At 73.9% G+C, this 55,569-nt stretch carries 54 protein-coding genes, 1 tRNA gene and 2 pseudogenes; 24 read left to right on the forward strand and 33 right to left on the reverse strand.

Annotation, left to right across the window (positions count from 1 at the left end; all coding sequences use genetic code 11):
• Positions 1–142: 142 nt before the first annotated feature.
• Entirely contained in the window at positions 143–589 is a 447-nt protein-coding gene (locus tag ABT006_RS01130) for a hypothetical protein (protein WP_350701743.1), read from the forward strand.
• Positions 590–624: 35 nt separating this feature from the next.
• Here the strand turns inward: ABT006_RS01130 and ligD (ABT006_RS01135) are convergent, their stop codons facing one another.
• A complete protein-coding gene (gene ligD / locus ABT006_RS01135) occupies positions 625–1,536 on the reverse strand; it encodes a non-homologous end-joining DNA ligase (RefSeq protein WP_350701744.1) in 912 nt (303 codons plus the stop codon).
• On the reverse strand, positions 1,526–2,467 hold the full coding sequence (gene ligD, locus ABT006_RS01140) for a non-homologous end-joining DNA ligase (protein WP_350701746.1): 942 nt from the start codon (positions 2,465–2,467) through the stop codon (positions 1,526–1,528). The genes ligD (ABT006_RS01135) and ligD (ABT006_RS01140) overlap by 11 nt, the downstream gene beginning before the upstream one ends.
• Before the next feature lie 85 nt (positions 2,468–2,552).
• Here ligD (ABT006_RS01140) and ku point away from each other — a divergent pair, with 85 nt between their 5' ends.
• The 6 genes from ku to ABT006_RS01170 all read left to right on the forward strand — a co-directional run bounded on the left by ku (position 2,553) and on the right by ABT006_RS01170 (position 7,008).
• Positions 2,553–3,569, forward strand: a complete 1,017-nt coding sequence (gene ku / locus ABT006_RS01145; RefSeq protein ID WP_350701748.1) for a non-homologous end joining protein Ku — start codon at positions 2,553–2,555, stop codon at positions 3,567–3,569.
• Between the two features lie 112 nt (positions 3,570–3,681).
• On the forward strand, positions 3,682–4,074 hold the full coding sequence (locus ABT006_RS01150) for a MerR family transcriptional regulator (protein WP_350701749.1): 393 nt from the start codon (positions 3,682–3,684) through the stop codon (positions 4,072–4,074).
• Positions 4,044–4,391, forward strand: coding sequence for a thioredoxin (trxA, locus tag ABT006_RS01155; RefSeq protein ID WP_350701751.1), 348 nt, complete (start codon positions 4,044–4,046; stop codon positions 4,389–4,391). The genes ABT006_RS01150 and trxA overlap by 31 nt, the downstream gene beginning before the upstream one ends.
• A 160-nt stretch (positions 4,392–4,551) precedes the next feature.
• A complete protein-coding gene (locus tag ABT006_RS01160; RefSeq protein WP_350701753.1) occupies positions 4,552–5,232 on the forward strand; it encodes an FKBP-type peptidyl-prolyl cis-trans isomerase in 681 nt (226 codons plus the stop codon).
• 193 nt (positions 5,233–5,425) lie between these two features.
• Positions 5,426–6,250 carry an SCO6745 family protein gene (locus ABT006_RS01165; protein ID WP_350702665.1) on the forward strand — a complete coding sequence of 275 codons (825 nt, stop codon included), beginning with the start codon at positions 5,426–5,428 and terminating at the stop codon, positions 6,248–6,250.
• An 86-nt stretch (positions 6,251–6,336) separates the two neighbouring features.
• Positions 6,337–7,008, forward strand: coding sequence for an HAD family hydrolase (locus ABT006_RS01170; RefSeq protein WP_350701755.1), 672 nt, complete (start codon positions 6,337–6,339; stop codon positions 7,006–7,008).
• A gap of 3 nt (positions 7,009–7,011) precedes the next feature.
• Here the strand turns inward: ABT006_RS01170 and ABT006_RS01175 are convergent, their stop codons facing one another.
• Positions 7,012–7,536 carry an SAM-dependent methyltransferase gene (locus ABT006_RS01175; RefSeq protein WP_350701757.1) on the reverse strand — a complete coding sequence of 175 codons (525 nt, stop codon included), beginning with the start codon at positions 7,534–7,536 and terminating at the stop codon, positions 7,012–7,014.
• Positions 7,537–7,797: 261 nt separating this feature from the next.
• Between ABT006_RS01175 and ABT006_RS01180 the strand changes: the two genes are divergently transcribed.
• Positions 7,798–8,814: an NADPH:quinone reductase gene (locus ABT006_RS01180; protein WP_350701758.1), complete on the forward strand. Its 1,017-nt coding sequence runs from the start codon at positions 7,798–7,800 to the stop codon at positions 8,812–8,814.
• A gap of 248 nt (positions 8,815–9,062) precedes the next feature.
• Here ABT006_RS01180 and ABT006_RS01185 read toward each other — a convergent pair whose 3' ends face one another.
• A complete protein-coding gene (locus ABT006_RS01185; RefSeq protein WP_350701760.1) occupies positions 9,063–10,712 on the reverse strand; it encodes a fatty acid--CoA ligase in 1,650 nt (549 codons plus the stop codon).
• Between the two features lie 83 nt (positions 10,713–10,795).
• Here ABT006_RS01185 and ABT006_RS01190 point away from each other — a divergent pair, with 83 nt between their 5' ends.
• The gene (locus tag ABT006_RS01190) at positions 10,796–11,287 is read left to right on the forward strand and encodes an NUDIX domain-containing protein (protein ID WP_350701761.1); all 492 of its coding nucleotides are present in this window, start codon (positions 10,796–10,798) and stop codon (positions 11,285–11,287) included.
• A 54-nt stretch (positions 11,288–11,341) separates the two neighbouring features.
• Here ABT006_RS01190 and ABT006_RS01195 read toward each other — a convergent pair whose 3' ends face one another.
• Together ABT006_RS01195 and ABT006_RS01200 are read right to left on the reverse strand one after the other, a co-directional pair.
• The gene (locus ABT006_RS01195) at positions 11,342–13,009 is read right to left on the reverse strand and encodes an MDR family MFS transporter (RefSeq protein ID WP_350701763.1); all 1,668 of its coding nucleotides are present in this window, start codon (positions 13,007–13,009) and stop codon (positions 11,342–11,344) included.
• A gap of 118 nt (positions 13,010–13,127) precedes the next feature.
• Complete coding sequence (locus tag ABT006_RS01200; RefSeq protein ID WP_350701765.1) at positions 13,128–13,688, reverse strand: type 1 glutamine amidotransferase domain-containing protein; 561 nt, start codon at positions 13,686–13,688, stop codon at positions 13,128–13,130.
• 117 nt (positions 13,689–13,805) lie between these two features.
• Between ABT006_RS01200 and rfaE2 the strand changes: the two genes are divergently transcribed.
• The gene (rfaE2, locus tag ABT006_RS01205) at positions 13,806–15,734 is read left to right on the forward strand and encodes a D-glycero-beta-D-manno-heptose 1-phosphate adenylyltransferase (RefSeq protein WP_350701767.1); all 1,929 of its coding nucleotides are present in this window, start codon (positions 13,806–13,808) and stop codon (positions 15,732–15,734) included.
• Entirely contained in the window at positions 15,731–16,609 is an 879-nt protein-coding gene (locus tag ABT006_RS01210) for a glycosyltransferase family 2 protein (RefSeq protein ID WP_350701769.1), read from the forward strand. The genes rfaE2 and ABT006_RS01210 overlap by 4 nt, the downstream gene beginning before the upstream one ends.
• A 50-nt stretch (positions 16,610–16,659) precedes the next feature.
• On the opposite strand, the gene ABT006_RS01215 is transcribed toward ABT006_RS01210, so the two are convergent.
• From ABT006_RS01215 to ABT006_RS01225, 3 genes are all read right to left on the reverse strand, one after another.
• Positions 16,660–17,781, reverse strand: coding sequence for a glycosyltransferase family 9 protein (locus tag ABT006_RS01215; protein ID WP_350701771.1), 1,122 nt, complete (start codon positions 17,779–17,781; stop codon positions 16,660–16,662).
• A 9-nt stretch (positions 17,782–17,790) separates the two neighbouring features.
• Positions 17,791–18,324: an Hsp20/alpha crystallin family protein gene (locus tag ABT006_RS01220; protein ID WP_350701773.1), complete on the reverse strand. Its 534-nt coding sequence runs from the start codon at positions 18,322–18,324 to the stop codon at positions 17,791–17,793.
• Between the two features lie 182 nt (positions 18,325–18,506).
• On the reverse strand, positions 18,507–19,013 hold the full coding sequence (locus tag ABT006_RS01225; RefSeq protein WP_350701775.1) for a DUF2231 domain-containing protein: 507 nt from the start codon (positions 19,011–19,013) through the stop codon (positions 18,507–18,509).
• 148 nt (positions 19,014–19,161) lie between these two features.
• On the opposite strand from ABT006_RS01225, the gene ABT006_RS01230 reads away from it, so the two are divergent.
• The 5 genes and pseudogenes from ABT006_RS01230 to ABT006_RS01250 form a co-directional block, all read left to right on the forward strand.
• Positions 19,162–19,779 (forward strand): pyridoxamine 5'-phosphate oxidase family protein, encoded by a 618-nt coding sequence (locus ABT006_RS01230; RefSeq protein WP_350701777.1) that lies wholly within the window; start codon positions 19,162–19,164, stop codon positions 19,777–19,779.
• Between the two features lie 76 nt (positions 19,780–19,855).
• Positions 19,856–20,461, forward strand: coding sequence for a helix-turn-helix domain-containing protein (locus ABT006_RS01235; protein WP_350701779.1), 606 nt, complete (start codon positions 19,856–19,858; stop codon positions 20,459–20,461).
• Positions 20,461–21,753 carry an MFS transporter gene (locus ABT006_RS01240; protein ID WP_350701781.1) on the forward strand — a complete coding sequence of 431 codons (1,293 nt, stop codon included), beginning with the start codon at positions 20,461–20,463 and terminating at the stop codon, positions 21,751–21,753. Before ABT006_RS01235 ends, ABT006_RS01240 begins: the two co-directional genes overlap by 1 nt.
• A 107-nt stretch (positions 21,754–21,860) precedes the next feature.
• Positions 21,861–22,484, forward strand: a complete 624-nt coding sequence (locus ABT006_RS01245; RefSeq protein ID WP_350701783.1) for a hypothetical protein — start codon at positions 21,861–21,863, stop codon at positions 22,482–22,484.
• A gap of 226 nt (positions 22,485–22,710) precedes the next feature.
• Positions 22,711–23,160 (forward strand): annotated as a pseudogene (locus ABT006_RS01250) (SRPBCC family protein); the annotation flags it as partial.
• A gap of 434 nt (positions 23,161–23,594) precedes the next feature.
• Here the strand turns inward: ABT006_RS01250 and ABT006_RS01255 are convergent.
• The 3 genes from ABT006_RS01255 to ABT006_RS01265 all read right to left on the reverse strand — a co-directional run bounded on the left by ABT006_RS01255 (position 23,595) and on the right by ABT006_RS01265 (position 25,080).
• Positions 23,595–23,999 carry a VOC family protein gene (locus ABT006_RS01255; protein WP_350701784.1) on the reverse strand — a complete coding sequence of 135 codons (405 nt, stop codon included), beginning with the start codon at positions 23,997–23,999 and terminating at the stop codon, positions 23,595–23,597.
• A gap of 64 nt (positions 24,000–24,063) precedes the next feature.
• A complete protein-coding gene (locus ABT006_RS01260; RefSeq protein WP_350701786.1) occupies positions 24,064–24,480 on the reverse strand; it encodes an ester cyclase in 417 nt (138 codons plus the stop codon).
• Positions 24,481–24,534: 54 nt separating this feature from the next.
• Positions 24,535–25,080 (reverse strand): DUF4240 domain-containing protein, encoded by a 546-nt coding sequence (locus tag ABT006_RS01265; RefSeq protein ID WP_350701787.1) that lies wholly within the window; start codon positions 25,078–25,080, stop codon positions 24,535–24,537.
• 204 nt (positions 25,081–25,284) lie between these two features.
• On the opposite strand from ABT006_RS01265, the gene ABT006_RS01270 reads away from it, so the two are divergent.
• Together ABT006_RS01270 and ABT006_RS01275 are read left to right on the forward strand one after the other, a co-directional pair.
• Positions 25,285–25,920: a flavin reductase family protein gene (locus tag ABT006_RS01270; RefSeq protein WP_350701789.1), complete on the forward strand. Its 636-nt coding sequence runs from the start codon at positions 25,285–25,287 to the stop codon at positions 25,918–25,920.
• A 135-nt stretch (positions 25,921–26,055) separates the two neighbouring features.
• Positions 26,056–27,054: a hypothetical protein gene (locus ABT006_RS01275; protein ID WP_350702667.1), complete on the forward strand. Its 999-nt coding sequence runs from the start codon at positions 26,056–26,058 to the stop codon at positions 27,052–27,054.
• Positions 27,055–27,128: 74 nt separating this feature from the next.
• Here ABT006_RS01275 and ABT006_RS01280 read toward each other — a convergent pair whose 3' ends face one another.
• The gene (locus ABT006_RS01280; RefSeq protein ID WP_350701791.1) at positions 27,129–27,389 is read right to left on the reverse strand and encodes a hypothetical protein; all 261 of its coding nucleotides are present in this window, start codon (positions 27,387–27,389) and stop codon (positions 27,129–27,131) included.
• Positions 27,390–28,352: 963 nt separating this feature from the next.
• Here ABT006_RS01280 and ABT006_RS01285 point away from each other — a divergent pair.
• On the forward strand, positions 28,353–28,577 hold the full coding sequence (locus tag ABT006_RS01285; RefSeq protein WP_350701793.1) for a hypothetical protein: 225 nt from the start codon (positions 28,353–28,355) through the stop codon (positions 28,575–28,577).
• A 284-nt stretch (positions 28,578–28,861) separates the two neighbouring features.
• Here ABT006_RS01285 and ABT006_RS01290 read toward each other — a convergent pair.
• Positions 28,862–28,935: transfer RNA gene (locus ABT006_RS01290), tRNA-Thr, on the reverse strand.
• 139 nt (positions 28,936–29,074) lie between these two features.
• Between ABT006_RS01290 and ABT006_RS01295 the strand changes: the two genes are divergently transcribed.
• Positions 29,075–30,832: a metallophosphoesterase family protein gene (locus ABT006_RS01295; protein ID WP_350701795.1), complete on the forward strand. Its 1,758-nt coding sequence runs from the start codon at positions 29,075–29,077 to the stop codon at positions 30,830–30,832.
• A gap of 136 nt (positions 30,833–30,968) precedes the next feature.
• Here ABT006_RS01295 and ABT006_RS01300 read toward each other — a convergent pair whose 3' ends face one another.
• The 6 genes from ABT006_RS01300 to tmk form a co-directional block, all read right to left on the reverse strand.
• Complete coding sequence (locus ABT006_RS01300) at positions 30,969–31,808, reverse strand: PSP1 domain-containing protein (RefSeq protein ID WP_350701797.1); 840 nt, start codon at positions 31,806–31,808, stop codon at positions 30,969–30,971.
• Positions 31,809–32,143: 335 nt separating this feature from the next.
• Positions 32,144–32,821: a hypothetical protein gene (locus ABT006_RS01305; protein ID WP_350701799.1), complete on the reverse strand. Its 678-nt coding sequence runs from the start codon at positions 32,819–32,821 to the stop codon at positions 32,144–32,146.
• Positions 32,821–33,126, reverse strand: a complete 306-nt coding sequence (locus ABT006_RS01310; protein ID WP_350701801.1) for a hypothetical protein — start codon at positions 33,124–33,126, stop codon at positions 32,821–32,823. Before ABT006_RS01310 ends, ABT006_RS01305 begins: the two co-directional genes overlap by 1 nt.
• A 1-nt stretch (position 33,127) precedes the next feature.
• A complete protein-coding gene (locus ABT006_RS01315; protein ID WP_350701802.1) occupies positions 33,128–33,457 on the reverse strand; it encodes a YbaB/EbfC family nucleoid-associated protein in 330 nt (109 codons plus the stop codon).
• Between the two features lie 145 nt (positions 33,458–33,602).
• The gene (locus ABT006_RS01320; protein WP_350701803.1) at positions 33,603–34,889 is read right to left on the reverse strand and encodes a DNA polymerase III subunit delta'; all 1,287 of its coding nucleotides are present in this window, start codon (positions 34,887–34,889) and stop codon (positions 33,603–33,605) included.
• Positions 34,889–36,988 (reverse strand): dTMP kinase, encoded by a 2,100-nt coding sequence (gene tmk / locus ABT006_RS01325; RefSeq protein ID WP_350702668.1) that lies wholly within the window; start codon positions 36,986–36,988, stop codon positions 34,889–34,891. Before tmk ends, ABT006_RS01320 begins: the two co-directional genes overlap by 1 nt.
• Before the next feature lie 299 nt (positions 36,989–37,287).
• On the opposite strand from tmk, the gene ABT006_RS01330 reads away from it, so the two are divergent.
• Positions 37,288–38,496 (forward strand): alanine racemase, encoded by a 1,209-nt coding sequence (locus ABT006_RS01330; RefSeq protein WP_350701805.1) that lies wholly within the window; start codon positions 37,288–37,290, stop codon positions 38,494–38,496.
• Positions 38,497–38,763: 267 nt separating this feature from the next.
• Here ABT006_RS01330 and ABT006_RS01335 read toward each other — a convergent pair whose 3' ends face one another.
• On the reverse strand, positions 38,764–39,339 hold the full coding sequence (locus ABT006_RS01335) for a TetR/AcrR family transcriptional regulator (RefSeq protein ID WP_350701807.1): 576 nt from the start codon (positions 39,337–39,339) through the stop codon (positions 38,764–38,766).
• A 225-nt stretch (positions 39,340–39,564) separates the two neighbouring features.
• On the opposite strand from ABT006_RS01335, the gene ABT006_RS01340 reads away from it, so the two are divergent.
• On the forward strand, positions 39,565–40,878 hold the full coding sequence (locus tag ABT006_RS01340) for a D-arabinono-1,4-lactone oxidase (RefSeq protein ID WP_350701808.1): 1,314 nt from the start codon (positions 39,565–39,567) through the stop codon (positions 40,876–40,878).
• 9 nt (positions 40,879–40,887) lie between these two features.
• Here the strand turns inward: ABT006_RS01340 and topA are convergent, their stop codons facing one another.
• The 6 genes from topA to ABT006_RS01370 all read right to left on the reverse strand — a co-directional run bounded on the left by topA (position 40,888) and on the right by ABT006_RS01370 (position 48,946).
• Positions 40,888–43,731 (reverse strand): type I DNA topoisomerase, encoded by a 2,844-nt coding sequence (gene topA / locus ABT006_RS01345; RefSeq protein ID WP_350701810.1) that lies wholly within the window; start codon positions 43,729–43,731, stop codon positions 40,888–40,890.
• 334 nt (positions 43,732–44,065) lie between these two features.
• Positions 44,066–44,770, reverse strand: a complete 705-nt coding sequence (locus ABT006_RS01350) for a hypothetical protein (RefSeq protein WP_502890842.1) — start codon at positions 44,768–44,770, stop codon at positions 44,066–44,068.
• On the reverse strand, positions 44,767–45,309 hold the full coding sequence (locus ABT006_RS01355; RefSeq protein ID WP_350701811.1) for a hypothetical protein: 543 nt from the start codon (positions 45,307–45,309) through the stop codon (positions 44,767–44,769). The genes ABT006_RS01350 and ABT006_RS01355 overlap by 4 nt, the downstream gene beginning before the upstream one ends.
• A gap of 115 nt (positions 45,310–45,424) precedes the next feature.
• Positions 45,425–47,779 carry a sodium-translocating pyrophosphatase gene (locus tag ABT006_RS01360; protein WP_350701813.1) on the reverse strand — a complete coding sequence of 785 codons (2,355 nt, stop codon included), beginning with the start codon at positions 47,777–47,779 and terminating at the stop codon, positions 45,425–45,427.
• A gap of 376 nt (positions 47,780–48,155) precedes the next feature.
• Positions 48,156–48,590: an ATP-binding protein gene (locus ABT006_RS01365; protein ID WP_350684273.1), complete on the reverse strand. Its 435-nt coding sequence runs from the start codon at positions 48,588–48,590 to the stop codon at positions 48,156–48,158.
• On the reverse strand, positions 48,590–48,946 hold the full coding sequence (locus ABT006_RS01370) for an anti-sigma factor antagonist (protein WP_350701814.1): 357 nt from the start codon (positions 48,944–48,946) through the stop codon (positions 48,590–48,592). The genes ABT006_RS01365 and ABT006_RS01370 overlap by 1 nt, the downstream gene beginning before the upstream one ends.
• A 235-nt stretch (positions 48,947–49,181) precedes the next feature.
• On the opposite strand from ABT006_RS01370, the gene ABT006_RS01375 reads away from it, so the two are divergent.
• Both ABT006_RS01375 and ABT006_RS01380 read left to right on the forward strand, forming a co-directional pair.
• Positions 49,182–51,668 carry a DEAD/DEAH box helicase gene (locus tag ABT006_RS01375; RefSeq protein ID WP_502890843.1) on the forward strand — a complete coding sequence of 829 codons (2,487 nt, stop codon included), beginning with the start codon at positions 49,182–49,184 and terminating at the stop codon, positions 51,666–51,668.
• A gap of 255 nt (positions 51,669–51,923) precedes the next feature.
• Positions 51,924–52,502 carry an LURP-one-related family protein gene (locus tag ABT006_RS01380; RefSeq protein WP_350701815.1) on the forward strand — a complete coding sequence of 193 codons (579 nt, stop codon included), beginning with the start codon at positions 51,924–51,926 and terminating at the stop codon, positions 52,500–52,502.
• An 80-nt stretch (positions 52,503–52,582) separates the two neighbouring features.
• On the opposite strand, the gene ABT006_RS01385 is transcribed toward ABT006_RS01380, so the two are convergent.
• The 6 genes and pseudogenes from ABT006_RS01385 to ABT006_RS01410 all read right to left on the reverse strand — a co-directional run.
• Positions 52,583–52,705, reverse strand: a complete 123-nt coding sequence (locus ABT006_RS01385) for a hypothetical protein (protein ID WP_350701817.1) — start codon at positions 52,703–52,705, stop codon at positions 52,583–52,585.
• Positions 52,706–52,717: 12 nt separating this feature from the next.
• Complete coding sequence (locus ABT006_RS01390) at positions 52,718–53,128, reverse strand: Rv3654c family TadE-like protein (protein ID WP_350702674.1); 411 nt, start codon at positions 53,126–53,128, stop codon at positions 52,718–52,720.
• Between the two features lie 41 nt (positions 53,129–53,169).
• The gene (locus ABT006_RS01395) at positions 53,170–53,538 is read right to left on the reverse strand and encodes a TadE family type IV pilus minor pilin (protein WP_350701819.1); all 369 of its coding nucleotides are present in this window, start codon (positions 53,536–53,538) and stop codon (positions 53,170–53,172) included.
• Positions 53,535–53,663, reverse strand: a complete 129-nt coding sequence (locus ABT006_RS01400; protein ID WP_208418639.1) for a DUF4244 domain-containing protein — start codon at positions 53,661–53,663, stop codon at positions 53,535–53,537. The genes ABT006_RS01395 and ABT006_RS01400 overlap by 4 nt, the downstream gene beginning before the upstream one ends.
• A gap of 66 nt (positions 53,664–53,729) precedes the next feature.
• Positions 53,730–54,524: a type II secretion system F family protein gene (locus ABT006_RS01405; protein ID WP_466022276.1), complete on the reverse strand. Its 795-nt coding sequence runs from the start codon at positions 54,522–54,524 to the stop codon at positions 53,730–53,732.
• Positions 54,524–55,087, reverse strand: a pseudogene (locus ABT006_RS01410) (hypothetical protein); the annotation flags it as partial. The gene ABT006_RS01405 and the pseudogene ABT006_RS01410, both read right to left, overlap by 1 nt.
• Positions 55,088–55,569 lie beyond the last annotated feature (482 nt).

Consider the following 55,569-nt stretch of genomic DNA (forward strand, 5'->3'; position numbering starts at 1 on the left):
TCGCCGGAGATCACCGCAATCATGGCCGGACGACCCCGTCGACGTCGCACAGCCCGAGCACCCGTTCTGGGCCGAACTCGCCCAGGCCAGGGCCCATCCACGACTGCAGATCGCCGACGACGGCGTCGCGTCCCTGCTCGCCATGGTGTGGCTCACCGAGGCGGAGCTGAACGGGCCGCGGGTCGCCCGACCCACCGCGGCGCCCTCGCTCGCCGACGGCGAGGTCGACAACACCTCCTGGCGGGCGAGGCACGGCGTGTACGGTTCCCTGTGGCTGGTGCCCCGCGACGACCCCAACGCAGGCGTGCCACCGGTGAGTTTCCCGTCCGACGGCGACGCCTACGTCGACGTGCCGGACAGGTTCGACGTCTTCCACGCCGAACACCTGGGCGGCACCGACATGTCCCCCGACGGAGTGCGCGACGGCCTGTCGCCCTGGTACGTCGAGGTGTGCCGACTGGGCGGCATCAGCTTCGGCGGCGACCTGGACATCGCCCTGGACCTCGAAAACGACGCCTTCCTCGGCGACTGGAGCACCGCTGTGCGGATCCCGGGCACCGCTGCCGGTCAACCGACGTCGCCACGTTGAACCAGCGGCAGGGCGCACGCGGGACCCGCTGACCGTCACACCGGCAGCTCGGGGCCACCGTCGAGCAGCGGGGCGAGCAGGTCTCCGTCCTTCTCCACCCGCTTGAGCACCTCGCTCGCCACGTACGGCTTGGTGGCCGGCCGTTTCCCGGCCGCGCCCGCCGCGACCTCGTCCCACGTCAGCGGGGTGGACACGGACGGCACCGACTGGGCCCGCAGCGAGTACGGCGACACGGTCGTCTTGGCCGCGTTGTTCTGGCTCCAGTCGATGAAGACCTTGCCGGGCCGCAGGTTCTTCGCCATCTTCGACACGACCAGTTTCGGGTGCGCCCGTTCCAGCTCCTGGGCGATCCGCTTGGCGTAGCCGGACACGTCCTCGGCGTCCTGCGTGCCGGCGATCGGGCAGCAGAGCTGCATGCCCTTCTTCCCGGACGTCTTCGGGTAGCTGTCGATGCCGTCCTCGGCGAGCCGGTCCCGCATCAGCAACGCCACCTGGCAGCACTGGCGCAGCGCCGCCGGCGGCCCCGGATCCAGGTCGACCACCATCATGTCCGGGTGCTCGCCGATCTTCCACTGTGGGGTGTGCAGCTCCAGCGCGGCGAGGTTGGCCAGCCAGACCAGGGTGGGCAGGTCGTCGGCGACCACGTAGTCGATGGTCTCCCGGCCCTTGCTCGACCCGGGCGCGGGCAGCGTCTCGGTGCGTACCCAGCCGGGGGTGGCGGCCGGGGCGTTCTTCTCGAAGAACGAGCCGCCGGTGACCCCGTTGGGGAAGCGGATCCGGGTCAGCGCCCGGCCTTGCAGGTGCGGCAGGAGCACCGGGGCGATGCGGGTGTAGTAGTCGATCACCTCGCCCTTGGTGAACCCCGCGTCGGGATAGAGCACCTTGTCCAGGTTGGACACCTCCAGCGAACGCCCCTCGACGTCCACCTTCAACCGCTCACCCGGCATCGTCGACCTCCTCGGCGGGCTTGTCCGGTCGCAGCCGGAGCACCCGGGGGAACCGCAACCGCCCGTCCGGGGTGCGCTGGCCGTACTTCACCTCCACCACGACCCTCGGGGTTACCCAGATCGCGCCCCGCGCATCGTCGCGCGGCAGGGCGTCGGCGAACGGCGAACCGCCGGTGCGCAGCGGCTCCAGCTCGCGGAGCAGTTCCCGCTCGATGGCCGCGCCGATGCCGCCGCCGACCCGCCCCCGGTAGGTGAGCCGCCCGTCCGGGCGCGGCACCCCGACCAGCAGGCCGCCGATCTTCCGCGCCCCGGGCCGCCAGCCGCCGACCACGAAGTCGCCGGTCACCTCCAGCTTGACCTTCAGCCAGTCCGGCGAGCGCACCCCCGGGCGGTAGACCGAGTCGACCCGCTTGGCCATCACCCCCTCCAGGCCGTGCTCGCCCGCCGCCTCGTAGGTGGCCAGGCCGTCCGGGAAGACCGGCGACACCGCCCACCGGGCGCCGCCGAGCGCGAGCCCGTCCAGGGCCTCCCGCCGGCGGGCGTACGACCGGCCGGTCAGGTCCTCGCCGTCGAGCCGGAGCAGGTCGAAGATCATGTACGTCACCGGGATGGTCGCCGCCAGCCGGGCGGCCTTGTTCCGGTCGCGGACGTGCATCCGCTCCGCCAGGGCGGTGAACGAGGGCTGGCCGTGCTCGCCGAGCAGCACCACCTCGCCGTCGAGCAGCGCGTCGCCCACCTGCTTCTGGAGGGTGGCCAGCTCGGGGTACGCGACGGTGATCTCGACGCCGGAGCGGGCGTACAGGTGCTGCCGGCCGCCGGAGATGTCGGCGAGCGCGCGGACGCCGTCCCACTTGAACTCGTACGCCCAGCCGGAACCCGCCGGGAGCTGCCCGGTCATCGCGAGCATCGGCTTGAGCGGCGCGCCGGGCACCCCATGACTGTACTTGCGCACGGAAGCGCTCGCGTGGCCTTCGATCTTTTGGGATCCTGGGCAGTACCGGCGAGAGGAGCACGGGATGCGGGCCATCTGGAAGGGAGCGGTCTCGTTCGGGCTGGTCTCGATCGGGGTGCGGGTCTACTCGGCCACCGAGGAGAAGGACATCCGCTTCCACCAGGTGCACCGGGACGACGGCGGCCGGATCCGTTACAAGCGCACCTGCCAGGTCTGCGGCGAGGAGGTCACCTACGACGACATCGCCAAGGGCTACGACATCGGCGGCGGCGAGATGGTGATCCTGACCGACGAGGACTTCGCCGACCTGCCGCTGTCCACCTCGCACGCGATCGACGTGCTGGAGTTCGTCCCCGCCGAGCAGGTCGACCCGATCCTCTACAACAAGGCGTACTTCCTGGAGCCGGAGGGCACCGCCACCAAGCCGTACGTGCTGCTGCGCGACGCGCTCGCCGACTCGGAGCGGGTGGCGATCGTCAAGGTGGCCCTGCGCCAGCGGGAACAGCTCGCCACGCTGCGGGTCCGGGAGGGCGTGCTGCTGCTCAACACGATGCTCTGGCCGGACGAGATCCGTAGCCCCGACTTCGGCTTCCTTGACGAGGACCTGAAGGTCCGCCCGCCGGAGCTGGCCATGGCCAGCTCGCTGATCGACTCGATGGCCGGCGAGTTCGAGCCGGACGCGTTCACCGACGACTACCGGGCGGCCCTCCAGGAGGTCATCGACGCGAAGGTGGAGGGCCGCGAGGTGGTCCAGCCGGAGGAGGTCGAGGAGGCCCCGGCGGCGGCGGTGGACCTGATGGCGGCGCTGAAGGCGTCCGTGGAGCGGGCCAAGGCCGCCCGGGGCGAGGCGCCGGCCGGCGGTGGCGGCGAGCCGACCCCGATCTCGGCGGCCCGTTCCGCCCAGAAGAAGGCGGCCGAGAAGAAGGCGGCCAAGGCGCCGGCCAAGAAGGCCGCCGAGAGGAAGGCGGCGCCCAAGAAGACGGCCGCGAAGAAGGCAGCCCCGAAGAAGGCCGCCGAGGGCGAGAAGAAGCCCGCGGCGAAGAAGGCGGCCCCGAAGAAGGCGGCCCGCAAGACCGCCTGACCCGCGCCGGCCCGCGTCCCCCGGCCGGCGACGCCTGCCCGGCGCACCGCGCGGGTTGCCTTGACGCCGGTGGCAAGGTCTAGCGTCGGTCGCGTCGGACGAGGGAGGTCGGATGCTGATCGGTGAGCTGGCGGAACGCGCCGGCACGAGCACCCGGGCCCTGCGCTACTACGAGACGCACGGCCTGGTCCGGGCGGCCCGCTCGGCCAACGGCTACCGGGTCTACGACGAGGCGGAGCTGCACGTCGTACGCGAGATCCGGGCCCTGCTCGCGGTGGGCTTCGGGCTCGACGACATCCGCCCGTTCGTCGCCTGCCTCCGAGCCGGCAACGCCTCCGGCCACGTCTGCCCGGACTCCGTCGCCGTGCTGCGGCGGAAGCTGGCCGAGGTGGACGCCGGCATCGACCGACTGCACGCGGTCCGGCAGGAGCTGCGGGACCAGCTCGCCCACGCCATCGCCCACCGGGAGGAAACATGCTCCAGACTGCGCCGCACGGCTCGCTGACCGCCGTCACCGACGACACCTTCGCCGCCGTGGTGCTCGCCGCCGACCGGCCGGTGGTGGTCGACTTCTGGGCGGACTGGTGCCCGCCGTGCCGGGCGATCTCCCGCAGCCTCGCCGAGCTGGCCGGGGAGTTCGCCGGGCAGCTGGTCTTCGCCACTATCGACACCGACGCCAACCCGGACACCACGCGCACGTACGGCGTGCTGTCCCTGCCCACCCTCCTGGTCTTCCGCCGGGGCGAGGTGGTCGGCTCGATCGTCGGGGCGCGGCCGAAGCACCACCTGCGGCAGTCCCTGGCCCGGCACCTGGCCGGCTGAGCCCGTGGGCGGCGGCCCGCCGGCCGCCGCCCTGCCCCGGGCGTTCCTGCCGGTGCTGGTGGGGCGGGGGTGGCCCGCGTGGTGGAAGCGGGACGGCCGAGGCGGCACGGTAGGCGTCGGGGCGGGTACCGTGTGCGTCGGCTTTCCCCCCGGCACTCCGATGCCGGCCACACCTTCGCAGCAGGGAGTCGACGCCGTGAGCGAGCGTACGCAGAACCGAGCCCAGAAGTCGGAGCGGCGGCTGGCCGCCCAGTTGGCGGCGCAGAAGGCGGCCGAGGCGAAGCGTCGCCGGCAGGCGTGGGCCGGCGGGCTCGCCGGCGTCGCCGTGGTCGCGGTGCTGATCACCGTCTTCGTGACGATCGGGCAGAACGACGACGACTCGAAGGAGCAGGCAGCGGGGACCCCGTCGGCGTCCGCCACCGCCCCGGCGGCCGACGCGCCCCCCGCCCCGCAGCTCCCGGCGGGTGCGGACCCGGCCCTGGGCACCAAGCCGACGGTCGCCGCCGGCAAGGGCGAGCTGAAGAAGCTCACCGTGACCCCGCTGATCAAGGGCACCGGCCCGGCGGTGCAGAAGGGCCAGACGATCACCACGAACTACGTGGGCGTGTTCTACAAGGACGGCAAGGAGTTCGACTCGTCGTGGAACGCCGGCCAGCCGGCCTCCTTCGCGATCGGCGTCGGCCAGGTCATCCCCGGCTGGGACCAGGGCCTGGTCGGGGTGACCGTCGGCAGCCGCGTGCAGCTCGACATCCCGGCCGAGCTGGCGTACGGCAACGACGCCTCCAGCGGGCGGCCGACCGGCCCGCTGCGCTTCGTCGTGGACGTGCTCGCGGCCCAGTGACCCGGTGGCCGGCCCGGTTCGCCCGGGTTGTCGCCCCGGTGTGATGCAGTAGCCCACAGAGGGCTTCCGGCCCTTCAGCCAGCGGCAGTAGGTTCAGCGTCACCCCGGGCGCCCGCCGTCCGGGGTGACCACCGGACCCGACGCGGAGGTGCACGTGACGGCGCTGGACGACGCGGGGCGGACCGCCCGGGTGATGTGGACGCACTTCGAGCCGGTCCACGCGGTCACCTACTTCCATCCCCGTGCCCGGGCCGCCTTCGAGGCGGTCGGGCTGCGCGGCTTCTGGCGCGGCTACTTCGCCGGCCGGGCGGCGCCGCTCGGGCCCGTCGACGCCGCGCCGGTGGTCGGGTCGTTCTTCAACTTCGCCCCGCACACCGTGGCGCGGGCGCTGCCGGCAGTCTGGCGGCTCGCCACCCCGCCGGAGGCGCTGCGCGCCCGGCTCACCGGCGCGGTGCAGGCGCTGGCCGAGCTGACCTACGAGTTGCCCGAGTCGCACCTGGTCGAGGCGGCCGAGCTGCTGGAGGCGGCCGCCGCCGAGGTGGAGCCCGCCGGCCGGGTGCTCGGCGCGGCCAACGCCGCCCTGCCGCGCGGCGAGTACCCGCTGGCCCGGCTGTGGCAGGCCGCCACGACGCTGCGGGAGCACCGGGGCGACGGGCACGTCGGGGCGCTGGTCGCGGCCGACCTCGACCCGGTGGAGACGCTGGCCTGGCGGGTCGCGGTCGGCCTGTCCCCGCAGTACCTGGCCGGGCGGGGCTGGGCCGAGGCGCAGTGGGCCGCCGCCCGTGCCCGGCTGGCCGAGCGCGGCTGGCTCACCGCCGAGGGCGAGGCGACCGCGCAGGGCCGCGCCCGGTTCCAGGCGATCGAGGACGCCACCGACGCCGCCGCCGCGCGACCGTGGCGGGCGCTGGGCCCCGAGCGCGCCGACCGGCTCCGGGACCTGCTCGAACCGATCGCCCGCGCCGCCCACTTCGTCATCCCGGAGGAGAACCCGATCGGCCTGCCCACCCCGCAGAGCTGACCGCCGCCCGTCCGGGACTGCACGGGTCATCGCCCGGCGAGTCGGCCCGGTCGTCGCCCGTCCGGGACGGCGCGGGTCGGCGCCCGATGGGGCAGGATGGGGCCGTGGCGGATGCGGTGATCTTCGACCTGGACGGCGTGATCGTGGATTCGGAGCCGGTCTGGGAGGAGGTGCGGCGGGCGTACGTGGCGGCGCACGGCGGCACCTGGCAGGCCGACACGCAGCGCCGGCTGATGGGCATGAGCACCGGCGAGTGGGCCCGGTACCTCAGCGGGGAGCTGGGCGTCGACCGGAGCGCCGAGCAGGTCGCCACCGAGGTGGTCGAGGAGATGATCCGGCGGTACGCGGCGCACGTACCGCTGATCGACGGGGCCGACGAGGTCGTGCGTCGGCTGGCCGGGCGGTGGCCGCTGGGGCTCGCCAGTTCCTCGCCGACCCGGCTGATCGCGGCGGCGCTGGCCGCGACGGGCCTGACCGACGCGTTCGGCGCGACGCTGTCGACCGAGGAGACCGAGCGGGGCAAGCCGGCGCCGGACGTCTACCTGGCGGTCGCCGGACGGCTGGGCGTCGACCCGGCCCGCTGCGTCGCCGTGGAGGACTCGTCCAACGGCGTCCGGTCGGCCGCCGCCGCCGGGATGACGGTGGTGGCGGTGCCGCACGGGTCGTACCCGCTGGACCCGGACGCCGAGCGGCTCGCGGCGGTGGTGCTGGGCGCGGTGGACGAGCTGACCCCCGCCACGGTGGACCGGCTCGGGTAGCGGCTAGGCCGGACGGACGACCACGTCCAGCAGCGGCGTCGGCCGGTCGACCCGGGCGATCTCCGCGACGGTCCAGCCCGCGGCGCCCACCCGGTCGGTGAGCCGGTCGACGAGCGGGGCCAGCCGGGCGGGGTGCGGCGGCTCGTAGACCAGGTGCAGCACGCCGTCGGGGGCCAGCAGGCCGGCGAGGCGGCGGAACTCGGCCGTGGGCGGCCGGGTCCAGAACAGGTTGACGTTGACGGCGAGGATCCGGTCGTAACGCTCCCCGGGGGAGTCCAGGGTGGACAGGTCGGCGTGCCGGAAGACGGCCCGACCGGCGGCGACCTGCGCGGCGTTGCGCTGGGTGGCGGCCCGCAGCGCGGTGGCGGACCGGTCGACCGCGACGACCCGGGCGACCTCCGGCACCGCGCAGATGAGCGCGACGGCCACGCCGTTGCCGCAGCCGATCTCCAGCACCCGGTGGCCGGCGCGCAGGTCGAGCCGGTCCACGGCCCAGCGCAGCCGCTCCGGCACCCGCCTGGTCGCCACCCGGTCAGCGTAGCCACGCCGGGCCCGTCAGACCCGCCCGACTCGGGCTCGACCTCGGCGCGCGTCGCCGAGCGGCCCCGCGACTCCCCGGCGCCGGCCCGGTTCGGCGTCGGCCCCCACCCCGTCCCGCATGACCACTCCCTCCCGCCGGTCACCCGGTTGCACGGTTTCCGGCCCCGCCGGGATCGGCATGAGCGCGGGTCCGCCGGGTACGGCAGCCGACGGCGCCCCGCGCCGGGGCCGCCGGGTGAGGAGACGGGGATGAAGGCGATCGTGTACGAGCGCACCGGCGACGCCTCGGTGCTGCAACTGGTCGACCGGCCGGTGCCGGAGCCGGGTCCCGGCGAGGTCCTGGTGCGGGTGGCGGTCTCCGGGGTGAACCCGACGGACTGGAAGTCGCGCCGGCAGGGGCCGCTGCCGGACGGCTGGCAGACGCCGGGGCAGGACGGCGCGGGGGTGATCGAGTCGGTCGGCCAGGGTGTCGACCGGGAGTTGGCCGGCGAGCGGGTCTGGCTGTGGGAGGCCGCCTGGCAGCGCCCGTGGGGCACCGCGGCCGAGTACACGGTGGTGCCGGTCCGGCAGGCGGTGCCCCTCGGCGACGCCTCCTTCGACGTGGGGGCCTGCCTGGGCATCCCCTTCCTCACCGCGCACCGGTGCCTGACGGCCGGGGAGTACACGCCGGACAGGCTGCACGCCGGGTCGCTCAGCGACCACACGGTGCTCGTGCAGGGCGGGGCGGGGGCGGTGGGCAACGCGGCCATCCAGCTCGCGCGGTGGGCGGACGCCTGCGTGGTCGCCACGGTCAGCAGCCCCGAGAAGGCGCAGCTCGCGGCGGCGGCCGGCGCGTCCTTCGTGGTCAACTACCGGGAGCAGGACGTGGTCGAGGAGGTCCGCAAGATCGCACCCGACGGGGTGCACACGATCGTCGAGGTCTCCCCGGCGCGCAACGCCGCGACCGACGTGCAACTGCTCGGGCGCGGCGGCGCGGTGTGCGTCTACGCCGACGACGGCGGGGACGAGGTGACCCTGCCGATCCGGTCGTCGATGGTGCCGAACGCGCGCTGGCAGTTCGTGCTCGTCTACACGGAGCCGAAGGCGGCCAAGGCCCAGGCGGTGGTGGACGTGGCCGCTGCGGCGGCGCAGGGCGGCATCCGGGTGGGCGAGGACGCGGGCCTGCCGCTGCACCACCACTCGCTCTCGGCGACCGCCGCCGCGCACCGGGCGGTGGAGAACTCGGTGGTCGGGAAGGTGCTCATCAGCACCAGCGCCGCGGGGTGACGGCCCCGCCGGGAGACGGCTCAGCGCCCGCCAGCCGGCCGGGACCCGCCGCCCCAAACCCCTCTGATCCGGGCTGATTTCCCCGTCATCAGGACAGAGGCGAACAACTTTCGCAACAATGGTGGTGCGGGTCGCCCCGCAAAGGAACGGGCGGCCCCGGCGCGGTGCGAACGCCGGGGCCGCCCCTGGGGAGGGATGTCTCAGGAGTGCGTCCCTTACCCCAACAGGCGACGGTGCGCCTGAAAACGTTACGGGGCCGCCAGCTCCCGGACACTCAGCTCGCCCTCGGCGTACCTCGAGCGCACCACCTTCTTGTCGAACTTGCCGACGCTGGTCTTCGGCACCGCGTCGATGACCGCCCAGCGCTCCGGCAACTGCCAGCGGGCCACCGACCCGGCCAGGAACTCCCGCAGCTCCGCCGGGTCGGCCGACGCGCCCTCGCGGAGGACGACGGTGGCCAGGGGCCGCTCCCCCCAGCGCTCGTCGGGCACCCCGACCACGCAGGCCTCCAGCACGGCCGGGTGGGCCATCAGCGCGTTCTCCAGCTCGACCGAGGAGATCCACTCGCCGCCGGACTTGATCACGTCCTTGGACCGGTCGGTGAGGGTGATGTAGCCGTCCGGCGAGAGGGTGCCGACGTCGCCGGTGCGCAGCCAGCCGTCGCGGAACTTCTCCTCGTCCGGGGCGTCGTCGCCGAGGTAGCGGGCGGTCACCCAGGGCCCCCGGACCTCCAGCTCGCCCACGGACGTGCCGTCGGCGGGCATCGGCTCGCCCAGCGGGCCGACGATCCGGGCCTCGACCCCGGCCGGCACCCGGCCCTGCGTGTAGCGGTAGCGCCAGGCGTCGTCGCCGGTCGCCCCGGCCGGCGGGCGGGCCACCGAGCCGAGCGGCGACATCTCGGTCATCCCCCAGGCGTGCACGATGTCGATGCCGTGCCGCTCGCCGAACGCGTGCATCAGCGCCGGCGGGCAGGCCGACCCGCCGACGATCACCTCCTGCAGCGAGGAGGTGTCCACCTCGTGGCCGTCCAGGTGGGCCAGCAGGTCGTTCCAGATGGTCGGCACCGCCCCGGCCAGGGTGGGCCGCTCGGCGGCGATCATGTCGGCGATCGGCGCGGCCTGGAGGAACCGGTCCGGCATGATCACCGACGCGCCGGAGATGAACGCCGCGTAGGGCAGACCCCAGGCCATCGCGTGGAACATCGGCACGATGACCAGCTCGCGGGTGGTCGGGCCGAGGCCGAACGACTCCGGCATGCAGACCTGGAGGGAGTGCAGGTATATCGACCGGTGCGAGTAGGCGACGCCCTTGGGGTGTCCGGTGGTCCCGGAGGTGTAGCAGAGGGCGGCGGCGGCGCGCTCGTCCACCTCCGGCCAGTCGTAGACGTCGGGCCGATCGGCCAGCAGCGCGTCCCAGTGGTGTACGGCGATCCGGTCGCCGGCCGCCGCCACCAGCGGGGACGGGTCCCCGCCGCCGACCACGACCACGTGCCGCACCGTGGTCATCTCGCCGATCACCCGGGCGAGCAGCGGGATGAGCGTCGAGTCGACCAGCACCACCCGGTCCTCGGCGTGGTTGGCGATGTAGGCGACCTGCTCCGGGAAGAGCCGGATGTTGAGGGTGTGCAGCACGGCGCCCATGCTCGGCACCGCGAAGTAGGCCACGAGGTGCTCGTTGTTGTTCCACATGAAGGTGGCGACCCGCTCGTCGCCGGTGACCCCGCACTCGTCGCGCAGCGCGTGGGCCAGCCGGGCGGCCGTCCGCCCGACCTCGGCGTACGACATGCGGCGCGGTTCGCCGCCGGTCCATGTGACGACCTCGGCCGTGCCGTGCACGGTCGAACCGTGGGTGAGGATCCGCGCGACCTGGAGGGGGGCGTCCATCATCGTGCTACGCATGGGTAACAAATTAGTGTCGCCGGTCACACCTTGGGAACCCTGGAAACCCCGTCCGCCCCCGGCCGGCCCCGTAAATTGTCCGGGTGAGCATCTCCTGGGCCGATTCGTACGTGGGCCAGTTGCGCGCCCTGGCCGGTGACCGGACGCTGATGTTCGTCGGGGCCCGCGCCGTGGTCCGCGACAACGCCGGGCGCGTCCTGCTGATCCAGCGCTCCGACAACCACCAGTGGGCCCTGCCGGCCGGGGCGATGGAACTGGGCGAGTCGATCGCCGACTGCGCCGTCCGCGAGGTGCGCGAGGAGACCGGCCTGCGCGCCCTGCGGGTCAGCGCCTTCGCCCTCTACACCGGCCCGGACCGCACCCACACCAACATGTACGGCCACACGTACCAGATCTTCACGACCGCGTTCCGTGTCGAGGAGTGGGACGGCAACCTGGCCCGGGTCACCGACGAGACCGTCGACGCCGGCTTCTTCCACCGGGAGCAGTTCCCGGCCCCACTCTCCACGAGCGTCCCCGAGACCCTCGCCGACCTCGACGTCTTCGAGCAGACCAACCGGCTGATCCTCAAGTGACCCGGGCCGGGGCGCACCCCGGACGCCGATCGCGCCCGGGGTGACCGCCGAGGGTCACAGCAACGTCTGGCTCTTCGCCTCCATCTCGGCGGCGGCCTCCTCCTTCGACTCCCGGGACAGCGGCTTGCCGCCCGGCGCCGGGGCCTCGCCGCCGAGGCCGTCCGTGCCGCCCGTGGCGCCGCCGGGGCCCGCCCCGCGCAGCTTCTCGTTCGGCAGCGCGAGGGTGACCAGCACCGCCACGATCGCGATCAGCCCGGTGGTCAGGAAGACCAGGTGCAGCGACTCGACGAACGACACCTGGACGGCCGCGCGGACGGGGGCGGGCAGGGCCAGGATGGTGGCCGGGTCGTTGACCGAGACGTCCGCTCCGCCGCTCGCCGCCACCGCGGCCTGCTGCTGCGGCGGCAACTGGGCGATCGCCCCCGGCAGCCGGCCGGCCAGCTCGGACGTGAGCCGCGACGACAGCACCGCACCGAGGATGGCGACGCCGAACGACCCGCCCAGTGACCGGAAGAACGTCGCCGACGAGGTGCCGGCGCCCAGGTCCCGCATCGAGACGGCGTTCTGCACGGCCAGGATCAGCGACTGCATGCAGAGCCCCAGCCCGACGCCGATCACCACCATGAAGCCGAAGGCCACCCAGAGCGAGGTGCCCACCTCCAGCCGGGTGAACAGCAGCATGCCGACCACCAGCACCGCCGCACCGGCCACGGGGAACCACTTGTACCGCCCGATCCGACTCATCGCCCGGCCGGTCAGCACCGAGGTGACGATGATGCCGGCCATCATCGGCAGCATCAGCAGGCCGCTGCGGGTCGGCGAGGCGCCCTTGACGATCTGGAGGTAGAGCGGGATGAAGATGATCGACCCGAACATCACCAGGCCGAGCACGAAGCCGGCACTGTTGGCCAGGGCGAAGGTGGCGCTGCGGAACAGCCGCAGCGGCAGGATCGGCTCGGCCACCCGGGCCTCCTGGAGCACGAAGAGCACGCCGAGCACCGCGCCCGCGACGAAGAGCCCGATGATCACGCCGGAGCCCCAGGCGTACTCGTTGCCGCCCCAGCTCAGCGCGAGCAGCAGGCAGCTCACCCCGGCGACCAGCAGCGCCGCGCCGAGCCAGTCGATCGCGTGGTCGCGCCGGGTGAACGGGATCAGCCGCATCACCCGGGAGCAGACCACGATCGCCAGGATCGCCAGCGGCACGTTGACGTAGAAGATCCACCGCCAGTCGGTCTCGGCGAAGTAGCCGCCGACCAGCGGCCCGGCGACCGAGGAGAGACCGAAGACCGCCCCGAACAGCCCCTGGTAGCGACCGCGTTCCCGCGGCGTGACCACGTCCGAGATGATGGTGAACGCCAGCGTCATCAGGCCGCCGGCGCCGAGACCCTGGATCCCGCGGGTGACGATGAGCTGGGTCATGTCCTGCGACAGGCCGGCCAGCAGCGAGCCGAGCAGGAACGTGCCGATGGAGAAGAGGAACACCGGGCGGCGCCCGTACAGGTCGGCCATCTTGCCGTAGAGCGGCGTCGAGGCCGTGGAGGCGAGCAGGTACGCGGTGACCACCCACGAGTAGTGGTTGATCCCGCCCAGCTCGCCGACGATCGTCGGCAGGGCGGTGCCGACGATCGTCTGGTCGAGCGCGGCCAGCAGCATGCCGGTCATCAGGCCGAACATGAGCAGCCGGATCTGCCGCCTGTTGAGCACCGGGGCTTCCGTGGTCATCCCAGGTCCTTTCCCCGCCCACCCGAAACATGCGTGCCGGCTGGCCGCCGGTCGGGTCGACCGCGAGTCGGCCGGCGGTGCCGGCCGTCGACCCGCCGACCGCACGGTCGACGAGGGGTCACCGGGACGGGTGCCGCCCCTCGGCGAACTCCTCGACGATCTTCGCGCAGAAAGCCGGCAGGTCGCCGGGCTTTCGGCTGCTGACCAGCCCGTCGTCCGTGACGACCTGCTCGTCGACCCAGATCGCGCCCGCGTTGGTCAGGTCGGTGCGCAGGCTCGGCCAGGAGGTCATCCGGCGGCCCCGCACCACGTCCGCCTCGATCAGCGTCCACGGGCCGTGGCAGATCACCCCGACCGGCTTGCCGGCGTCGAAGAACCCCCTGACGAAGCGCACCGCGTCCGGGTCGGTCCGCAGGAAGTCCGGGTTCGCCACCCCGCCGGGCAGCACCAACGCGTCGTAGCCGCCCACGTCCGCGTCGGCAACGGTCACGTCCACGTCGTACGCGGTGGACTGGTCCAGGTGGTCGAAGGACCGGATCGTGCCGGGCCTGAGCGAGACCAGCACCGCCGTGGCGCCGGCCCGCTCCACCGCCTCGCGGGGCTGGACGTACTCGATCTCCTCCACGCCGTCGGCGGCCAGGAACGCGATCCGCCTGCCCTGAAGTGTCGTCGCTGCCATGTCGGTGTCCTCTCCTCTCCGGGGTACCGTCCGTCCCTTCCCGGGGCCCGGTGCCCGAAACCCGCGCCGAGGGTGCGCCCAGGTTTGACGGGGGTGCCGAGGGGGACCCCGGGAGGCATGGCAGCAGCAGCGGAACAGCGCCGGCTCGCCACCGTGGTGGAGGGCTGGCTGGGGCGTCCCGTCCTGGTCATCGGCGACGCCATGCTCGACGACTGGCGGTTCGCGGAGTCCGACCGGCTCTGCCGGGAGGCGCCCGCCCCCGTCCTCACCCTGCGCCGGCGGATCTCGGCGGCCGGCGGGGCGGCGAACACCGCGGTGAACGTCGCGGCGCTCGGGGGCCGGGCGGTGCTGGTCGCACCGGTCGGCGCGGACGTCGCCGGGGACGAGTTGCACGACTGTCTGGACCGGGCCGGCGTCTGGGACCGTACGGTCAACCAGCCCGGCCGCCCGACGCCGGTGAAGCGGCGCATGCTGGCCGGCAACCAGATCCTGCTGCGCGAGGACTCCGGCGACCCGGACGACGCGCTCGACGACGACGGGGTGGCCCGGCTGCTCACGGCACTGGACTGCGCCACCGAGGAGCTGCGCGCCGCCGCCGGTGGCGAGGCGCCCACCCTGGTGGTCTGCGACTACGGCCTGGGCGCGCTGCCCGCTCCGGTGCGCGCCTGGCTGGTCGCCCAGCGGGAGCGGTACGCGACGGTCGCCCTGGACGCCCACGACCTGGCCGACTGGCGTGGCCTCGCCCCGACCGTGGTGACCCCGAGCTTCGCCGAGGCGACCCGGCTGCTCGCCCGGGCCGCCGGCACCCGGCCGGCCCACGCGACCGAGCTGCACCTGGACCACCCCGACGGCGATCCGGCCGACGGCCCCTCCGAACTCACGGTGGGCGCCGCGCCGGGCGGCCTCGGGCCGCTCCACGGCATCCGCCACCCCGACGTGACGGGCCTGACCGGGAACGCCGGCGGCCTGCCCGGGACCCACCCGGCCGGGAACGCCGGCGGCCTGCCCGGGACCGGCCCGGCCGGCGGCGGAACGGGACCGACCGGGCACGGGGCGGGCCCCGTCCGCGGCGGTGTCGGGCCGACCGGCGAGCCGACGCCCGGCGAGGGCCGGGTGGCGATGACCGGGGACGGGCTCACCGTGACCGGCACCGGCGTCACCGTCAACGCCACGGCGGGCGAGGGCGTCGACCGGGCGGTGCTGGCCGAGTCCCGCCTCGCCGAGCTGCGCGCGCACACCGGCGCCGACGTGGTGGCGGTGACCCTGGACACGGAGGGGGCGGTGGTCGGCGGGGCCGACGGCGAGCCCCGGCGCAGCCACAGCACCCCGGTGCCCGCCAGCCACGCGGTCGGCGCGGGGGACGCGTACCTGGCGGCGATGACGCTGGCGCTGGCCGCCGACGCGCCGCTGCCGACCGCCGCCCAACTGGCCCAGCTCGCCGCGACGATCACCGTCTCCGACACCGGCACCTGCGTGTGCCGCCGGGAGGACCTGCTCGCGGCCCTGGACGTACCGGTCGACGGGGCGGGCCACCGGTCGCTGGTCGGGGCCGACGAACTCGCCGCGCTCGTCGCGGAGCACCGCCGGGCGGGCCGCTCGATCGTCTTCACCAACGGCTGCTTCGACGTGCTGCACCGCGGCCACGTGCGCTACCTGGAACAGGCCCGGGCGCTCGGCGACCTGCTGGTGGTGGCGGTCAACTCCGACGGCAGCGTACGCCGGCTCAAGGGCCCGGACCGGCCGGTGAACCCGGTCGAGGACCGGATCGCGCTGTTGGCCGCGCTGGCCTGCGTCGACCACGTGGTGGTCTTCGAGGAGGACTCCCCGGCAGGTCTCATCGAGACCGTCCGCCCCGACGTGTACGTCAAGGGCGGCGACTACCCGCCGGAGATGGTGCCGGAGGGCCCGCTGGTCCGCCGGCTCGGCGGGCAGGTCCGCACCCTCGGGTACGTGCCGGACCGGTCCACCTCGGCGATCATCGACCGGATCCGGTCGCACGGCCAGGAACCCCAGGGGGACTCCTCCCTGACGAGCAAGCCGTCGTGAGCCGCCCGCTCGACCTCGGCACGGCCGAGCGGTTCCGCGCCGAACGGCTGCTCGACGTGCTGATCCCGACCCGCAACCGCCCGGCCGAGCTGGCGGTCACGCTCTCCGGGCTGGCCGCCCAGGAGGGCGTGCCCGGCTTCGGGGTGGTGGTCAGCGACCAGTCCGACGGCGACGCCGCGTACCGGCACCCGGCGTCGGCCACCATGGTCCGGGCGCTGCGCCACCGGGGACACCCGGTGCTGCTGACCCGCCGGCTGCCCCGGCGCGGGCTGGCCGAGCACCGGGCCTACCTGCTCGCCGCCTCCGCCGCCCGGTACGTGCTCTGCCTCGACGACGACGTCTGGCTGGAACCGGGCACCCTGGGCCGGCTGGTCACCGCCATCAAGGAGCTGGGCTGCGGCTTCGTCGGCAACGCCGTGCACGGGCTGTCGTACGCCGACGACGTCCGGCCGGACACGCACCGGCGCTACGAGGAGTGGACCGGGCGGCCCACGCCGGAACGGATCCGCCCGGGCACCCCCGAGTGGGACCGGGCGTCGATCCACTCGGCGGCGAACCTGCTGCACGTCACGCGGAAGCTCGACCTGCCGCCGGGGGCCTGGCGGGCGTACAAGGTGTCCTGGATCGGCGGCTGCGTGCTCTACGACCGGGCCAAGCTCCTCGATTCCGGCGGGTTCGACTTCTGGCGGCGGGTGCAGGAGAAGCACCAGGGCGAGGACGTCGCCGCCCAGCTCGCCGTGTTGGCGCGCCATGGCGGCGCCGGCGTCCTGCCCAGCGGCGCGTACCACCTGGAGTCGCCGACCACCGTCACCGACCGGGACGTGGAGGCGTGGGAGGTCGTGCTCGCCGAGGAGGACGCGGCCCAGCCGGCCTGAACCCGCGACCCGCGGCCGTGCTCAGGGCGCGCCGGCTCGGGGCACCGTGCTCAGGGCGCGCCGGGCTCGGGGTGCAGCAGCTCGCGGGCCGCCTCCACCACCTCCACCACCGGCACGTCGGTGACGAACGAATCCCGGTGCGGGCACTCGCCGTCGCCGGGGCGGTGCGGGTAGATGCCGGGGGTGCAGTCCACCCCGCAGACCGGGCAGAGCACCGTCCACGAGGCGATCGGCCGGTGCCGGCCGCGCAGCAGGTTCGCCACGTTGATCAGGTTGCCCACCCAGTAGACGCCGACGGTCGCGGTGCCCACGGCGGCGGCGAGGTGCAGCGGCCCGGTGTCGTTGGAGATCACCAGTTCGCAGCCGGCGTAGCAGCCGGCCAGCCCGCCGAGGCTGAGCGTGCCCACCTGCGGGCGGACCGGCACCCCGGCCGCCGCGACCACCCGGTCGACCACCTCCCGCTCCGCTGGGGTGCCGGTGACCAGCACCTCGTACCCGTCGCCGACCAGGTCGCGGGCGACCCCGGCGAAGCGTTCGGCGGGCCAGCGGCGGCGGGTGTCCGTGGCGCCGGGGTGCAGCGCGACCCTGGGCCGCTGCGGTGGGCCGAGCACCTCGGCCGCTTCGGCCCGATCGGCGTCGGTGACGGTCAGCGTCGGGACGACCGTGGTGGCCGACGCACCCACCAGCGCGGCCACCTCCAGGTAGCGGACCACCTCGTGCTGGTAGTAGACGTACCGGATCCAGCGGTCCAGCGGCGGCGCGTCCTCGGCGCGCAGCCCGGCGGTGACCCGGGCGCCGAGCGCGCCGACGAACGGGTTGGAGTTGGCGCCCCCGCCGTGCACCTGGAGCGCCAGGTCGAAGCGCTCCTTGCGCGCCGTGGCGAGGAAGTCGTCCGTCGACGACTCCGGCTCGTCCGGCTCGGGGTGACGGATCCCGGGCGCGGGCGGCACCACCAGGACCCGGTCCACCGGGCCGGGCCGGTCGCGCCAGAGCTTCGCGTGCCACGGCGCGCCGAGCAGCACGATCTCCGCCTCCGGGTACGCGGCGCGCAGCGCGTCCAGCGCCGGCAGGACGAAGATGAAGTCGCCGAGCGCGTTGGCGCGCAGCACGGCGATCCGCTCGACGTCGGGCACGCGCCCGGCGACCGGGCCGAGCACCTCCGGGGTGACCACGGTCCCCCGCTACGGCCGGTCGGTCTCGCCGACGGCGATGTCCGGGTGGTGCATCTCCCGGTCAGCGGCCGGGTCGACGACGGTCCGCGTGCCCACGGGTGCACCGGGGCGGCCGACGGTGATGGTGCGGGGTACGGGGCGGGCGGCCCGGGGCAGCCGGACCCGGAGCAGGCCGTGGTCCATCACCGCGTCGATGGCGTCCGGGTCCACGCGGGCGGGCAGGTCGACCCGGTACTCGAAGCCCCGCGTCTCGAAGCCGCCGGGGATGCCCTGGTCGGCGTTGACCTCGGCCTCGGAGCGGGCCCGGACGCACAGTTCGCGGTCGTCCAGCTCGACCGCCACCTCCTCCGGCGCCACCCCGGGCAGCCGCACCACGACCTCCCAGCCGTCGGTGGTCTCGGCCAGCTCGACGTCCGGCGGCCCGGCCCGCCCGCCGACCAGCCGGCGCAGCTCGGAGCGCAGGGACTGCAACTCGCCCATCGGGTCCCAGCCCTGCTGCCGCCCGCGCCAGCCCCGGCCGGACCCGCCGCCCTGCTCGCTCATGCCGGCCCTCCGCTGCGCTCCGTGCCGCCATGAGGCACCACCGCCCCGAGCCTGATGATTCGCTCGCTGCGCTCGCTCATGCCGGCCCTCCGCTGCGCTCCGTGCCGCCATGAGGCACCACCGCCCTGAGCCTGATGATTCGCTCGCTGCGCTCGCTCATGCCGGCCCTCCGCTGCACTCGCTCATCGCACCTCTCCGATCCGGTGGGTGGCCGCCGGGGACCGCAGTGAGCTGGGCGCGTCCAGGCCGGCGTCCCGGTCCACACCGACGCCGAGCCGGTCGACCAGTTCCCCGCCGAGCCAGGCGCTGATGCCGAGGATGGCCAGCGCGACCACCTCGATGGCGATCAGCGCGCCGCCGGCGGCCCGGGAGTCGGCGTTGAGCCGCACCACCCAGGTCGCCGCGAACAGCAGGATCACGGCGAGGTTGGCGGCGGCATGGCTCAGCCCCACCCGCTTGGCGCGGGTCCCCGACGGGATGGCCAGGAGGTCGAACGTCCCGGCCGCCGCGGCCAGCAGGCCGCCGACCAGGCCGACGGTGATGTTCCAGTACGCGACCTCGCCGAGGAAGTCCGGCCCGCCGACGGTGTCCACCACGTCGAACAGGACCGCGGTGACCAGCAGGGCCACCGGGAACATCACCAGCATCGGGTGGACGGGGTGGCCCAGCACCTTGAGTCGGCTCTCCATCCGGGCCTCCACTGCTCGGTCTGTCCGGGCACGTCGGGTGAGGCGGTACCCCCGCCGCCGACGGGCAAACCTCGCGCCGGCCGCCCTCCCCTAGGCTGGCGGGCGGCGGCCACGCCGCCACCGGAATCAACGCACGGGGGAGGGTCACGTGACGGTGGAGATCACGTCGCACGAGGAACTGCGCGAGCTGCTGGGGGCGCCGATGCCGCGGGCGCTGGCCAAGGACCGGCCCGTCCTGCACGAACGGGACCGGCAGTGGCTCGCCGCGTCACCGTTCTGCCTGGTGGCGACGGCCGGCGCGGACGGCAGCTGCGACGTCTCACCGAAGGGCGACCCACCCGGCTTCGCGCTGGTGCTGGACGACCGGACCATCGCGATCCCCGAGCGGCCGGGCAACCGGCGCGCCGACGGCTACCGCAACATCCTCGACAACCCGCACGTCGGGCTGATCTTCCTGATCCCCGGGCGCACCGACACGCTGCGGATCAACGGCCGGGCGCGGCTGGTCCGGGACGCCCCGTGGTTCGACGACATGGTGGTGAAGGGTCACCGCCCGGTCCTCGCCGTGGTGGTGGAGATCGAGCAGATCTTCTACCACTGCGCCAAGGCGTTCCTGCGCTCCCAGCTGTGGCAGCCGGAGAGCTGGCAGCCGGACGCGCTGCCGTCCCGGGCCCGGCTGATCAAGGAGGTCGAGAACCCGGCCGAGAGTCTGGCCGACCTGGAGCGTCGCTACGGCCCGGGCTACGCCGCCACGATCTATTCCTGACGGCCGTCCCGGTGCGGGTTCGACCGTCTCGCCTCCGCCATTGCTAAAGACATCTTTATAAAGATAGCTTTAGGGTATGTCGCTGCCCGAGGTGAAGCTCTCCGACCCCAAGGCCCTGCGCGGCTACGCGCACCCGCTGCGGATGGCCCTGATCGGGCTGCTGCGGCAGCAGGGCCCGATGACCGCCACCCAGGCCGCCGAGCGCCTCGGCGAGAGCGTGCCGAGCTGCTCGTTCCACCTGCGACAGCTCGCCAAGTACGGGCTGGCCGAGCGGGCGCCCGGCGCCGACGCCCGGGAACGGCCCTGGCAGGCCACCGCCCTCAACACCTCCTGGGACGACGCCTCCGACGACCCCCGGACGCGGGCGGCCGTCGACGAGCTGAACGCCGTCCAGCTCGCCCTCTACACCCGCCGCGCCGAGGAGTTCCTGAGCCGACGGGCCGACGAGCCGACGGAATGGCGGGCGGTCACCGGGTTCAGCGACCGGCCGGTGCACGTCACCCCCGACGAGCTGGCCGAGCTGAGCGCGCGGATCGACGCCCTGCTCGCGGAGTACGACGACCGGATCACCGACCCGACGAAACGTCCGGCCGGCAGCCGGAAGGTCAGCCTCATGCACCTGACCGTCCTCACCGACCCGCCGCCGGCCGGAGCGTCCGCCGGCGAGCAGGGCGACGCGTGATGAGCGGCGAGGCGACCGCCACCCCGGTCACCGCCCCACCCGGCAGCCCGCCCCGACGCGGTCCGCTGCCCCGGCTGCTGCGCGAGCGGCTGTTCCGCCGGTACTGGTCGGCGCAGACCGTGTCGTACTTCGGCGACGAGATCTCCACCCTCGCCCTGCCGCTGCTGGCCGTGCTGGTGTTCCAGGCCTCGCCCGCCGAGATGGGTTACCTGACCGCCGCCGCGCTCATCCCGAACCTGCTCTTCTCGCTGCTCGCCGGCGCCTGGGTGGACCGGTACCCGCACAAGCGCCGGCTCATGATCCTCACCGACCTCGGCCGGGCGCTGCTGCTCACCGCCGTTCCGGTCGCCTACCTGACGGACGTGCTCACGCTGGCCCAGCTCTACGTGGTGGCCTTCGCGGTCGGCACGCTCGCCGTGATCTTCGAGGTCGCCCGGGGGCCGCTCTTCGTCTCCGTCGTGGACCGGTCCGACTACGTCGAGGCGAACGCCCTGATCAACGGCAGCCGGGCGATGTCCCTGGTGGCCGGGCCGAGCATCGGCGGTGTCCTGGTGCAGGTGCTCACCGCGCCGATCGCCCTGGTCGCCGACGCGCTGTCGTACGTCGTGTCCGCGTACTTCCTGGTGCGGATCCGGCCGACGGAGCCGGCACCCGCCCGCGGCGGCGGCCTGGCCCTCGGCGCCGGGCTGGGGTTCATCGCGCGGACGCCGATGATGCGCGCGATCCTGCTCGGCACCACCACGATCAACCTGTTCAACTTCATGTTCATCGCGCTGTTCGTGCTCTACGCCACACAGGGCCTCGGCCTCGCGCCCGGCCTGTTGGGCGCCGTGCTCGGCGCGGGCGCGGTGGGCGGCCTGATCGGCGCGGCACTCACCGGGCGGCTGGTCCGCCGCTTCGGCATCGGCCCGACGCTGCTGGCCGGGTTCGTCCTCTTCCCCGCCCCCATGCTGCTCATCCCGCTCGCCGGCGGGCCGACACCGCTGGTGGTCGGGATGCTCTTCACCGCCGAGTTCCTCTCCGCCGTCGGGGTGATGATGCTCGACATCACGGGCGGCTCCGTGCAGACCGCGCTCACCCCGGAGCCGCTGCTGGCCCGGATCGCCGGCGCCCGACGCACCGTCAACTACGGCGTCCGGCCGATCGGCGCGCTGCTCGGCGGCGCGCTCGGCAGCACAATCGGCGTACGGCCGGCACTGTGGATCGCGACGGCGGGGGCCCTCGCCGGAGTGCTCTGGGTGTTCTTCTCGCCGGTCCGCGACCTCCGTGACCTGCCGGAGCGGGCCGACTGACCGGACCGGACGTTTGAGGTGGCCGGCGAGGGTACTGACAACGGGACGACCCGGCGCGTCGGCGCCACCACCCCCTGGAGACGGGTCGAAGGAAGGACGGACCTCCCATGCCCACGCGAAGCAGCTCGGGGTCGACCGCGACCAAGAACCCCCCGGGCAACCAGACGCCGAACACCCCGGACATCAACGAGAGCGAGATCGCCCGGATGAAGGTGGACGACCTGCGCGACCGGCTGCGCCGGCGCGGCGTCACCGACACCGCCGACATGAAGAAGGGCGACCTGGTCGAGGCCCTGGTCACGAGCCTCCGGGAAGGCCGGGACTCCTCCGGGCCCGGCTCCTCGGGCTCCTCGTCCGGCGGCATCCGGACCGGCGCGCAGACCTCCACGTCGGTCAGGTACTCGCAGGTCATCGACTCGGTGGACGACGAGCCGGAGCGGCCGGGTCGCAGCCTGGTCACCACCGACCACGAGGTCATCCGGCAGTGGGCCGAGGCCCGCAAGGGCATGCCGTGCACCGTCGACGACACCGACCACGACGGCCACGCGGGCGTCCTGCGCTTCGACTTCCCCGCCAACGGGCGCGAGGACCGGCTGCGTGAGATCAGCTGGGAGGAGTGGTTCGAGGCCTTCGACAAGCGCCGGTTGAACTTCATCTACCAGGAGGAACGCGCCGACGGGCGGCAGAGCAACTTCTTCCGGCTGGACAGCCCGGACCGCGGGGACGGCTGAGCCCCGCGTACCGGACGGCAGGCCCGGGTCGGCATCCCGCCGGCCCGGGCCGCCGCGTGTCGACGGCACGTCCTCGCCCGGCTCGCCGACGTCGAGGCTCGCTGTCCGATGTGGGGTTCCGCCAGGTCCGGCGATTGAGCGCCATCACCGGGGGTAGGAGTTCACACGGACGAGGGACGGCTCTCCCCTCCGACGAGAGCAGTTCGACCAACGAGGAGGATCACCCGTGACCACGAAGGTCGAGAAGTCCATCGAAGTGCAGGTTCCGGTCAGCACCGCGTACAACCAGTGGACGCAGTTCGAGGAGTTCCCCCGGTTCATGGGGGGCGTCCGCGAGGTGCGCCAGCTCGACGACCGACGGATGCACTGGGTCGCCGAGATCGCGGGCGTCAAGCGTGAGTGGGACGCGACGGTCTTGGAGCAGGTGCCCGACCAGAAGGTGGCGTGGGCGGCCACCGAGGGCGCAACCAACGCGGGGGCGGTCTACTTCCAGCCCGTCGGCCCCGACCGCACCATGGTCCGGCTGCACCTGGAGTACGAGCCCGAGGGCATGATCGAGAAGGCCGGCGACAAGCTGAACCTCGTCGAGCGACAGGCCGAGTCCGACCTGCGCAAGTTCAAGTCGTACATCGAGGAGCGCGGCGTGGAGACCGGGGCCTGGCGCGGCACGGTCGACGGTGGCCTCGGGGTCGGCACGCCGGGCGTCGAGCACGCCGCGGGCACGCGCGGCGACAGCGGCAAGGTCGGGATGTCCGGCAAGGCCGTGGCCGCGGGCGCCGCGGTGGCCGGAGCGGCGGCGGCCGGCGCCGCCGCGGCCACGAAGCACCGCTCCGACACCGACGAGGACGGCCGTCCGGCCACCGGGACCGACACGGGGTACGTGGTGCCCGAGGTCGAGGTGGTGCCGGAGACCGGGACCGCCGGCTACCCGCACCGCACGCTCTGAGCCTTTCCCGTGCGCCCAGGAGCGCCAGCGACCGGCCCAGGTCCCCGTGACCTGGGCCGTCGCTCGTGCCCGTCCCGGCCCCCCGGCGGCCGGCCGCCCGCCGCCCCGTCCGCGCCGGGGATGCTGAGACGGCCGCGCGGCGCGCTGCCCCCTCGCGGGCGGCGTCAGGCCGTCTCCGCGGACACCATCCACAGGTGGCCGTCCGGATCGGCGAAGGCGCCCACGTAGCCCCACGGCTGCTGGCCCGGCTCGACGACCACCTCCGCGCCGGCGGCCCGGGCCCGCTCGACGAGCTGGTCCGCCTCGGCCGACGTCGCCGCCGGCAGGCTGAGGACGCACTCGCTCTGCCCGCGCCGGGCGACCTCGTGACGGCCGATGACCCAGCCGAAGCCGCCGGCCGGCACCAGCATGACCCGGAGACCGTCGTTGAGCGCGAACTGCAACGGCTCGGGGATGCCGTCCTCCGCCGGTTCCCCGACCGCGTCCAGGCCGAGCCCTTCCGAATAGAAGCGGTACGAGGTCGGGCGGTCGGCGATCGGCAGGCTGACGACGACCGGTGCGTACTGCATGAGGCTGCCTCCAGGTTGACGGACGACGTGAGTCGTCAGGGTGGACGCCGACGGGCGCGGAAACTCATCGCTCCAACTGCGCCCGGAGGCCGTACCGGTCGATCTGGATCCAGTACTCCACGATCAGCCCGTCGACCACCCGGTAGACCGCGCTGGTCAACTGGGTCACCGGCGCCCCGGTGGGCGCGAGACCGTCGACCTCCCCGACGTGGTGCCCCCGCTGCGTCCAGCGCGCATGGACCTTCTCGCCGGAGCCGAAGAGCTCGTCGACGGTGAGGGTGAAGCGGCCGTACGCGTCGAGCATCTCCGTCACGTGCTCCGCGTACTGCTGGGGACTGCGCTCGACCACGGCCGGGGCCTCGGCCTGCACCTGGTGGGCCGTCACCGTCGGGGCCATGAAGCGCCCGGCCTGGGAAGGGTCGACGCCGGACCGGACCACCTCGAGGAACGACCGGACCACGGCCACCGGATCACTGTGCATCACGAGAGTATTCCCGCAGGTCGTCGAACTGGCGGCGCGGACCGGCCCCCTCGGTCACTCGGGCCAGCCCGCCGCGTTCCTGCAAGACTCCCGCGAGATGCCGGAGCCGGTTTCCGGCCACTCGCCGAACCGCTTGTTGTGCAGGTGGGCGAAGAAGTAGCACATGCTCTCGCACGTGCTGTCCGGCACGGCCACGGCGGGGTCGGCGTTCACCGCCTCGTAGAACTCGCGCCCGAGCGCGACGATGTGACCCCGGGCGTAGAGGAAGCCATCGTCGGACCCGTCGGTCACCTCGTGGACGTCCGCCCGGTCGATGTCGTGCAGCTTGCGCTCGACCACCCGGTCCAGATCGGTCAGCTCCTGGCTGGACAGATCCGCCGAGAGCTGGCGGAGGTTGTCGAGGAACGGGTTGAGCCACGCGTCGATGGCGTAGAGGCTGTCGTCATCGACGTCGGCTCTCGGGTCGCGGGTCAGGAGCGCCCGGCGGAGCGCGGCGGGCTCGGCGCCCAGCCGCTCCCAGGCGGACTCGACGAGAGCCCAGAACCGGGCCTCGTCGTCGGCGCTCGGCAGCTTGGCGATACCACTGGCAGGATCAGTCACGGCGGGAGCGTAGCGACCGCCCCCGACAACCTCGCCCGCCGAGGCGACACCGCCGGCCTGCCTCCCTGGTTGCCCGTGCCGCCCGTTCCCGCCGGCGCATCCGTGACCTGGTCCGCCTGCGGCCGCTCACCGCCGGCGAAGCTCCGGTCGCCGGTCAATCGCTTCGGTGGGCACCGAAGCGTCCCGCCCGTACCGTCGGCGACCATGACGACGACGACCACCTCTCCCGCCGCCGCCGAGCACCTGACGATCAACCCGAAGGTCCTGTACTTCGGGACCCCAGTGGTGCTGCTGAGCACCGAGAACGACGACGCCAGCGCGAACCTCGCACCCATCTCCTCGGCGTGGGCTCTCGGCCACGTCGTGGTGCTCGGACTCGGTCGCGAGGGCCAGAGCGCCGGCAACCTCGCCTCGCGCCCCGAGATGGTGATCAATTTTCCCGCCGCGCACCAGTGGGAAGCCGTCGAACGCCTCGCCCCGTTGACCGGCCGGCATCCGGTACCGGTCCAGAAGCGTGACCGCTTCCGCCACGAACCGGCGAAGTTCGAGGCCGCCGGGCTGCGCCCGCAGCCATCGCAACACGTGCGACCACCCCGGGTGGCCGACTGCCCGCTGCAACTGGAGGCCCGCGCCGCGCACGTCCGCGCCGACGCAGGCGGCGACTTCCTGATCGTCGAGGCCCACGTCCTGGCCGTGCACGCCGACGCCCGCATCGTCGTGCCGGGAACCAACCACGTCGACCCGAAGTCCTGGAACCCACTGATCTACAACTTCCGCCACTACTTCGGCCTCGGCGACCAACTCGGTCACAGCTTCCGCTCCGAGACGCCCACGGTGTGACCGCCGGCGGCGTTGACGATCCTCCCGCCCCGCACTCGTGGCCGGGGCCGCCTCTCATTCGGGCGGAACCGGCGCGGGGTGACGGCCGCCGCCACTAGCGTCGGGACCATGCCCGCCCGTCCGTCCCGATGGTCGATGCCGCCGCGGGTGCTGGAGGCGCCGTCGTACCTGCAGGCGTTCGTGCTCTCCGGGGTGGTGACGGTGCTGGTCACGCGGGCCTTCCTCCAGGCGGCCGGCTACCCGCGGCTCGGCGGCGGCGGGTTCCACATCGCGCACGTGCTCTGGGGTGGGCTGCTGATGACCGCCGGCCTGGGTGTCGCGCTGGTCTTCCTCGGCAGCGCCCCACGCATCCTGGGCGCGATCCTGGGCGGGACAGGGTTCGGGCTCTTCATCGACGAGGTGGGCAAGTTCGTCACGGCCGGAACCGACTACTTCTACGCCCCGGCCGCCGGCATCATCTACGGCGCCTTCGCCCTGCTGGTCGTAATCACCCAGGCGATCCGCGGACGGACCAGGCTCTCCGGCCCGGAGCGGACGGCCAACGCGCTGTACACGGTGGTCGGCGGGCTCCGCACGGGGCTCACCGATCAGCGTCGCACAGCGGTCATGCGTCAGGTCGACGGCTGCGGCCCGGACGTCGAGGAGGCGGTGGCGAAGCTGCTGGACGCCGTACCCCGACGTGAGCCACCCGGCCCCCGGTTCTGGCAGCCCTGGCTCGGCCGGGCCCGCCGGGCGGTGATCTGGGTGACCACCCACCGATGGGTGGTGTCGCTGGTGGTGCTCTATCTGGTGGGCGAGCCGTTCGTCGTCGTGTTCACGGTCGTGCAGGACGCGGTCACCGGCCTGTTGCCCGACCAGCGGGAGTGGCGGGCGGTGGTCGGGGTCTCGATCTCCGCGCTGATCACCGCGGTGCTCGGCATCCGCGGAGCGTTGCTGCTGCCGCACGACCGGGTGCGAGCCTTCCGGCTGTTCAAACTCGCGCTGCTCGTGGACCTGCTGTTCGGGCAGATCTTCAGCTTCACCGTCGATCAGTTCGGGGCGCTCTCCGCGCTCTGCGTGGACCTCTTCCTGCTCGCGGTGGTGACGGCCGAGTACCGCCGGCTCTGCCGGCAGGCACCGACGTCGCGCAAGTGAGGTGCGGCCTCCCGATTCCGGTCGGGAGGCCGCCGTCGACTGAAATTCAAGCACGGAAGTGTGGGAACCGGCGATCAACGGACGAGGCGGACCTCCACCGGGCCGGTGAAATCACCGCCGTCGAAATCCGAAGCTGTGGCCACGGCCAGGCCCGGGTGGTACGGCGAACCGCTTCGCGACTGCACGAGAATCTGCGATGTCTGCGTGAAGGAACTGCAGATGCTGAAGAGGAAGCCGAAGCCCTCCACGAGTTGAGTCCCTCTGGCCTGCGCGACGTAGACCTCGATGTTGGCGGGTTCGGAGGGGGTGCACTGATAGGTGACCGAGACGGTCACGAAGACCCCTTGGGAGCTGACTTGTGCTGTCGGGGCAATCTCGATTTGCGAGACAGCGGCTGAGGCAGGAGTGGGGTAAACCAGGACCGCAACGAGGAATACGACACCTGCCAACAGTGCCGACACTCGTCTTTTCATGATCCAACTCACCTTCCTTACGACTACCGCCCCGTAAACAATTTCGGGGCATCGGTCGGCGTCGTTCAGGCATCACGCTACTCGTGACACTCCGTGATCGGCCTGACCAAGCAGGCGGTGGTGGCCGACTGATCGGCCCGGTTTGTTTTTGGATGATCGGCCGATGCCACGCCCTCATCCGAGCCTCGAACCGTGCATCACTCTCCCTCACCGGACCGCAACCGCTCGGAAACCTGCCCAGCATCGCCGGCCGAGCTGACCGATGCCGGCCGGAGGTCGCCAGCAGGCCGGGGCCGGGCCAGCGCGGCCCGCTTGCGGGCCGCCTTGACGCGGTCGCCAACCGGCTGGACGAGGCGGTCGCGGCGCTTCGAGTCTGGAAGAGCGCGCTCAACGGGCCGTGATGTCCGAAACGCCTGCGGACGGCGGCAGAGCCCCCATGCCGCTCGTGCCCGCTCATGACCGCTGCGCGCCACGGTTACTGGCCCGTGGATGGCCCGCGTCGGTACGAGCGGGTTACCTGCCCATCGGATAACTTGCCCTATGCCCGTCATCGATCTGAGTGCGCCGGCCCGCCCCCCGTCGCCCCGCAGGACGACAAACCCGCGGCTCGTGGCGGCGCTGGCAGTCTTGGGGCTCGGGTGCCTCAGCGGGGAGCCGGTGAACCCGCCGCAGCTTGCCCCTGAGATGCGGTGCGAGTCATGGCAGGAATCCATTGCAGGTGAGGTGGGTCCGGCCACCGCTCCGGTAGGAGGTGCCCCACCAGGGGCGCCCGCGAGAGTGCGCGTAGTGGCCGTTGTGGATGGTCAAACCGGATGTGTCGTTTCGGTGCACCGGTGGAGTGAACCGAAGTTGCTGGTCCAGCCCGGGGATCACGGCCTGATCGCCATCGTCAAGATGGACGGCGAACGCGAACGGGGGCGCTGGACGGTGCTGGTGTCGGGCAAGCCGCTGGGCGAGGAACTCGTGCGGTGGGACGGCGACGACCTGGACGCCGGGCTGTCGCGGGTGATGGCCAAGCTTCGGGAGCGGGTTCCGGGACTGCTCGACTGAGCGAGGGCCTGGGCGTCGCTGCCCTGCCTGAAGCCCATCTGGCCGTCGCGGCGGGCGCCAACGTCAAGGCGGTGCAGCGGATGCTCGGGCATGCCTCGGCGCCGATGACGCTGGACGTGTACGCGGGTCTATTCGGCGATGACCTGGACGCTGTTGCCAACCAGCTGGACGAGGCGGTCGCTGCACGGGACAAGGACTATCTAAGGACTCGGCCCGTCAGCGGCGGCGTGATCGACCTCGGGAAACGGCGAAAGCCCAGGTCGTTGACCTGGGCTTCTTCACCGAGCCGCCTGACGGAATCGAACCGTCGACCTACGCATTACGAGTGCGTCGCTCTAGCCGACTGAGCTAAGGCGGCAACGATCGTCAAGTGTACGGCACGACCGGCCGCCCGGCCGAGCGGGATCCCCCACCCGCCCCCGCCGACCCGGACATCCGGGGCCGATCCGTCGTCCGCCGGACAGCGACGGCGGCGGGGCCGGACTACGCTGCGGCGGGTGACGGACGATCGTGCCCCCGACGACGACCCGCAGGACGGCGCGGCGGCGAGCCCGCACGCGAGCGAGGCGGCCGGCGGGCGGGCGGCGCGACGACCGCGCAGCACCGATCCGCACGAGCTGGGCTTCACCCCGCGCAAGCCCGTGCCGTGGCTCGCGCCCTTCCTGCTGATCAGCACCGGCATCCGTACGCTGCTGGCGATGCTCTTCGGGGCGTACCTGGACAAGCGGGAGCTGCAGAACGCGTTCGGTGACGGGATCTTCCGCCAGGTCGGGCCGGACGGCGGGCTCTGGCTGGACTACGTGGCCGACCTGGGCGACGGCTTCAACGCCACCTACTCGGTGGCCTACCTGATCGCCCAGCGGGAACTGGAGGTGGACGGGCACCGGCTGCCCCGGGCGCAGACCCTGGTGATGGGCGGCGACCAGGTCTACCCGTCGGCGGCGTACGAGGCGTACGAGGACCGGTGCAAGGGGCCCTACCAGGCCGCCCTGCCCGTCAGCCCGCCCGAGCGGCCGACGCTCTTCGCGGTCCCCGGCAACCACGACTGGTACGACGGCCTGACCGCCTTCCTGCGGCTGTTCGTCCGGTCCCGGGACCGGCACTTCGGCGGCTGGGACACCGGCCAGTCCCGCTCGTACTTCGCCGTCGAACTGCCCGCCGACTGGTGGCTGCTCGGCCTCGACGACCAGTCCGGCTCGTACCTGGACGACCCGCAGCTCACCTACTTCGACAAGGTCGCCGAGCGGCTGGGCCCGCAGAGCCGGGTGATCCTGACCGTGCCGGCGCCGACGTGGGTCAAGGCCGTCGACCACCCCACGGCGTACGACTCGATCGACTACTTCATCCGCACGATCATCGCGCCGACCGGGGCGCAGGTGCGGCTGCTGATCTCCGGCGACCTGCACCACTACGCCCGGTACGCCGGCCCGGACCGGCAGTTGATCACCTGCGGCGGCGGGGGCGCGTACCTCTACCCGACGCACAAGCTCCCGGAGCGGATCGAGGTGCCCCCGCGTGACACCCTCGCCCGGCGGGCCAGCACCTCCCGCCCGTACGACCTGGCCGGCCGCTATCCGGACGCCGCCCGCTCCCGGCGGTACGGCTGGGGGATCTTCCCCCGGCTGCCGCTGCGCAACCCGGGCTTCACCACCCTGCTCGGCACCCTGCACACGCTGCTGATGCTGGCGATGGCCGGCGTCGTGAGCAACCGGACCGGCACCGAGCAGCGACTGTTCAGCGTGCCGCTGGTGGCGATGTTGGTCGTCACGGTGCTCGCCGCGGCCTTCTTCGCCAAGCCGCCCAGCTCGGGCGGGAAGCGGCACGCGCGGCACTGGATCCTCGGCGTGGGTCACGGCCTGGCCCACGTCGGGCTGGCCGCCGCCGGCACCTGGGCCTGGCTGGCCCTGCCTCTCTACGACTGGCCGTGGCCGCTGCCGGCCGTCGCCGCGGCGGTGGTCTACGGCCCGGTGAGCGGGCTGGTGGCGAGCCAGCTCGTGGCCGCGTACCTGCTGGTGGCCGGCGCGTTCGGGGTGAACGTCAACGAGCTCTTCGCCGGCCAGGGCATCGAGGACGCGAAGGCGTTCCTGCGGCTGCGCATCGATCCCGACGGCACGCTGACGATCTACCCGATCGCGGTCGACCGCGTCGCCCGCCACTGGCAGGTCAACCCCGACCAGTCCCCCGAGTCCTCCTGGCTGTCGCCGAAGCACCCCCTCCGCCCCCGCCTGGCCGAACCCCCCACCACCCTCACCTAACCCCCAACCCCCACCGGCCGCCGGCCTCGTTGATCATGAAGTTGTTGTTGCGACACGTCGATGTGGGTGGCAACAACTTCATGATCAACCGCGCGGGGGCGCACGGAGAGGAGGGTGGGGTGGGGGTGGGGGTGGGTCAGGGGTTGTAGTGCTGGTCGTGGGCCTGGCGGGGGCCGCAGACCGAGGCGCGGGAGCAGGAGCAGCGGGAGCCGTCGGCGTCCAGGCGGACCGTGACGGAGTCGCGCGGGACGCTGTGGCCGACCACCCGGCCGTCGCCCTCCGGCGTCGACACCCGTGCGCCGATCCCCGGGGCGGATTCCTGGAACCGCTGGTAAAGAGGATGCTCGTACTTGAGGCAGCACATCAGCCGGCCGCACGCGCCGGAGATGCGCAGCGGGTTGAGCGGCAGGTCCTGGTCCTTGGCCATCCGGATGGTCACCGGCTCGAAGTCGGTGAGGAATGTGGCGCAGCAGAGGTCGCGGCCGCATGAGCCGATGCCGCCCTGCACCCGCGCCGAGTCCCGGGCGGAGAGCTGGCGCAGCTCGACCCGGCAGTGCAGGGTGGCCCCCAGGTCACGGACCAGCGAGCGGAAGTCCACCCGGTGCGGGGCGGTGAAGTAGATGGTGCTCCGCTCGCCGCTCCCCTCGCCGGAGCCGAACACGTGGTCGACCGCCACCACCTTCATCGGCAGGCCGTGCTCCCGGATCAGCCGCTTCGCCGCGACCTTCGCCTCGGCCTTGCGCCGGCGCACCGCCTCGTCGCGGCGCAGGTCCTCGTCCTGCGCGAGCCCGGCCAGTCGGGGGAAGCCCGCCGTGTCCTCGGAGACCCACTGCGCGGCCCAGACGCACTCGGCCACCTCGGGCCCGTCGTCGGTCGGCACCAGCACCTTGTCGCCGACCTGCGGGCGCAGCTCGCCCGGGTCGAGGTAGTAGAGGCGCCCGTACCGCTGGAAGCTGACCGCGCAGAGCATGCCCATGCCTCTCACCCTACGACGGCCGGGCGGCTGCGGCGGGGCCGGCCGTCGCCGCCCGACTACGCCGTGCAGCCATCCACAGTGGTCGAGTCAACCGATTCGCAGGCCACCTCGTCGTGCCGTCCCCCTCGCCCGGACGGTTGATTCCGCTGCCCCGTACGGGACAAACGAGCACCGGAGGCGTTGAGTGGAGGCAGACCTGCGGGGGGTGCAGGGGGAAAGGCCACGGCGTCGCCGCCGGAGCCCGGCCGGACCGGGCCCTGGGCGCGACGCCGTGCGCCGTGCCGGGGTCCGTCGCGGAAACGCCGGGCGCGCCACCCGGGCGGGGCTGTCGGAAACTACCAGCCGATCCGGGTGGGGGCGTCGTAGCGGGGGCGGTCGGCCACCGGCTCCCACCAGCGGGACTCGGCCAGGCTCGGCCCCCATTGGCGCAGCAGCGTCTCCGCCCCGTCGTACGCGACGCAGAGCACCGCCAACACCCGCGCGGCGATCTCGGCGGCCTCGGTCCCGCCCGGCCCCCGGTGCCCCGGTCCGCCGCCCGGCACCGAGGTCGCCGCGACCACGGCCACCGCTTCGGCGGAGCGCAGCACGTCGGCCAGCGCCCGGGCCAGCGCCCGCCGGCTGCCCTCCACCCAGTCGGCGAGCGCGTCGGCGTAACCGGCGGTGGACTCCAGCCGCCCGATCAGGCTCTCCGGCCCCTCGTCGAGATGGCGCAGCAGGGCCGCCCGGGCCTGCCCGTGGGCCGACGCTGCCGGACCGGACCAGAGCACCGGATCGGCCAGCGCGGCGGAGGCGTCGTCGTAGCCCCGGACGAGCCGGCGCGCCGCGTGGCCGGCGCCCGCCAGCGGCGCCGGGTGCAGGTCGAGGAAGTTCCGGACCGCCTCGCCGGGGAGCACCTGCATCCGGCGCAGCAGCGGCCAGACGCGGTGGCCCTCGGGCGCCCCGGCGGCGAGCAGCGTGTCGACCCGGCCCAGCAGGTCGAGCCCGGGCTCGGCGAGCCGGTCCAGCGTGTCCATCACGCCTCCCCGGTCAGCCGGTGTCGGGCGGCGCGGTCGGCGTCGGCGTAGTGGTCGGCGGCGGCCCGCACCGCCGCCGCCGCGACCGCCAGCCGCTGCGCCACGGCGTGCGCCTCCCGGGCCCGGTCGCCGGTGGCCGCGATCCACTGCCGGTGCAGGGCCCGCCCGATCTCGCCGGGCCGGCCGGGGGCGTCGGCGCCGAACGCGGCCTGCGGCGGGTCGCCGGCGGTGACCGTGCGGGACACGGCCGTCATGGTCTCGCTCGCCTGGTCGAGCCGGGCGGCGAGGGCGTGCAGGGTGTCCATGTCAGGCTCCCGCCAGCGGACGGTAGGCGGCGAAGGTCTCGTTGTGCAGCTTCTCCCGGGCCCACTGGGCTGCATCCGCCGCCGCGGTGACCGCGGCCTGCACCGAGCCGGCGACGTCCCGGGGGCTGCGGGTGTGCAGCGGGCCGAGGAACCGGACGTCGGTGATCCGCCCGCCGGCGGTGACCACCACCTCGACCAGCCCGTCGGGCGACCGGACGGTGACCTCGACGGTCGCCACCGCCCGGTCGAACTCGGCCTGGAGGGACTCGATCCGGCGGTAACGCCGCACCGCCTCCTCGATCCAGGCCTCGTCGATCTCCCCCCGCGACATCGGCGGACTCCTCCCGGACAGGTCATCACTGAGCGTGCCGCCACCGTCACGGCACACCGGACCGTACCGCACAGCAATTGCGGCTGTCGATGCCTGTGGACAACCGTCGCGCCGGCGGAATCCGGCCCGGTGCCGAACGGGCGGGTCAGCCCTTCCAGAGCGCGAGCATCATCGCCTCGACGGCGATCCGGGGCTTGACGTTCGCCTCGATCGCCGCCCGGCACTCCAGCACCGCCTCCAGGCGGCGCAGCGCCCCCTCGGCGTCCCACTTCTGCGCGCCCGCCCCGGCCAGCGCGGCGGTGTCGGTGTGCACCGGCGCCACGGGGGCGCGCAGCGCCATGGTGAGCGCGTCCCGGTAGAAGCCGGCCAGGTCGACCAGGGCGCGGTCGAGCGCGTCCCGCTGCGCCCGGGTGGCCCGCGACTTCTGCCGCTTCTCCAGGTCCTTGAGCTGGCCGGCGGCGCCCCGGATCGCGCCGGCCGCGCCCCGCCCGGTGCCGCCGGCGCCGAGCGCCGTCTCCAGCGCCGCCCGCTCGGTCGCGTCGGTCTCCGCCACCGACGCCGCCGCCTCCGCCTCCGCCGCCTCGATGAGCGCCGACGCCGCGTCGAACGCGGCCCCCACGCCGGTCAGCCGGCGCGGCACCGCGAGCACCGCCTCCCGGCGGGTGCGCGCCTCCGGGTCGCGGGCCAGGCGGCGGGCCCGGCCCACGTGCCCCTGCGCGGCCGCCGCCGCCCACTGCGCCACGTCGGGCGCCACGCCGTCCCGGCGGGCCAGCACCTCGGCCACCGCCTCGGCCGCCGGCTGCCGCAGCGGTACGACCCGGCAGCGCGACCGGATGGTCACCGAGATGTCGTCCGGGTGGGTGGACGGGGCACAGAGCAGGAAGACCGTACGCGGCGGCGGCTCCTCGATGGCCTTGAGCAGCGCGTTGCCGGCGGCCTCCGTGAGCCGGTCCGCGTCCTCGATGACCACCACCTGCCACCGCCCGCCCGACGGGGTGCTGGCGGCGCGCAGCACCAGCGCCCGCATCTCGTTGACGCCGATGGAGAGCCCCTCCGGCACCACCAGCCGGACGTCGGCGTGCGTGCCGGCCATGGTGGTGTGGCAGCCGGGGCACTGGCCGCAGCCGGTGCCGTACGTGCACTGCAGGGCGGCGGCGAAGGCCCGGGCGGCCACCGACCGGCCCGACCCGGGCGGCCCGGTGAAGATCCAGGCGTGCGTCATCCCTGCCCCGGGATCGGCGGCGGCACCCGCCCCCGCGCCCCCGGCGCCCGCGCCCTCGGCCTCCTCGGCGAGCGCGTCGAACTCGTCCCCGGCGGCGTCGGTCGTGGGCGGGACGGCGGCGCGCAGCACGGCCGCCGCCGAGGCGGCGGCGCGGCGCAGCGTGTCGACCGCCTCGTCCTGCCCGACCAGGTCGGCGAAGACGTCCGGCATCAGGTCCGATGCTCCATCGTCACCAGCTCCGATTCGGATAACTCCGGCTGCACCGAGGTGTCCGGCCCCTGGGCGGGGCGCGGGTGCACGATGCCGCCCGGGGTGCCCAGCATCTCCTCGACCCGCCGGGCCACCTGCTCGGCGATCTCCTCGACCGGGCGGGACGCGTCGAGCACCAGGTAGCGCTTCGGGTCGGCGGCGGCGAGGTCGAGGAAGGCGTACCGGACCCGCTCGTGGAAGGCGACCGACTCGGCCTCCACGTGGTCGGCCGCCTCGGCGCGGGACGCCACCCGGGACAGGCCGGTGTGCGGGTCGACGTCGAGCAGCACCACGAGGTCGGGCTTGAGCCCGCCGGTGGCCCAGGAGGACAGCCAGGAGACCTCGTCGACGGGGAGCGTCCGCCCCGCGCCCTGGTACGCCAGGGACGAGTCGACGTACCGGTCGCTGATCACCACCGCGCCGCGGACGAGCGCCGGCCGGACGACGGTGGCCACGTGGTGCGCCCGGTCGGCGGCGTAGAGCAGCGCCTCGGCGCGCGGCGACGGCACGTCGGACCCGGGCGCGCCGAGCAGCAGCGACCGGATCCGCTCGCCGACGGCGGTGGCGCCCGGCTCGCGGGTGACCACCACGTCGCGCCCCTGCCCGCCCAGCCGCTCGGCGAGCGCGGCGAGCTGGGTGGACTTGCCGGCGCCCTCGCCGCCCTCGAAGACCACGAAGAGGCCGGCGGAGACGAACAGCTCGGCGGGCATCAACGGGCGGCCCCGGACGGAGCCCCAGAGGTCGGCCAGGACGGGGACGCCCTTCTTGTCGTCCATCTGCCCGAACGCGCTGATCCCGGCGAAGATGCCGGCGGCGCCGGCGGCGAGCAGCAGCAGTCGGGTGGACGAGATCGAGACGCCCAGGTCGGCCAGTTCCAGCCGACGCGAGCCGCCGACGCCGGCGAGCAGGCTGCTGAGGCCGATCGCGAGGATCAGCACCAGCCGGGTGCCGATCTGCACCACCGCGAAGACCCGGCCCCGCACCTCGTCGGCGATCTCCCCGCCGAGCAGGGTCGTGCCGGAGAGGAACGCCATCCCGGCGCCCGCGCCGACCAGGACCGCGCCGACCATCGCCATCGACAGGTGGATGGCGAAGGCCAGGGCCATCACCGACGCGCTGGCCAGCACGATGCTCATGCCGAACCAGCGCCGCCGGGACATGTCCTTGACGATCATCGGGCCGAGCCCGATGCCGAGCGCGAGGCCGACGAAGATGGCGCCGAAGAGCAGGTAGAAGGCGGCGTCGCCGGCGCCGAGCGAGGTGGCGAAGAACTTCGCCGTGCCGATCACGATGCCGCCGCCGGCGAACGCGCCGAAGATGCCGAGCACCAGGCCGCGGACCAGCGGGGTCTGGCCGATGTAGCGCCAGCCCTCCTTGAACTGGCGCAGCATGCTCTGCTCGCCGCCGCTCCGCTCCGCGACCTGCCCCTGGCTGATCTCCTTGATGCCGTACGCCACCACCAGCGCGGTGGCCAGCCGGGAGAACGCGTTGAACCAGAGCGCCAGATCGGCCGGCTCCGCCCAGTTGGGCGTCGAGCCCCCGGTCGCCGCCCGCACGATGCCGTCGAGCGCGGCGAGGATCAGCGCGGCCAGGACCGGCGTGAGGCCGTACGTGGTGATCAGCGTGAGCTGGTTGGCGGCCTCCAACCGGGCGCGCGGGATCAGGTTGGGGACCGCGGCCTCCTTGGCCGGGATCCACAGCAGCGTGAGCGACTCGATCAGGAAGGTGGCGATCGCCGCCCAGGCGACCACCGCCCCGCCGGGGGCGCCGAGCAGCGCGGCCATCGGGATCGAGGCGAAGAGCAGGAACCGCAGGATGTCGCAGATGACCATCGTCCAGCGCCGGTCGAACCGGTCGGCGAGCACGCCGGCGACCGGACCGAGCACCAGCGCCGGCAGCAGCCGGATGGCGATGACGCCACCGAACGCGGCGCCCTGGGCAGTGCTCCCCTCGACCTGGGAGGCGGCGAAGACCGACGTGGCGAGCAGGCCGAACCAGTCGCCGAACGACGCCGCGCCGAGCACGATCCAGAGCCGGCGGAACGGCGTGATGCGCAGCACCGACCGGATGCCGGCGTAGCCGGACAGGTCGGCAACGGGCTGGTCGGCGGTGCCGCCGGGCTTGTTCGATGACGACGACACGCCGGGCGACTCGCCGTTGAACTGGCTTTCGATGGCCGTACCTCCACGTGCCGGCCCATCGCTGGGCAGTCCCGGTGGAACACTCTAGACCCGGTGGGGAACCTTCCCCGCCGCGACATTCTCCTGCTCGCCGAGCCTAGGCCGCCGCGGCCACCGCCGTCAGCCCGGACAGACGCGAGGGTATTTCGCATTCACTCCCAGACAGTTAGCGTGCAGACGTGGCCACCGAAAGCGACAGACTCCGTGAGCGGCTCGACCGGGCGACCGCGCACCTCGACCCGCCGTACGCCGTGGTCGACCTCGCCACCTTCGACGGCAACGCCGCCGCGCTGGCCGGCCGCGCCGGTGGCAAGCCGATCCGCGTCGCCAGCAAGTCGGTCCGCGCCCGGGAGCTGATCGGCCGGGCGCTGGGGCGGCCGGGCTGGCACGGCGTGATGGCCTTCACCCTGCCCGAGGCGATCTGGCTGGTCCGCGCCGGCGTGACCGACAACGCGCTGGTGGCGTACCCCACCGTCGACCGGGGAGCGCTCGCCGAGCTCGCCGCCGACCCGGCGCTCGCCGCCGCCGTCACGCTGATGGTCGACGGCACCGACCAGCTCGACCTCGTCGACGCCGTGCGGGCTCCCGGCGGGCGTCCCGAGCTGCGGGTCTGCCTCGACCTGGACGCCTCCTGGCGACCGCTCGGCGGGCGGGTGCACATCGGGGTGCGCCGCTCGCCGGTGCACAGCGCCCGGGCGGCCGGCGCGCTCGCCGCCACCGTCGCGGGCCGCGCCGGCTTCCGGCTCGTCGGGCTGATGTCGTACGAGGCGCAGATCGCCGGCCTCGGGGACGCGCCGCCCGGGCGGGCGGTGCTCGGCTCCGCGATCCGGCTGGCCCAGCGCGGGTCGTACCGCGAGTTGCTGGCCCGCCGGGCCGCGGCGGTGGCCGCCGTACGCGAACACGCCGACCTGGAGTTCGTCAACGGCGGCGGCACCGGCAGCCTGGCCGCGACCAGCGCCGATCCCGCGGTCACCGAGGTCACCGCGGGATCGGGCCTGTACGGGCCGACGCTGTTCGACGCCTACCGCGCCTGGCGCCCCACCCCGGCGGCGTTCTTCGCCTGCGCGGTGGTCCGCCGCCCGGCGCCCGGCCTGGCCACCGTGCTCGGCGGCGGCTGGGTCGCCTCCGGCCCGGCGGAGGACAGCCGGCTGCCCCGCCCGTGGCTGCCCGGCGGGCTGAAACTGGTCGGCACCGAGGGGGCCGGCGAGGTGCAGACCCCGCTGGCCGGCACGGCGGCCGCCACCCTGCGGGTCGGCGACCGGGTCTGGTTCCGGCACGCGAAGGCCGGCGAGCTGTGCGAGCACGTCAACGAGCTGCACCTGGTCGAGGGAAATGCGGTCGTGGCCACCGTGCCCACCTACCGGGGCGAGGGCCACGCCTTCCTCTGAGACTCACCGACCCGGCGCACCCCGGGCCGTTCTGCCGCTTTCCGCCGCCCGGCGCACCCGGGCCGTCGCGCCCTGTCCACCGGCCGGCGCACCCCGGCCGTTCCGTCTTTTCCGCACCTGTCGCCCGGCGCACCCCGGGTACGTCCTACGCACCGTGTCGTCCCGCACCCCGCTTCGCGCCCGGCGCACCCCGGGCCTTCGCGTCCGGTCCCGCCACCCACGCACCCGGGCCGGCGGTCCGGGGTCAGCCCGGCCGGCGGACCGGGGTCAGCCGGGCTGGCCGGCGTCGGCCGGGGCGTCGACCTGTCGGTGCAGGTACTCCCGGATCAGCGCCTTCGCCTCGGCCAGCACCCGCTCGTCACCCTCCGGCTGCCGACGGAACGCCAGCTTGATCAGCGCGTCGGCCGTCTCCACGGCGATCTCCAGGTGGAACCGGAGGTCGGGGACGTCGGTCAGGCCGAAGCGCTCGCCGAGCACGCGGGCCAACTGGTCCGCGATCACCCCGTTGTTGTCCCGCTGCTCATCGAGCAGGTGCAGGTCGACCACGTCGCCGAAGTGCAGGGTACGGAATCCCGGGACGGTGCGTTGCATCGTGATGTACTCGTCGATCCCCGCGTCGACCCCGTCCCACCAGTAGGTCAGGTCGTCGGTGGCGAAACGCTCGTCGAGCCGCTGGAGGTAGGACTCCATCGTGCGCAGGGTGAGCGCCTGCACGATCGCCCGTTTGTCCGGAAAGAACTGGTACACCGACCCGATCGCCACCTCGGCACGCTCGGCGAGCAGGGTCGTGGTGAGCCCCTCGTACCCCACCTCGTCGACGAGTTCGGCACAGGCGTCCAGCATCCGCTGGACCCGAGCGACACTTCGACCCTGCACCGGTACGCGGCGCAGCGGCCCGGCTGTGGCGGCTGGTGTGGACACTCGGCGCCACCCCCCTTCGACGGATGAACATATCTGCACGTCACGAGTTCGTGACTACCAGTACAACGAGCAAGACTCGATTGCGGTATTTACCTGCGACAACGTTCCTGATATGAAGTCAGTTCACATTCATGTCGAGGAGTGTGCATGGCCGGCACCGCAGCGTCCACCGCCGCCTGGTCCAACTGGGCCGGCAACCAGCGCGCCACCGCCACCGCCATCCTGCGCCCCACCTCTCTCTCCGACGTCACCGATGCCATACGCGCCGCCGCGACGGCCGGAGACCGGATCCGGGTGGTCGGCAGCGGCCACTCCTTCACCGGCGTCGCGGTCGCCGACGGACGGCGGATGGAACTGACCGCACTGGACACCGGCGTACGCGTCGACGTCGACCGCCGACTGGTCACCGTACCGGCCGGGATCACCCTGTGCGCGCTCAACGACCTGCTCGCCGCGCACGGTCTCGCGCTGCCCAACCTCGGCGACATCGACGCGCAGACGATCGCCGGGGCGATCTCCACCGGCACCCACGGCACCGGTGCCGCGTACGGCTGCCTGTCGACGTTCGTCGAGGCGCTCACCCTCGTCACCGGCACCGGCGAGGTGCTGCGCTGCTCCGCCGACGAGAACCCCGACGTCTTCGCCGCCGCCCGGGTCTCCCTGGGCGCCCTGGGCGTGCTGGTCGAGGTCACCCTGCGCTGCGTGGACGCCTTCGTGCTGCACGCGCACGAGCGGCCGGCGCCGCTGGACGCCGTGCTGGCCGACCTGCCGGCGCTGGTCGAGGGGCACGACCACGCGGAGTTCTACTGGTTCCCGTACACCGACCGGGTGCAGGTCAAGACCAACGACCGGGTGCCCGTCGACGACCGGCCGCTGCCCCGGTGGCGCGGGTGGCTGGACGACGACTTCCTGTCCAACACCGTCTTCGAGGGCGCCTGCCGGCTCGGCCGCGCCGTGCCGGCGCTCGCGCCGAGGATCAGCGCGGTCTCCGCGCGGGCGCTCACCGAACGCCGCTACACGGGCCGCTCCGACAAGGTTTTCTGCACCCCGCGCCGGGTCCGCTTCGTGGAGATGGAGTACGGGCTGCCGCGCGAGGCGCTCGGCGAGGCGCTCGGCGCGCTCCGCCGGATCGTGGACGGCCTGCCCTTCAAGGTGCTCTTCCCCGTGGAGGTGCGGTTCAGCGCCGCCGACGACATCTGGCTCTCCCACGGGTACGGGCGCGAGTCGGCGTACGTGGCGATCCACCAGTACGTCGGCATGCCGTACGAGCCGTACTTCCGCGCGTTCGAGCAGGTCGCGGAGGGGTTGGGCGGTCGTCCGCACTGGGGCAAGCTGCACTGGCGGGACGCGGGGTCGCTGGCCCCCGCGTACCCCCGCTTCCCGGACTTCCTGGCAGAACGCGACCGCCTGGACCCCGACCGTCTCTTCACCAACCCACACCTCACCCGAATCCTCGGCTGAGGTGGCGGGTCAGTCGGCGGTGGTGGTGGCCTTCCGGGGCGCCGCCTTCTTGGCCGGGGCCTTCTTCGCCGGGGTGGCCTTGGCCGTCGTCGTGCTCTTGGCGGCCGTGGACTTCGTCGCCGCGGCCGTCTTCTTCGCCGCCGTCGCCTTCGTCGCCGCGGCCTTCTTGGCGGGCGCCTTCTTCGCGGCGGCCTTCTTCTTCGGCGCCGGGCCCTTCGCGCGCTTCTCGGCGAGCATCTCGGAGGCTTCCTCGATGCTCAGCGCCTCCGGGGTCTGGCCCCGGCGCAGCGACGCGTTGGTCTCCCCGTCCGTGACGTACGGGCCGAACCGACCGTCCTTGATGACCAGCGGCTTCTCGGTCAGCGGGTCGGCGCCCATCTCCCGCAGGGGCGGCGCGGCGGCCCGCCGCTGGCGGGTCTTCGGGGCGGCCAGCAGGGCCAGCGCCTCGTCCAGCGTGACGCTGAACATCTTGTCCTCGGAGTCCAGCGAGCGGAACTCGTCGCCGCGCTTGACGTACGGGCCGTAGCGGCCGTTGTTCGCGAAGACCTCGACACCGTCCGGGGCCACGCCGACCAGCCGGGGCAGGCTGAGCAGCTTCAGCGCCTCGTCGAGGGTCAGCGAGTCCGGCGACTGCGAGCGCAGCAGCGACGACTTGCGCTCACCGCTGGCCACGTACGGGCCGAAGCGGCCCGACTTGAGCAGGATCGGCTCGCCGGTGGCCGGGTCGTCGCCGAGCTTCCGCTCGCCCCCGCCCCCGAGGAACAGCTCGTGCACCTTCTCCGGGGTCAGCTCGTCCGGCGCCAGCCCCTCGGGGATCGGCGCCCGGTCGCCCTGGCCGCCGCCCTCCTCGCCCTCCGCGGCGGGCGCCGGCTGCTCGCCCGGCACCGCCCGCTGGAGGTACGGGCCGTAGCGGCCGACCCGGACGACGACCTCGCGGCCGTCGTCGTCGGTGAACAGCGGGATCGAGTTGACGCTGCGCGCGTCGATCTCGCTGAGGTTCTCGGTGACCAGCTTCTTCAGGCCGCCGGAGCGGGCGATGTCCCGGTCGCCGGCGCCGTTGGCGCTGCCGAAGTAGAACGCGGTGAGGAAGTCGACCGCCGCGTGGTCGCCGCCGGCGATCTCGTCCAGCTCGTTCTCCATGCTGGCCGTGAAGTCGTAGTCGACCAGGCGCGGGTAGTGCCGCTCCAGCAGGCCGATCACGGCGAACGCCAGGAATGACGGGATCATCGCCTGGCCGCGCTTGAAGACGTACCCACGGTCCTGGATGGTCTGCATGATCGACGCGTACGTCGAGGGACGGCCGATGCCCAGCTCTTCGAGGGCCTTGACCAGCGACGCCTCGGTGTAGCGCGACGGTGGCTGGGTGTGGTGACCCTGCGCGGCCAGCTCGTCGGCGGTGAGCGGCTGGTCCTTGACGAGGGTGGGCAGCCGGCGCTCGGCGTCCTCGGCCTCGGCGTTCTCGTCGTCGCTCGACTCGACGTACGCGCGCAGGAAGCCCGGGTCGGTGATGGTCTTGCCGGTGGCGCCGAAGTCGGCCTCCTCCTGCGCGGAGGAGACGGCGCGGATGCGCACCGAGACGCTGGAGCCGACGGCGTCGGTCATCTGCGAGGCGATGGTGCGCCGCCAGATCAGCTCGTAGAGCTTGAACTCCTCGGCCGACAGCTCCTTGGCCACGTCGCCCGGGGTGCGGAAGTTGTCCCCCGCGGGGCGGATCGCCTCGTGCGCCTCCTGCGCGTTCTTCACCTTGCCGGTGTAACGGCGCGGCTCCGGCGGCACGCTGCGCTCGCCGTACAGCTCGACGATCTGCCGGCGGGCCGCCGCGATGGCGGTCTCCGACAGGTTCACCGAGTCGGTACGCATGTAGGTGATGTAGCCGTTCTCGTAGAGGCGCTGCGCGGTGCGCATCGTCTGCTGCGACGAGAACCGCAGCTTGCGGGCCGCCTCCTGCTGGAGGGTGGAGGTGATGAACGGCGCGTACGGGCGACGCCGGTAGGGCTTCTCCTCGACGCGGGTGACGGTGAACGGCCGGCCCTCCAGGCGGGCCGCGAGCCCCCGGGCCCCGCCCTCGTCCAGGTGCACCACCCCGGCGCCGGGCTTCACGCGGCCCGTGGTCGGCTCGAAGTCCTTGCCGGTGGCGATGCGGTCGCCGTTCAGCGCGACCAGGGTGGCGTTGAAGTTGCGCGGCCCCTCGCCGGCGTTCGCCACGGCGAGGGTGGCCAGGATGTCCCAGTATTCCGCCGTGCGGAAGGCCATCCGCTGCCGTTCCCGCTCCACCACGATCCGGGTCGCCACGGACTGCACCCGGCCCGCCGAGAGCTTCGGCATGACCTTCTTCCACAGCACCGGGGAGACCTCGTAGCCGTAGAGCCGGTCGAGGATGCGCCGGGCCTCCTGGGCGTCGACCAGGTCCCGGTCGATCTCGCGGGGGTTGGCCACCGCCGCCTGGATCGCCGGCTTGGTGATCTCGTGGAAGACCATCCGCTTGACCGGCACCTTGGGCTTGAGGGTCTCCACCAGGTGCCAGGCGATCGCCTCGCCCTCGCGGTCCTCGTCCGTCGCCAGGAAGATCTCGTCGACCTCCTTGGCCAGCTTCACCAGCTTGCTGATCTGCTGCTTGCGGTCGGCGGAGACCACGTAGAGGGCGTGGAAGCCGTTGTCGACGTCCACCCCGAGCCGCGCCCACGGCTCGCCCTTGTACTTCGCCGGCACGTCGGCGGCGTTGCGTGGGAGGTCCCGGACGTGGCCGAAGCTGGCCTCCACGACGTATCCCGGGCCGAGGTAGCCCGAGATCGTCTTGGCCTTCGCCGGTGACTCGACGATGACCAGACGGGTGGTTCCAGCGTTGCTCGGCACGTTTCTCCCCGACCTCACTCCTGCTCGCAGCCGCGCGGTGCCCGGTTCGGGCCCGCTTCCGACCCGCCGACCCCCGGCGGCCCGGACGTCCAACGTAACGCGCCGCCCGCGTTTCGGGTTTCGCGGGCGGCAAACCGCCCCCGGCGGGGCGGCACCTTCTCTCCGGCGGCGCTGGCGGTGCCGGACGGCGCCACCGTACACCGTGCGTGTGCCGGGAGGCGGGACACTGTGACGATGGCGGGCCGTCGGTCGACGCGCCACCCGGCCGTTTTCCTGCGGATTTCCGCGTCCGGCTGTCCCGGATCGGACACCGGCGGAGCGGGGGCGGGCCGGGTCAGGGGTGGCCGGGCCAGGCCGTCGGCGGGGCGGCGGGCGGCGGGTCCCCGACCAGCTCGGCCAGGCGGGCGAGCCGGCGGCGGCCGGCGATCCGGTACGCCGGGCCGCCGTCGGCCGGCCCCAGGAGGGCCCCGGACAGGCCGACCGCGGCGAGCGCCCCGCCGACCGGCTCCCAGCACTCCTCGTCGGCCACGCCGAGCCGGAGCAGGTAGCCGGGCGGCTCGGCCACCCCCGCCGCGGCGAGCCAGAGCCGCAGCCGCCGGCCGTTGAGGTGGAACCCGGCGGGCGGACGCTTGCCGGAGCCGCGCAGCCAGGCCACCGCGAGCGGCTTCAGGGTGCGGGCGTACGAGGTGCGCACCGCGTGCCGCCCGTCGGCGGTCGCCTCCCAGGTGGCCGCCACCCCGCGCAGCGCCAGCTCGGCGGCGAGCACGTGCACGCGCCAGGCGGCGTCCACCACCACGGAGAGGCGGGCCGTCCCGCCCATCCGGACCACCTCGCCCGGACCGGCGAGCAGCCCGGCGAGGTCGGCGAGGGACGGGTCCGCCGCCTCGGCGGCGAAGAACGGCAGTTGCCGGGCGGAGTCGTCGACGTCGCCCGGCGGGGGCGGGGCGGCCCGGCGGGGCGCCGGCGCCATCCGGTCCGGCTCGGGCGCCGGGAACAGCGCGGGCGGCGTCAGGCCGTCCGACTCGCCGGTCCCGCTCAGCGACACTCCGGCACCTCGTCGAAGGCCCGTTTCAACTCCTCCGAGTTGAGCCGGCTGGTGTCGAGCGCGCTGGCGTCGTACTCCTTGTTCAGCGTGTCCACGGCGGCTCGGACGCCGTCGTAGAAGGCGGCGGGCTGCCCGGTGCTCAGCCCGTCGATGGTGTCGCGGGCCCGGCCGTACGCGTCGCGCATCTTCTCCAGGGACGCGCGGAACCCGGCGGAGACCTCCGCACCGTGCTCGGCCTCCGGGACGCCGGCCTGCTCGACCTTGCGCCGGGCGGTCTCGCTGGCCTGCTCCGCGCCGCCGAAGAGCCGCACCAGGTTCTCCTTCGCCTGCGCCGGGGTGGTCTGGGCGGTCATCTGCTGGTCGGTGCTGCTGGTCAGCTTGCTGATCTCGGCCCGCCACGGCGTGAGCGCCGAGCAGACCGACGCCGCCCACGCCTGCGGGCTGGGGCCGCCACCGCAGCCAGCGGCCACGAGGACGAGCGTGGCCAGGACCACCGTGAGCTTTCCGGCGGTTGTCGCCCGGCACGTGCGCATGCGAAGCAGCGTACGACCTGTGTCGAGCCGGGGCACCGCTCAGGTTTGCCGCGGCGGCCCGGACGGTCCCCGGCCGACCACGCGGGCCGACCGGGGACCGGGATGCCGGACGGGATCAGGCGTTGACCGTCTCCGGTCGCTGGTCCGGGCTGCCCGTGCCGGTGCCGGCACCGGAGTCGGACATCGCCACGCCCTTGCGCTTGCTGAACACCACCGCCGCGACGACGATCAGCGTCGCCACCACGGCGATGCCGACCCGCAGGGCGGTGTTCTTCTCGTCGCCCACGCTCCAGGCCACCACGGCCGGCGCGATCAGCAGCGAGACCAGGTTCATCACCTTGATCAGCGGGTTGATCGCCGGGCCGGCGGTGTCCTTGAACGGGTCGCCGACGGTGTCGCCGATGACGGTCGCGGCGTGCGACTCGGAGCCCTTGCCGCCGTACGCGCCGTCCTCGACGAGCTTCTTCGCGTTGTCCCAGGCGCCGCCCGAGTTGGCCAGGAAGACCGCCATCAGCGTGCCGGCCCCGATCGCCCCGGCCAGGTACGCCGCGAGCGCGCCCGGCCCGAGGCCGAAGCCGACCGCGATCGGGGCGAGGATGGCGAGCAGGCCGGGGGTCATCAGCTCGCGCTGCGCGTCCCGCGTGCAGATGTCGACGACCTTGCCGTACTCGGGGCGCTGGGTGCGGTCCATGATCCCGGGCAGCTCGCGGAACTGCCGGCGGACCTCCATCACGACCGCGCCGGCCGAGCGGGAGACCGCGTTGATGGCCAGCCCGGAGAAGAGGAAGACCACCGCCGCGCCGATGATCAGGCCGACCAGGTTGCGCGGGTTCGCCACGTTCAGCGAATTGAGGATCTCGGCGCCGACGTCGCCCACCCCCGCATCGGAGTACGCGGTGCGCAGCGTGTCGGTGTAGGAGCCGAAGAGCGCCGTCGCGGCGAGCACGGCCGTGGCGATCGCGATGCCCTTGGTGATCGCCTTGGTGGTGTTGCCGACCGCGTCCAGCTCGGTCAGCGTCCGGGCGCCGTGCTCGTCGATGTCGCCGGACATCTCCGCCACGCCCTGGGCGTTGTCGGAGATCGGGCCGAACGTGTCCATCGCGACGATCACGCCGACCGTGGTGAGCAGGCCGGTGCCGGCCAGCGCCACGGCGAACAGCGAGAGCGTGATGGAGCTGCCGCCGAGCAGGAACGCGCCGAACACGCCGGCACCGATCAGCAGCGCCGAGTAGACCGCCGACTCCAGGCCGACGCTGATGCCGGCGAGGATGACGGTGGCGGGGCCGGTCTGGGAACTCTTGCCGATGTCCTGCACCGGGCGCCGGTCGGTCTCGGTGAAGTAGCCGGTCAGCGCCTGGATCGCGGCGGCCAGCACGATGCCGATGACGACCGCGCCGATGGCGACGACCCGCGGGTTCTCGTCGACGTCGGTGAGCCCGCCCTCCAGCTCGGCGAAGGTGGCCGGCAGGTACGCGTACGTGGCGACGGCGACCAGCACCGCGGACAGCAGCGCCGAGATGTAGAAGGCCCGGTTGATCGCGGTCAGGCCGCTGCGGTCCGAGGCGCGCAGCCGGGTGATGAAGACGCCGACGATCGCGATGAGCACGCCGATGGTGGAGATGATCAGCGGGAAGACCAGGCCCTGCTCGCCGAAGGCGGCGCGACCGAGGATCAGCGCGGCGACCAGGGTCACGGCGTACGACTCGAACAGGTCGGCGGCCATGCCGGCGCAGTCGCCGACGTTGTCGCCCACGTTGTCGGCGATGGTGGCGGCGTTGCGCGGGTCGTCCTCGGGAATGCCCTGCTCGACCTTGCCGACCAGGTCGGCGCCCACGTCGGCGGCCTTGGTGAAGATGCCGCCGCCGACCCGCATGAACATGGCGAGCAGCGCGGCGCCGAAGCCGAAGCCCTCCAGCACGGTCGGCGCGTCGCCCCGGAAGAAGAGCACGACCAGCGCGGCGCCGAAGAGGCCGAGCCCGACGGTGAGGAAGCCGACGACGCCGCCGGTACGGAAGGCGATCTTCATGGCGCCCTCGCGGCCGCCCTGCCGTTCCCGGGCGGCGGCGGCGACCCGCAGGTTGGCCCGGGTGGCCAGCCACATGCCGGCGCCGCCGATGAACGCGCTGAACAGCGCGCCGACGACGAAGAAGGCGGAGCGCCCGATCTTCACCGCCGTCTCGTTGCCGTCGGTGTCGTGCACCGGCAGCAGGAAGAGCAGCACCACGGCGATGACCACGAAGATCGCCAGGGTGCGGAACTGCCGGAGCAGGTAGGCCGAGGCGCCCTCCTGGACCGCGCCGGAGATCTCCTGCATGTTGGTGGTGCCCTTGCCGGCGGCCAGGACGGCCTTCGTCAGTGCGGCGGCGAAGGCGAGCGCCACCAGCGCGATCACCGCGGCGATGACGACGTACGTGACATTGTTTCCGGTGAGGGAGATCCCGCCGCCCTCGGCGGCCAAGGTGTCGGACATCTGTGTCCTCCTGTACCGAACGCTCGCGCCGGCCGGTGGAGACGCACCGACCCGGCGCCTGGATGCGGATTCGCAAGCGCGCCAACCCACCCCGGCGGACCAGCGATGACACCGTTCCCGCTGGTTGCGGGATGCGATCACTTGCTGACAACCCGCGTACTGTAGCCCTCCGCAGTGTCGGAGGTCACACCGAGGGGGCACCCTGTCTCGATGATCTTCGTCGCTGTGTTATGAGGAAAAATCTGATATAGGAGTCCGTCCATGACAAGGAGGCCGCGTCCCTTCGCGGGACGCGGCCTGACGGCGTGCGACGCCCTCTGCCGGAGGGCGGTGGAGCAGCGGCGCGACCCCTCGCCGGGGCCGGGGCGGATCAGCTTCAGCGGCCCACGGGCCAGACCATCCGCACCTCGGTGCCGATGCCCTCGTCGACCGGGCGGACCTGGAGGTCCTCGACGAAGCCGGCGAGCAGCGCGAAGCCGACGCCGGTGGTGAGGTCGTCCTCGTTCAACGACTCGTTGGCGAGCTGGTCGGCGTCCAGCGCGGCCAGGCCGAGGCCGGCCTCGATCGGCGCGCGGTCGACGACCCGCACCGCGTACGCCCCGCTGTCGGACATCTCGACGAGCACCGGGTCGGGCACGCCGTACTGCCGGTGCAGGGCGACCGCGCGCGTGCACGCCTCGCCGATGGCGAGGCGCACCTCGTCGAGCAGGTCCTCGCGGACCCCGGCGCGCCGGGCGACCGCCACACCGACCAGGCGCGCGGTGCGCACGTGCACCGGGGCCGGCGAGAAGGAGAGCCGGACCGTGGCCATCACGCGCCAGCGCCGGCCGGGCCCGCGCCGATCGCCGCGTCGACCGTGGGATGCAACGGGAAGACCTGGTCGAGCGCGGTGATCCGGAAGATCTTGAGCAGCGGCTCCTTGTCGCAGACCAACGCGAACGAACCGCCGACCGAGCGCAGCCGCTTGAGCGCGCCCACCAGCACGCCCAGGCCGGTGGAGTCGAGGAAGTCCACCCGGCCGAGGTCGACCACGACGTGGCGGGCACCGCCGTCGATCAGTTCGAGGAGCCGTTCCCGCAGCCGGGGGGCGGTGTAGACGTCCACCTCACCGCCGACCTCAAGCACTGTGTGCTCGCCCACGGTGCGGGTCGCCAGCGACAGCTCCATCGGTCCTCCCTCGCAAGAGCCGTAAACTCTCCTGGGCATCTAACCATCCCCGCCGGATACGGCTCTGCTCACCGGCGAAGGCATCCCCATACCCCGCTTTTCATCTGCGAACACCAGTGCGAGAGTGCAGGACGTGACCTCCGACAGCTTCAGCTCGGCGCGTCTGACGCCGCGCGACGACCTGAAGCCGTCGTCCGACAGCTCCGGCTCGACGCCCCCGACGCCGCGCGACGACCTGAAGCCGTCGTCCGACAGCTCCGGCTCGACGCCCCCGACGCCGCGCGACGACCTGAAGCCGTCGTCCGCAGCCACCGTATCCGCAGGCGCCGGCCCCGGGCGATCGCCGGCCGACCTGCTGGGCCGGCTGCGCGCCCGCAACGGCGTCGATCCGGTCACCCACGTCGAACGGGTCCCGGCCCGGGCCGGGACGCCCGCCCCGTGGCCGGGCTGGGCGCCGGAGGAGCTGCGCGCGGCGTTCGCCCGGCGCGGCGTGGTCGCGCCCTGGCGGCATCAGGCCGAGGCCGCCACCCTGGCGTACGACGGCCAGCACGTGGTGGTCGCCACCGGCACCGCGTCCGGCAAGTCCCTGGCCTACCAGCTCCCCGCGCTGGCCACCCTGCTCGCCGACCCCCGGGCCACCGTGCTCTACCTGGCGCCGACGAAGGCGCTCGCCGCCGACCAGTTGCGCGCCGTCGCCGCGCTGGAGCTGGAGGGCGTACGCCCCGCCTGCTACGACGGCGACACCCCGCGTGCCGAGCGGGAGTGGATCCGGCGGCACTCGCGGTTCGTGCTGACCAACCCGGACATGCTGCACCACGGCATCCTGCCCGGCCACGCCCAGTGGTCCGGGTTCCTGCGCCGGCTCGCGTACGTGGTGATCGACGAGTGCCACACCTACCGGGGAGTCTTCGGCTCGCACGTCGCGCACGTGCTGCGCCGACTGCGTAGGCAGTGCGCCCGGTTTGGGCGTACCCCCGTCTTCGTGCTGGCCTCGGCGACCTCCGGTGACCCGGCGGCGGCGGCCGGGCGGCTCACCGGGCTGCCCGTCGCCGCCGTCACCGAGGACACCTCGCCGCGCGGCGGGGTGACCTTCGCGCTCTGGGAGCCGCCGCTGCTGCCGCCGGACTCCCACGCGGACCAGCAGGCGGACCTGACCCAGGTCCGCCGGTCGGCGCTGCGGGAGACGGCCGACCTGCTCACCGACACGGTCGCCGAGGGGGTACGCACACTGGCCTTCGTGCGCTCCCGGCGCGGCGCCGAGGTGGTCGCCGCGAACGCCCGCCGCGCCCTCGACGAGGCGGTACCCGGCCTCGGCGACCGGGTGGCCGCCTACCGGGCCGGCTACCTGCGCGAGGAGCGACGCGAACTGGAACGCGCGCTGCTGCACGGCGACCTGCTCGGGCTGGCCTCGACCAACGCGCTGGAGCTGGGCGTCGACCTGATCGGGCTCGACGCGGTGCTGATCTGCGGTTACCCGGGCACGCGGGCCTCGCTGTGGCAGCAGGCCGGCCGGGCCGGGCGCTCCGGGCAGGAGGCGCTCGCCGTGCTGGTCGCCCGGGACGACCCGCTCGACACCTATCTGGTGCACCACCCGGAGGCGCTGTTCGGCCGGCCGGTGGAGGCGACCGTGCTCGACCCCGCCAACCCGTACGTGCTGGCCCCGCAGCTCGCCTGCGCGGCGGTCGAGGCGCCGCTGACCCCGGCTGACCTTGAACTCTTCGGCGACGGAGCCAAGGAGGCGGTGGACCAGCTCGTGGCGGCGGGGGCGCTGCGACAGCGGCCGACCGGCTGGTACTGGCGGCACCGGGAACGGCCGGAGGTGGACCTGCGCGGCGAGGGCGGCGCGCCGGTCTGCGTGGTGGAGGCGGCGACCGGGCGGCTGCTCGGCACCGTCGACGGCGGCTCGTCGCACTTCCTGCTCCACCCCGGCGCGGTCTACCTGCACCAGGGCCTCTCGTACGTGGTCGACTCGCTCGACCTGGCCGACGGGTGCGCGCTGGTGCACCCCGAGGAGCCGGACTGGTCCACCCACGCCCGGGACGTCACGTCGCTGTCGGTGGTGTCGGTCCGCTCGTACGTGGACGCCGGGCCCGTCGGCCTCTTCCTCGGCGAGGTCGACGTGACCAGCCAGGTGGTGTCGTACCAGCGACGACGGATCGCCTCCGGCGAGGTCATCGACACCCGCCCGCTGGACCTACCGGCCCGGGAACTGCGCACCGTGGCGGTCTGGTTCACCCTGTCGCCGCAGTCTCTGGCGGCCGCCGGCGTGGAGCCGGCAGACGTGCCGGGCGCGCTGCACGCCGCCGAGCACGCCGCGATCGGGCTGCTGCCGCTCACCGCCACCTGCGACCGCTGGGACATCGGCGGGCTCTCCACCGCCGTGCACCCGGACACCGAGGCGCCGACCGTCTTCGTCTACGACGGGCACCCCGGCGGGGCGGGGTTCGCGGAGCGCGCCTACGGCACGGCCGCGGCCTGGCTGCGGGCCACCCGGGACGCGATCGCGGAGTGCGGCTGCGAGGCGGGCTGCCCGTCCTGCGTGCAGTCCCCGAAGTGCGGCAACGGCAACAACCCGCTCTCGAAGCCGGACGCGGTGAAGGTGCTGGACGTGGTGCTCGCCAACCTGCCCGACGGCGTACCGGCGCCCCGCCGGTCCGGGGAGGCCGGTGGCGCCCCGGGTCCTCGCGCCGCTGCTCCGGGTGACGCTGCCGTCCGGGACTGACCAGCCCGCCGCGCGCTGCCGTCCGGAACTGACCAGCCCGCCGCGCGCTGCCGTCCCACGGGAGGCGGATTCCGGCGGCGCGATCCGGCGGCGCGATCTAGCGGCGGCTTCGGGTGGTGGGCTCGGGTGGTGGGTTCCGGCGACGGGTTCGGGGTGGCGAAGGCGCGGGTGACGACGGGGGCCGCTCGCTACCTGAGGGCCGGCGCGACGGTTGAGCCTGTGCGACACTCCGGCCCACCCCTCGAAGGAGATCCCATGCAGCCCGACACCTTGCAGTCCCAGCAGCAGTTCCACATCCGGCAGCGGATCCGGATGATGGTCAACCAGTACGAGGTCCATGCCGTCGCACCGGACGGCTCCGAAGGCGGGATGCTGGCGTTCGCCCAGCAGAAGCGGCTCGCCTTCAAGGAGCAGGTGACGATCTACACCGACGACTCGAAGCAGCAGCCGCTGCTCGGCTTCAAGGCCCGCCAGCGCCTCGACATCGGCGCCACGTACGACGTGACCGACCACGCCGGCAACCCGATCGGCCTGTTCCGCAAGGACTTCGCCCAGTCGCTGCTCCGTTCCACGTGGCACGTGGAGCAGGCCGGCCTGCCGCAGATCACCGGCCAGGAACGCAGCATGCCGGTGGCGCTGCTGCGGCGCTTCGTCGACTCGCTGTCCTGGCTGCCGTACCACTTCGACTTCGTCGCCGGCGGCCAGCCCGTCTTCTCGGTGATCAAGCAGTGGGGCCTGCGCGACCGGTACGTCGTCCAGGTACAGCACCCGCAGATCGACCGCCGACTCGTGATCGCGATGGCCATCGCCCTCGACGCCCTCCAGGCACGCTGACCCGCCCGGCCCGGGGGTACGCCTGGCGGCGCTCGACGGCGACGTGAGGCGCCGGATCACGGCGGCGGCGAAGCGCCCGATCACGGCGACGGGAAGCGGTGGATCACGGCGACGGCGAGGCGCCCGATCACGGCGGCGAGGCGGCGTTCCCGCCCCCGGCCCGGCTCCTTGCCGCCTGGCCGGGCGACCTGGCCTCTGACCAACCCCTCTCCTGGTCAGCCCCCCTCCTCGTCAGCCCGGACCGGTCCGGCGCGGGCGGTCGCCGTGGCGGCCCGCGCCAGGCCGGGCAGCGGGGCGACGGCCACCTCCGCGGTCACCAGGAGGTCGAGGCCGTCGAGCCGGCAGTCCAGCAATGAGCCGCCGTTGGCGGCGGCGATCTCGGCTGCCCGACCGCACGCCGCCGTTTCGCCACTGAGGGCCTGCCCGGCACCGGCAAGCGCGCCGAAGTCCGCCGCGACCCGGGCCCGCTGCCGGGCGGTCTGGGCGGCACCGACGGCCGCCCCGAACAGGCCGACCAGGACGAACACCAGCCCGACCGCGAGCAGGCAGACCGTCGCTCCGCCACGCTCCCCGCCGGTTCCTCCGGGGCGAGGCACTGACGGGCTGGTCACGGTCGGCCCGGTCACGGTCGGCCCGGTCACGGTCGGCCCGGTCACGGTCGGCCCGGTCACGGTCGGCCCGCCGGGACGCCGGGTTCCACCGCCGCGACCGCGGTCGCGGTCACGGTGATCCTGGGCAGCCGCGTACCGAGTGCGCGTACGGGCCCTCGGACGGTGGCGGTGACCCGCTGACCGTCGACCGTGACCGTGACCTCGGCGCCCGCCGGGGCCGCCCGGCCGGCGGCGGCCACCCCGTCCTCGCCCCGGGAGGCGGCGAGCGCCGCCTCCCGGGCCGCGTGCAGGCAGCCCGCCCTCGTGCCGACGGCGTTCACCGCGGTCAGCCCGGTGAGCAGGAGCAGCAGTAGCGCCGGCAGGCCGGCCGCCAGTTCGGCGGTGAAGGAACCCCGGTCGCGGCCGGCCGACCGGCGCCAGCTCACTTGAGCGCCCGGTCGATGACGGCGGTCAACGCGGACTGCACGTTGCCGGAGGTCAGCACCTTCAGCAGGATCCCGGCGAAAGCGACGGCGGCGAGCGTGCCGACGGCGTACTCCGCTGTGTTCATCCCGGCGTCCCCATGCAGGCGGGCGAGAAGTTTGCGCACGTGTGTTTGTCCTTTCTGGAGGGTTGGTCAGAGCACGTCGCCGAGAACGGCGACGATCACCGGCACCAGGCCGGCGAGAATGAAGGCCGGCAGGAAGCAGAGCCCCAGCGGCAGCACGATGAGGACGCCGGCGCGGCGGGCGGCCGCCTCGGCAGCCGTGGACCGGTCGGCGCGCAGGTCGTCGGCGAGCCGGGTCAGCGCGCCGGCCAGCGCCCCGCCGCTGTTCGAGGAGCGGCGGACGGCAGCCGTCAGCCGCTCGGCGCCCGGCACCGACGCGAGCGGCTCCCATGCCTCCTCGGGGCCGCCGCCGAGCCGCAGCAACCGGCCCACCCGGGCGAGCCGGTCGGCGAGGGGCCCGTCGAGCGCGTCCGCCACGGCCAGGACGGACCTGTCCACCGGCGCCCCCGCCCGCATCGCCGCCGCGAGAAGGTCAGCGGCGAGCGGGAGGTCGGCGGCCTCCCGCAGCCGCCGCCTGCGTACGGCCGGCGGCTCGATCCGGCGCAGCGAACGGTCGAGCAGCAGCGCCGCCGGCGCGGCTGTCAGCAACCCGGGCCAGCCGCCGACCACGACGGCCACGGCCAGACCACCCAGCCCGGCGGCGAGCCGGATCGCATCCGGCCGGCGCCGGGACCGGGCACCCTCCGGCGCCTCGTCGCCGGTCCCGGGCGCCACCGGTCGGTCAACCGAGCCGGCCGGACGTACGCCGGGCGGCGCCCCGCGCAGGGCGCGCAGGCGGCGCAGAGGCCGCCGGCCGGCGAGGAACGCGACGGCGAGCAGGGCCACCGCCGCCAGGCAGCCCGCGACCAGCGCCGCCCGGGGCATCAGCTCGCCCGCCCCGGTGTTGCGCCGAGCCGCTCGGCCCAGAACAGGCCCGCGACCTGGAGGGCGACGGCGGCGACCGCGCACGCACCGCCGACGGAGGTGTGCAGCAGCACCGCCACGGGGTCGACGCCGATGCCGTAGCCGAGCCCGATGCCGCCGAGCGGCAGAGCGGCGAGCAGCAACGCGGTGGCGCGCGCCCCGGCAGCCTGGGCGTCCGCGGCGGCCAGTCCCCGGTCGGTGGAGCGGGCGTCGGCCTCGATGCGCTCCAGCAGCTCGGCCAGCGGCGCGCCCGTCCGGTCGGCGAGACGTACGGCCGCCCGCGCCAGCCGCTCCAGCCGGTCCGGGCCGTTGCCGGCGGCTCGCCGGGGCGGCTTGAGCAGCGTGTCCGATCCGACGTCGAAGGCCCGCCCGTCGCCGGGCACCGCGCCCTCCCGACCTGTCCCGGCGGGGATTCCGGGCCGTCCGAGGGTGAGCTGCTCGGCGGCGACCGGCACCGGCAGGCCGGCCCGCAGATCGGCGGCCAGCCCGCAGAGTTCGTCCAGCCGACGTCGCCGGGCACGGTCCGCCAGCTGGCCGGACTGCCGTCGGAGCAGCGCGCGGGCGGCCAGCGTGCCGTAGGCGCCGACGGCCACCGCCGCCACCGGCCCGGCCAGCAGCAGTCCGGCCGCGACGCCGGCCAGCCCCACCAGCAGCAGGGTGCGCCTCGGTGACGTGGTCAGCACGCCCGACCAGTCTCGCCGTCCCGTACCCGCAGGACGGGCCGCCCGTACGTCAGGTCGACGGATGGGTGCAGCGGTCGGAGCCGGCGCGCCGACAGGACGTCGCGCGTCCCGCCGGGTGGGTGGTCGGGCGGGTCCCGGCGGTCGGGACGGGCCGGGATGACCACCGGCGGGCCACGGCCAGGACGGCAGGTCCGCGACGTCCCGCGGCGGCCACTGCGCCGCGCCGCCCGCTCCGCGCCCGCTCGGAGGCACCCGGCGGACCGAGGCGGCCTGGGCGACGGCCGGCAGGCGCGCCGGCGCGGTCACCTCGGACAGCTCACCCG

The sequence above is a fragment of the Micromonospora sp. NPDC002717 genome (assembly GCF_040295705.1).
Classification (GTDB): domain Bacteria; phylum Actinomycetota; class Actinomycetes; order Mycobacteriales; family Micromonosporaceae; genus Micromonospora.

Bases quoted from the DNA above. Each gene is read 5' to 3' on its own strand.
- ku (WP_350701748.1), top strand. From the start codon at position 2,553: ATGCGGGCCATCTGGAAGGGAGCGGTCTCGTTCGGGCTGGTCTCGATC.
- ABT006_RS01150 (WP_350701749.1), top strand. From the start codon at position 3,682: ATGCTGATCGGTGAGCTGGCGGAACGCGCCGGCACGAGCACCCGGGCC.
- ABT006_RS01255 (WP_350701784.1), bottom strand. From the start codon at position 23,999: ATGCAGTACGCACCGGTCGTCGTCAGCCTGCCGATCGCCGACCGCCCG.
- ABT006_RS01370 (WP_350701814.1), bottom strand. From the start codon at position 48,946: ATGGAGCTGTCGCTGGCGACCCGCACCGTGGGCGAGCACACAGTGCTT.
- ABT006_RS01320 (WP_350701803.1), bottom strand. From the start codon at position 34,889: ATGCCGGACGTCTTCGCCGACCTGGTCGGGCAGGACGAGGCGGTCGAC.
- ABT006_RS01240 (WP_350701781.1), top strand. From the start codon at position 20,461: ATGAGCGGCGAGGCGACCGCCACCCCGGTCACCGCCCCACCCGGCAGC.
- ABT006_RS01130 (WP_350701743.1), top strand. From the start codon at position 143: ATGGTGTGGCTCACCGAGGCGGAGCTGAACGGGCCGCGGGTCGCCCGA.
- ABT006_RS01180 (WP_350701758.1), top strand. From the start codon at position 7,798: ATGAAGGCGATCGTGTACGAGCGCACCGGCGACGCCTCGGTGCTGCAA.
- ABT006_RS01365 (WP_350684273.1), bottom strand. From the start codon at position 48,590: ATGGCCACGGTCCGGCTCTCCTTCTCGCCGGCCCCGGTGCACGTGCGC.
- ABT006_RS01360 (WP_350701813.1), bottom strand. From the start codon at position 47,779: ATGTCCGACACCTTGGCCGCCGAGGGCGGCGGGATCTCCCTCACCGGA.
- ABT006_RS01340 (WP_350701808.1), top strand. From the start codon at position 39,565: ATGGCCGGCACCGCAGCGTCCACCGCCGCCTGGTCCAACTGGGCCGGC.
- ABT006_RS01310 (WP_350701801.1), bottom strand. From the start codon at position 33,126: ATGGACACCCTGCACGCCCTCGCCGCCCGGCTCGACCAGGCGAGCGAG.
- ABT006_RS01355 (WP_350701811.1), bottom strand. From the start codon at position 45,309: ATGCGCACGTGCCGGGCGACAACCGCCGGAAAGCTCACGGTGGTCCTG.
- ABT006_RS01270 (WP_350701789.1), top strand. From the start codon at position 25,285: ATGACGACGACGACCACCTCTCCCGCCGCCGCCGAGCACCTGACGATC.
- trxA (WP_350701751.1), top strand. From the start codon at position 4,044: ATGCTCCAGACTGCGCCGCACGGCTCGCTGACCGCCGTCACCGACGAC.
- ABT006_RS01170 (WP_350701755.1), top strand. From the start codon at position 6,337: ATGGGGCAGGATGGGGCCGTGGCGGATGCGGTGATCTTCGACCTGGAC.
- ABT006_RS01380 (WP_350701815.1), top strand. From the start codon at position 51,924: ATGCAGCCCGACACCTTGCAGTCCCAGCAGCAGTTCCACATCCGGCAG.
- ABT006_RS01225 (WP_350701775.1), bottom strand. From the start codon at position 19,013: ATGGAGAGCCGACTCAAGGTGCTGGGCCACCCCGTCCACCCGATGCTG.
- ABT006_RS01160 (WP_350701753.1), top strand. From the start codon at position 4,552: ATGCCGGCCACACCTTCGCAGCAGGGAGTCGACGCCGTGAGCGAGCGT.
- ABT006_RS01335 (WP_350701807.1), bottom strand. From the start codon at position 39,339: ATGCTGGACGCCTGTGCCGAACTCGTCGACGAGGTGGGGTACGAGGGG.
- ABT006_RS01405 (WP_466022276.1), bottom strand. From the start codon at position 54,524: ATGCCCCGGGCGGCGCTGGTCGCGGGCTGCCTGGCGGCGGTGGCCCTG.
- ABT006_RS01400 (WP_208418639.1), bottom strand. From the start codon at position 53,663: ATGAACACAGCGGAGTACGCCGTCGGCACGCTCGCCGCCGTCGCTTTC.
- ABT006_RS01235 (WP_350701779.1), top strand. From the start codon at position 19,856: ATGTCGCTGCCCGAGGTGAAGCTCTCCGACCCCAAGGCCCTGCGCGGC.
- ABT006_RS01220 (WP_350701773.1), bottom strand. From the start codon at position 18,324: ATGAGCGAGCAGGGCGGCGGGTCCGGCCGGGGCTGGCGCGGGCGGCAG.
- ABT006_RS01305 (WP_350701799.1), bottom strand. From the start codon at position 32,821: ATGGACACGCTGGACCGGCTCGCCGAGCCCGGGCTCGACCTGCTGGGC.
- ABT006_RS01260 (WP_350701786.1), bottom strand. From the start codon at position 24,480: ATGCACAGTGATCCGGTGGCCGTGGTCCGGTCGTTCCTCGAGGTGGTC.
- ABT006_RS01245 (WP_350701783.1), top strand. From the start codon at position 21,861: ATGCCCACGCGAAGCAGCTCGGGGTCGACCGCGACCAAGAACCCCCCG.
- ABT006_RS01185 (WP_350701760.1), bottom strand. From the start codon at position 10,712: ATGCGTAGCACGATGATGGACGCCCCCCTCCAGGTCGCGCGGATCCTC.
- ABT006_RS01165 (WP_350702665.1), top strand. From the start codon at position 5,426: ATGTGGACGCACTTCGAGCCGGTCCACGCGGTCACCTACTTCCATCCC.
- ABT006_RS01195 (WP_350701763.1), bottom strand. From the start codon at position 13,009: ATGACCACGGAAGCCCCGGTGCTCAACAGGCGGCAGATCCGGCTGCTC.
- ABT006_RS01315 (WP_350701802.1), bottom strand. From the start codon at position 33,457: ATGTCGCGGGGGGAGATCGACGAGGCCTGGATCGAGGAGGCGGTGCGG.
- rfaE2 (WP_350701767.1), top strand. From the start codon at position 13,806: ATGGCAGCAGCAGCGGAACAGCGCCGGCTCGCCACCGTGGTGGAGGGC.
- ligD (WP_350701744.1), bottom strand. From the start codon at position 1,536: ATGCCGGGTGAGCGGTTGAAGGTGGACGTCGAGGGGCGTTCGCTGGAG.
- ABT006_RS01275 (WP_350702667.1), top strand. From the start codon at position 26,056: ATGCCGCCGCGGGTGCTGGAGGCGCCGTCGTACCTGCAGGCGTTCGTG.
- ABT006_RS01200 (WP_350701765.1), bottom strand. From the start codon at position 13,688: ATGGCAGCGACGACACTTCAGGGCAGGCGGATCGCGTTCCTGGCCGCC.
- ABT006_RS01300 (WP_350701797.1), bottom strand. From the start codon at position 31,808: ATGGGCATGCTCTGCGCGGTCAGCTTCCAGCGGTACGGGCGCCTCTAC.